The sequence below is a fragment of the Microbulbifer magnicolonia genome (genome assembly GCF_035117725.1).
GTDB classification, from domain to species: Bacteria; Pseudomonadota; Gammaproteobacteria; order Pseudomonadales; family Cellvibrionaceae; genus Microbulbifer; species Microbulbifer magnicolonia.
Genome location: NZ_JAYEFD010000001.1, coordinates 1,840,506 through 1,898,033, shown reverse-complemented (window position 1 = coordinate 1,898,033; position 57,528 = coordinate 1,840,506). Strand labels below are relative to the sequence as shown.

Below are 57,528 nucleotides of genomic sequence, written 5' to 3'. Positions count from 1 at the left end.
ACCGGCCTGCGCATCGGCCTGCTCGCGTCCAACCCGGACCTCTACAGCAACCAGCGCATCATGGAGGCGGGTGCCGAGCGCGGTCACCGCATGAGCTTCCTGGATATCCGCCAGTGCTACATGAAACTGGATCCGAACGAGCCGGAAGTGCACTACCGGGATGGTCGCATCCTCAACAATCTGGATGCGGTGATTCCGCGCATTCGCCCCAGCCAGACTTTCTATGGCTGTGCACTCACCCGCCACTTCGAGAGCCTCGGCGTCTTTGCGCTGAACGGCTCGGCGGCGATCGGCCAATCGCGGGACAAGCTGTTTTCACTGCAGCTGCTGCAGCAGAACGGCCTGAACATCCCCACCTCGGGGTTTGCCAACTCGCCGGTGGATACCAACGAACTGATCGAGATGGTCGGTGGCGCGCCGCTGATTGTGAAACTGTTGGAGGGCACCCAGGGCCGGGGCGTGGTGCTGGCCGAGACGCGCAAGGCCGGTGAATCGGTGATCAACGCCTTCAAGTCGCTGAAGGCCAACCTGCTGGTGCAGGAATTCATCAAAGAGGCCCAGGGCAAGGATCTGCGCCTGTTCGTGATCGACGGCAAGGTAGTGGCATCCATCCAGCGGGAGGCGGCGCCGGGGGAATTCCGCGCCAATATCCACCAGGGGGGCACAGCGTCGGTGGTGAAGGTGACGGCGGAGGAAAAGCGCCTGGCGATCAAGTCGGCCAGGGTGTTGGGGCTGAAGGTGGCCGGCGTGGACATCATCCGCTCCAAGAAAGGGCCGCTGCTGCTGGAGGTGAATTCCTCACCGGGCCTCGAGGGTATTGAGAGCGCCACGCGCAAAGATGTCGCCGGCGCCATGATCGTCTCGATCGAGAAAGCGCTGAAATGGCGCTCCACGATCAGAGTGGCGAACGAGCTGTCGGCCGACTAGGTGCGGGCGGGCGCCCGCAAGCGGCCTCGGCGGCGACCAGGTCATCGGGATTTGGCGCCCGGCAATGCGCTGCTTGCCGGCAATGCGGTTCCAGCGAGCGCCGGGAACGCTACAGGCACTAGTGCCGGGCGGGCGCTCGTCTATAACTAGGGCGGAACTTCACCCGCAACCTTGAGGAGCGCTGCCATGGCCATAAGAATCGGCGACGAGGCCCCGGATTTCACCGCCGACACCACCGAGGGCCCCCTGCAATTTCACCAGTGGATCGGCGACAGCTGGACGATACTGTTTTCCCACCCGAAGGACTTCACCCCGGTCTGCACCACCGAGCTCGGCTACATGGCCCGGCTCAAGCCCGAATTCGACAAGCGCAACTGCAAGATCATCGGCCTGAGTATCGATCCGGTCAGCGATCACCAGGACTGGGTCGGCGATATCGAGGAGACCCAGGGCCACGCGGTCAACTATCCGCTGATCGGCGACCCGGATCTCAAAGTCGCCAAGCTCTATGACATGATCCACCCCAATGCCAGCGGTGCAAAGGCGCGCACCGCGGCCGACAATGCCACCGTCCGCTCGGTGTTCGTGATTGGGCCGGACAAGAGGGTCAAGGCGATGCTCACCTACCCGATGAGCACCGGCCGTAATTTCGACGAGGTGCTGCGTCTGCTCGACTCGTGCCAGCTGACCGCCAGGCACCAGGTGGCAACGCCGGTGAACTGGAAACAGGGCGAGGACGTGATCATAGTGCCGTCGGTCTCCGACGAAGCCGCGCGGGAGAAGTTCCCGCAGGGCTGGAAGGCGCCCAAGCCCTATCTGCGGATAGTGCCGCAGCCGAAGGGCTGACCCGCGGCGTTCGCGACTGCCCTGTGGACCCTGGCGCCCCGACGGCCTGTGCCGGGCGGGCGCCGGCCGCGGCTCGCCAGAAGCGCCATCAAACAAACGCGAAACGGTACGCTCGTCCCTCCGCCTGGCGCCTCCACCTTGGCCGCCGCTTGGCCATGCCGTCCCGCCGAGACTAACCTTCGGAAGTAGCCGGACCCTGTATCCGGCGCTGCGTTGACCTCGGCGGGCTCTTCCGGTTATTGAGCCCCAAATTCCCGATACTGTCTGCCATGGATGGTGGAATGCGCGGGCGCGAGGATGCCTGCCCGCGCGCGGTGGCCAGATGGTGTATACCGTAAGGCTTGAAGCGGCATGAAAACGCACCGATTGCGTTGCTTACTGAACAACCTGGCACTGGCGCTTTCGCACCTGGCGGTGCTGGCGATTGTACTGGTCGTGACCAGTGCGCCGGCATCGGCACAGCTGTCCGACTCGGAAGTCGGGCGGCGGGTGATGGTGGACTACATAGTCCACTTCGCCTATCACCTGCAGTGGCCGATCGAGGCGTTTACCGGCACCGACGCCCCTTTTCGCATCTGTGTCATGGGCGGGGACAGCCTGCAGGCACCTCTGGCGGAGCGGCTGAAACACCAGCGGATCAATGGCCGGCGCGTGGAGCTGGAAAGCGTCAAGCAGGGCGAACTGATGCGCGCCCGCAGCTGCCAGATTCTCGTCCTGGGCGAAATGGAGCGGTCCAGCCTGGTGAAAGCGGTCGGAGCACTCGAGTTCTTCCCGGTGCTGACGGTGAGCGATGCGGAGAGGTTCGCCGCCACCGGCGGTATGATCGAATTTGTCGACAGCGGGGGCGGCGTGGCCCTGCAGCTGAACAAGACCATGCTGGACCGGGCGGAGCTGAAGATGGGCAACAGCCTGTTCCGCCTGAGCCGCAAGCTGGACTGAGAGCCGCAAGCTGAACTGACCGCCGCAGGCTGGCGCCATTGGCGCATTTTTGCACTGGCGCGAGCGAGCCATTTCGCGTAGAATCTGCGCCCGGTTTGGGCTGGCTTCGCGAGATCGAGTCGCGCTGCATAAAGCCCTTCGATGCCGGCGGCAAGTGCCGGCCACAGTGTGAGAGCCGCGCGTGAACAAATTCAAGAAAGCGAGATGAAGCTGCGGAGTTTCATCTCGCTTTTTTATAGGCGCACCGTTGGCACAGGTGTGCCGCTGGAATTGGCGCGCCGCTGGTTAGCGCGATTTGCGCGCGCCCTGCTCACAAACCCCCGCCCGGAAGCAGTTCTGAAGATTGGAGATCAATTTGACTAAAGCTGTCCCCACGCCTGAGGCCTCCAAGCCCCAAAACTTTATGCCGAGTACGACTCCCGCCTTGCTGGTACTGGCAGACGGCAGCGTCTTCGAAGGGCGCGCGATCGGCGCTCACGGCAGTTCCGTTGGCGAGGTAGTGTTCAATACCTCGATGACCGGCTATCAGGAAATCCTGACCGATCCCTCCTACGCCCGCCAGATAGTGACCCTGACTTACCCCCATATCGGCAACACCGGCACCAACTCGGAAGACGAGGAGTGCGCGGAGATCTGGGCGGCGGGGCTGGTGATCCGCGACCTGCCGCTGCTGGCCAGCAGCTTCCGCAACGAGCAGTCGCTGGAGGACTACCTGCGCGAGCGCAATATCGTCGGTATCGCCGATATCGACACCCGCCGCCTGACCCGCCTGCTGCGCGACAAGGGCGCCCAGAGCGGCTGCATCGTCGCCGGCGACTCGGTTAGCAAAGAGGCTGACCTGGACGCGGCGCTGGCGAAGGCGCGTGAGTTCGCCGGCCTCAAGGGCATGGACCTGGCCAAGGTGGTCTCCACCAAGCAGAGCTACCCGTTTAACGAGGGCAGCTGGGAGCTGGGCAAAGGTCACAAGCCGGCGCCGGAACAGCCCTTCAAGGTGGTGGCCTATGACTTCGGGGTGAAGCGCAACATCCTGCGCATGCTGGTGGACCGCGGCTGCGATGTCACCGTGGTGCCGGCCGAGACGCCGGCTGCCGAGGCCCTGGCCCTCAACCCCGACGGCATCTTCCTGTCCAACGGCCCCGGCGACCCGGAGCCCTGCGACTACGCCATTGCCGCGATCAGGGAATTCCTCGAGGTGGGCATTCCGACCTACGGTATCTGCCTCGGGCACCAGCTGCTCGGCCTGGCGGTCGGCGGCCGCACGCTGAAAATGAAATTCGGCCACCACGGCGGCAACCACCCGGTACAGGATCTGCGCGGCGGCCAGGTGATGATCACCGCGCAGAACCACGGCTTTGAGGTGGATGCCGACTCGCTGCCGGCCAACGTGGAAGTGACCCACAAGTCCCTGTTCGACGGCACACTGCAAGGCATTCGCCTGAAGGACAAGCCGGCGTTCAGCTTCCAGGGGCACCCGGAAGCCAGCCCGGGCCCACACGATATGGCGCCGCTGTTCGACGAGTTTATCGAGCTGATGCAACAGCGCCGCTGAGACCGGGGCGCGCCGCCGCGGCGAGTCGACCACAAGATTAAGAGACCTACCGGTAACAGGCCGGTGTGAAACGGAAGAAAGATGCCAAAACGCACAGATATCCAAAGTATTCTGATTATCGGCGCCGGCCCCATCGTGATCGGCCAGGCCTGCGAGTTCGACTATTCCGGTGCCCAGGCCTGTAAGGCGCTGCGCGAGGAGGGCTACCGGGTGATCCTGGTGAACTCCAACCCGGCCACCATCATGACCGATCCGGCCATGGCCGACGCCACCTATATCGAGCCGGTGGAGTGGAAGACGGTTGCCAAGATCATCGAACAGGAGCGCCCGGACGCGATACTGCCGACCATGGGTGGCCAGACAGCGCTCAACTGCGCGCTCGACCTGGACAAGAACGGCATCCTGAACAAGTTCAATGTCGAGCTGATTGGCGCCGACAAGAATGCCATCGAGAAGGCCGAGGACCGCGACCTGTTCGACAAGGCCATGAAGGCCATCGGCCTCGAGACCCCGCGCGCGAAAATCGTTCACACGCTGGAGGAGGCGAAGAAGGTACCGGAGGAGTTCGGTTTCCCGGTCATCATCCGCCCGTCCTTCACCATGGGCGGCTCCGGTGGCGGTGTGGCCTACAACTGGCCGGAGTTCGAGGAGATCTGCAAGCGCGGCCTCGACCTGTCGCCCACCAACGAATTGCTGATCGACGAATCCCTGCTGGGCTGGAAAGAGTACGAGATGGAGGTGGTTCGCGATAAGAACGACAACTGCATCATCGTCTGCTCGATCGAGAACTTCGACCCGATGGGGGTGCACACCGGTGACTCCATCACCGTGGCCCCGGCGCAGACCCTGACCGACAAGGAATACCAGCTGATGCGCAACGCCTCCGTCGCGGTATTGCGCGAGATCGGTGTGGAGACCGGCGGCTCCAACGTACAGTTCGGCGTCTGCCCCGAGACCGGCCGCATGGTGATCATCGAGATGAACCCGCGGGTGTCCCGCTCCTCCGCACTGGCCTCCAAGGCCACCGGCTTCCCGATCGCCAAGGTCGCCGCCAAGCTGGCGGTCGGCTACACGCTGGACGAGCTGCAGAACGACATCACCGGCGGCGCCACGCCGGCCTCTTTCGAGCCGACCATCGATTACGTGGTCACCAAGATCCCGCGCTTCACCTTCGAGAAATTCGGCGAGGCGGACGCGCGCCTAACCACCCAGATGAAGTCCGTGGGCGAGGTGATGGCCATCGGCCGCACTTTCCAGGAGTCCATGCAGAAGGCCCTGCGCGGCCTGGAAGTCGGCAGTTTCGGTCTCGAGAGCAAGATCGACCCGAGCGAAGACGGCGCCGAGGAGCGTCTGCGCCGCGAGCTTTCCGTGCCCGGCGCCGAGCGCATCTGGTATGTGGCCGATGCCTTCCGCATGGGCATGAGTGTCGAACAGGTCTACGAGCTGTCCGCCATCGATCCCTGGTTCCTGGTGCAGATCGAGGAACTGGTGAAGATCGAGCAGCCGCTCAAGTCGCTGCCGATGTCGGCGCTGACGGCAGAGCAGATGCGCTACCTGAAGCGCAAGGGTTTCTCCGACAAGCGCCTCGCCGACCTGCTCGGTGTCAGCCAGAAAACCGTGCGCGAGTTCCGCCACAAGCTGGGCGTCTTCCCGGCCTACAAGCGCGTCGACACCTGCGCGGCCGAGTTCGCCACCAGCACCGCCTATATGTACTCGACTTACGACGAGGAGTGCGAGGCCAACCCGTCCGACAAGAAGAAGATCATGGTGCTCGGCGGCGGCCCCAACCGCATCGGCCAGGGCATCGAGTTCGACTACTGCTGCGTGCACGCCGCGCTGGCGATGCGCGAGGAGGGTTACGAGACCATCATGGTCAACTGTAACCCGGAGACGGTTTCCACCGACTACGACACCTCCGACCGCCTCTACTTCGAGCCGGTCACCCTCGAGGACGTGCTGGAAATCGTGCGCAAGGAAAAGCCGGAGGGCGTGATCGTGCAGTTCGGTGGCCAGACGCCGCTGAACCTGGCGCGCTACCTGGCCGCCGAGGGCGTGCCGATCATCGGCACCACGCCGGAGCAGATCGACCGCGCCGAGGACCGCGAGCGCTTCCAGCAGATGATCATGCGCCTGGGCCTGAAGCAGCCGAAGAACGCCATCGTCCGCTCCGTGTCCGAGGCGGTACTGGCGGCCAAGGATGTGGGCTACCCGCTGGTGGTGCGCCCCTCCTACGTGCTCGGCGGCCGCGCCATGGAGATCGTCTACAAGGAAGACGAGCTGCTGAATTACATGAAAGAGGCGGTGCAGGTGTCCGACGACGCGCCGGTGCTGCTGGATAACTTCCTCAACGCGGCCATCGAGGTGGATATCGACGCGGTATCTGACGGTCAGGATGTGGTGATCGGCGCCATCATGCAGCATATCGAGCAGTGCGGCGTGCACTCCGGCGACTCCGCCTGTTCGTTGCCGCCCTACAGTCTGCCGTCCGATGTGCAGGACAAGATGCGCGAGCAGGTGAAAGCGATGGCGCGCGAACTGGGCGTGGTCGGCCTGATGAACACCCAGCTGGCCTACCAGGACGGCGAGGTCTACGTGATCGAGGTGAACCCGCGCGCGTCCCGCACCGTGCCCTTCGTGTCCAAGTGCATCGGCACTTCACTGGCCAAGGTGGCGGCGCGCTGTCAGGCGGGCATCAGCCTGGCCGAGCAGGGCTTCACCAAGGAAATCGTGCCGGATTACTTCTCCGTCAAGGAGTCCGTATTCCCGTTCAACAAGTTCCCGAAAGTGGACCCGATCCTCGGCCCGGAGATGAAATCCACCGGCGAGGTGATGGGCGTGGGCGAGACCTTCGCCGAGGCCTTCGACAAGAGTCTGCTGGCGGCCGGCGACAAGCTGCCGGAGTCCGGGCGCGTGTTTATCTCGGTGCGCGATTTCGACAAGCCGGCCGTGGTGGGCGTGGCACGGGACCTGGTGAACACCGGTTTCGAGCTGGTGGCCACCCGCGGTACCGCCAAGGTCTTGCAAGACAGCGATATTCCCGTTACAACCGTCAACAAGATGAGCGAGGGTCGCCCGCATATCGTCGATATGATCAAAAACGACGAGATTGTACTGGTGGTCAATACCACCGAGGGACGCCAGGCCATTCGCGATTCCGCCGATATCCGCCGCAGTGCGGAGAATCACCAGGTGTGCTACACCACCACGCTGGCCGCTGCCAAGGCCATGGCCCTGGCCATGCAGCAGGGCGAACCGCTCAAGGTGCGCCGATTGCAGGACCTGCACCAGCGCGTGGTGAAGCTGCCGGATTAAGGCTGGCGCCTTTCGTAGGAGCGGCGGGGCGGCCATCCGCCGTTGGCCGCGATCGGACTATGGGGAAACCCCGATATCGATCGCGGCAACCGCCATGGATGGCGGGAATGCCGATTGTGCATGGAGCACACAATCGGCCAACGGCCGCTCCTACTGGCAAAATCAAACTCTGAAACACCGACCGGGTTTCGCCCCTGAATTGCAGAAAAGAGGGCGCAGCCTGGCTTTTTAGTAAAAAAAATTGGAGGTTCCACATTGAACCGGGTACCAATGACCGTCGAGGGCGAGGAGGCCCTGCGCGCCGAGCTGGAGAGGCTGAAGAAGATCGAGCGTCCGGCCGTTGTCCAGGCGATCGCCGAAGCGCGTGAGCACGGCGACCTGAAAGAAAACGCCGAGTACCACGCCGCGCGTGAAAAGCAGGGCTTTATCGAGGGGCGCATCCAGGAGATCGAGGGCAAGCTGTCGCACGCCCTGGTCATCGATGTGAAGACGATTGAGCCCGGCGACAAGGTCATCTTCGGCACCACCGTCACCATTATCCATATCGACGACGACCGGGAAGTGACCTACAAGATTGTCGGCGACGACGAGGCGGACGTGAAAAACCAGAAGATCTCGGTAAATTCACCCATCGCCCGCGCGCTGATCGGCAAGGAAGTGGGCGATGTCGTCGTGGTGCAGACGCCGTCAGGCGCGGTGGAGTACGAAATCGACGCGGTGCAGCACCTGTAATTCATTTACACTTCCTGCAGAAAAACCAGGGCGGCATTTGGCCGCCCTTTTCTATTCCGATTGACGGTTGGCTTGCCGCGACAGAAGCAATTTCGTTAGCCGTCGTGACGCACGTTTGGCGTCCCGGTATTGCCCCTTTTACTATTCTGCTATTCGCCGCTACGAATCCATTTGCATCAGCTCCAGTCTGCCCATTGGACTTTTGGATCCTGCAGTGATTCCTATAAAAAGGGCGGCCGCAAGGGCCGCCCGGGTCTGGACTCACGAAATGAATTTACTGGGTGATAACACCGACATTGTTGTCGCCGATCTGAAGCGCAAAAGCGTTCTCGAAGGCGCCAATCTGGGTGGTGGTGTGGATGTTGCCATCGCCGAACTGCACGGTTGCGGCAAAACTGCCCACGCTAAAAAACTGGTTAATCGTGGACGTGTTGCTTTCACCGATTTGGAGGTTGACCGCAGTGTCACCGAGACTCAACACCTGATTGATGTTGGACACGTTGTCTTCTCCAAACTGCAGGCTCCATGCATCGGAACCTAAGGCGAGGACCTGGTTGTGCGTCGCCATGTTGTCTTCGCCAAACTGCAGGATGACGGAGTCGGTGGCGAGGGTGGCCACCTGGTTGCTGGTAGCGTCGTTGCCGTCACCAAACTGGCCGATGAAGGAGTTGCTACCGAGGCTCAGCACCTGATTGATGTCGGCATCGTTGAATGCGCCTGCCTGGATGACGAAAGCGTCATTTGCGATGCCCAGGACCTGATTGATACTGGCGACGTTGAGGGGACCGCCGAACTGGAGGACCGTCGCAGTGCTGCCAAACTGGGTCACCTGGTTTGTCAGTGCTACGTTTCCGGTACCCAGTTGCAGGGAAAATGCCGTGTTGCCGGCACCGCCCGACTGCAGGGTATCGGCAAAATTGAATGCCCCAACCTGGACCTGGAAGATGGCGCTGTTGTTTTCACCATCGTCCTGATCGGCAAGCTGAAAGTTCAGGTTGCCGAGCTGGGCCTGGATAGTCAGGTTGTTGTCGACACCGGGACCAGACTGGTCGAGATCCTGGAAGTTGCCAAAACCTGCCTGGGCTTGGATACCCAAGTTCGCGGCCAGAACACTGCTGCTGGCTGCCAATAGTACTGCTGCTGCTAGAGGTTTAAACGTCTTCATGAGTTGCTCCTTTACTTAAGTCAGACGTTAAAAGGAATCAGTACTTCTCATACTGCTTACTGATTTACGTTGGCGCTCATCCCAGCGCCACGTTGGATTACGGCGATTGCAGTTCATTTCCTTGACGGTAAACGTCCACGCTGTAATTAGTGCTCATTGATCCTGCCTGGGGGGCTCCTGCACCAAACCCCTGGTGGACAATTCCGGCCTGAGCCCGCCGGATAGCATCTCCGTCGCTGCCCGCGTGCATTGCAGCGAACGCGCTGCCCGCCGCCATCCCCGACTTTACCGGGCAGATTTGAGTAGTGACAGAAGACGCTTGTGAATACTTAATAATCATTCCGGGCAAGCTTTGTTCTTAATGGTTAAAAAGTGTTCTGAAGTTGTATTGAGTCTTACCGCTTAACCGGGAGGTCGCTATAGGAGGGAAGTGTCGAAAATCTAGGAAAAAAGTTCGATTTTTGATCAGCCGTTTTTTGGGGAGGTAATCGGGGGGGAAGGGAAATGCGATGCTGAAGGTGCCATTAGTCGACAGTAGGTGGTGTAGCACCACCGACAGGATCGTTGGTGCAGGCGCAGCAGGAGCTAATGTCGGCGTGTCTTGCCCGGACTGCTAGTGCAGCAAAGATACCGCGTTACCACTGCCTGACTGGGTCACAATCGCAGTAGAAGAAAAGCCGCTCTGGATAATCGCCGTTTCATTCTGGCCGCCAGATTGGCTGATGATGGACAGGTGGCTGCCGCCCATACCAAAGGCGCCGTACTGCATGATGTCAACCCTGTTGAAGTAACCGTGCTGAGTGACAGTTGCGCTGTTGTGCCAATCGTCCTGATCCACATTGGCGCCGTTGGCAAAGCCGCTCTGGGCGATATCGGATTCCTGGCCATAGCCGTCCTGCGCCGTGGCTGCCCGGTTGAACGCACCTTGCTGGGCTGTGCTGGAAAAGTGCCCGGCACCGGACTGCACGACATCGATGTCGCTGTCGGTGCCCTCCTGGATTGCGTATGCTTCCGAGTGAAAGCTGCCGGTTTGGGCGACTGCCGCATTGTGGAACAGGCCGCGCTGATCAATGGATACAGAGCTGCTCACACCTGCGATCTGGGTAGTTTCCGCAGTATTGCTGAAACCCCGCTGGCGGATTATTGCGTTGGTAGCTATGGTTGTCGCTTGCAGGCTTGAGGCCTCGTTGAGTAGGCCAGTCTGGTAAATAACCGCGCTGTTGGTGGCTCCGTCGAATTGCAGGGCACTGCTTCTATTCAGCCAGCCATCTTGTATCTGTTCAATTTTACTGTCGAACTCGTTGATCTGGCTGGTTTCGGCGGAGTTGGAGCTGCCGCCTTGTTCGCCGTAGACGCTATTGTCTTCTCCCAGCTGCTGTTGCTGGGCACTGTTGTTTTGCGCCACGACCGCGCCGCTTGTAACAAGCGTCAAAGTCAAGGCGGCAAACTTTGATATTTTCACGAATTGCGGCATGGGCTGATCACTCTCAATCGATTTGAGTGACGATGGTTTTCGTCGAAGCGCCCTTCACTGTGACGGCCGTATGTAAACCATTGCCACTCTGATAGATGCTGACATCGTGAAAAAAGCCTATCTCATTTACCGAGGCGGAGTTCTGTATACCGTATTGGGTTATCCCCGCTTTATTCCCAAATCCTAATTGGTCGAGGTAAATCGAGTTTTCAAAACCGACCTGAATCAGTCCGGCTATATTGGCGTCACCTTGCTGGCGGGAAATCACCGAGTTCTCGTCGCCTGCCTGAACGACAGACAAAATGTTTCTATGGCCGCTCTGCAGGACGGACAGCGAATTCAAAAGCCCGTATTGCCGGCCGTCCACTTGGTTTAGATTGCCTTCTTGATGAATGAGCGCCAGATTGGCTACGGAAATGACATTAGTGAAATCCAACTCGCTGCCGCCGGAAAGCTCCGACTCATTGTCCATGTCTGCGGCCCGGACATTCATCATTGACGTGCCTGTCAGGGCTGCGGCCATAGATATTCGGAAAACGGCCGCGTAAAGTAAGGACTTCATCGGATAGGCCTCTTAGCCGTGAGTTATTGCCGGTTTCGCGGTCTCCTTGCAAAAATGGATTCGCAGGCCCGCTGCTGCCAGCTTGGGTGATCGGCCAGTTACATTATGTAAGTGCTTTCATTCAGGTAATACTGTAACACCGGGTTGTTGATATCTTCCGGATTTGCCAGCGCCCATGAGTTGTTGATGATTCCCTCACCGATCAAATGAATGACCGCAGCCTCCATGGCGGACAGCATTGCCAATTGCGCTGGTTCGTTGGTTGTGGTTCCGGCTTCCAATTCGAGCAGTCGACGAAACGAAACGAAACGATAGACGTCCGCACTGATGGCTTTCGAGTATACGGTTTTTGATGTCAGAACTGAGTGCAGAATCTGGCCTGACCGGATGTCGATCGCTCGTAAATTTACGGTAACTTGGTCAACGCGGTACTGATCGTCGACACCTATGCCAAAGTATCGAGCACCGGCGCCACCAGTTTTGATATTGGTGTCGTAGGCAACAATACCGCCCTCAAGCAAAATGTTGGCGGCGACCAGTGAGGGTAGTACTAAATTATTCTCCGGTGCGTCAGGTTTGGCCAGTGCGGCACGAATGATTTTGCGTTCTGTCAGCAGGTTCTGCAGTCCCTCTCGCTCCAGCGGGATAAACCACCCGGATTCGTTCAGGACATCCATTAGCATTGATGCGCCGCCTTGAGTAACGGCAGTAGAGAAACTACTGTTTGGTGCGGGCTTATACTGTCCCGTCTGGTCTCGGAAGCTGTATACCGCAGCGAGTATTTTGCCTTTTGGTGTGGGTAAGTTGAGCAGATCCCTGAAAGTGCTGGTTCTTGGCGTAAGCTGCGCTTCGCTCCTGCCTGGACCGAACAGGGCGTCACCGGTGTTTTTTATTGCGGTGCAGCCGCTCAGAGTTATCATTATCGCCAGTGCGGGCAAAGAAAGCCTTATTATTTCATTGCGCATTGCCTATTTCTCCTGCGATTATTTGCGTGTAATCAATTCGTCGGATTGAGTCCGCTAACAATGATTTCACTCTTGTCGCCGGTATTGCGATCGGTGATCAAGACGGTCAGTACGCCGTCGTTGTCCACGATCTGAACTATGAAGTCATCGGTGACCAGTTCCCCGCTGTTGCCGTTACCTACGTCGGTGAGTAGCTGGTTTAAAAGGCGGGTTTCCAGGGAGTCCGAGAATCTGTCGAGTGCAGTGGGTTGCTCGAAGCCTAAATCCTCGCGGTCCGGATCCTTGTGGCGGTCCTGCGCCTGAGCGTTATTCAACAGATAGGCGCCGTTCAGCGGGTTGCCGCCAAAATTCGGGTTCACCGGCTCATAAATCAGTTCAGTGGCGCACGTGAGTCCGGAGGCGAGGGAAAAGGCGGGGGTGACAATAAGCCCCGCCAGTTTTGTGGGTTTCATCAGAGTTCATCCTTGCCTATATCAAAATGGTCGGTCAGAGCACTGCGCAGTTTTTCCTGCAGCACCATCTCGTGTATGTGTTTCGATGCCTCTTCCGCGAGCCGCTGGATATTGTTCGTGCTCGGGCTGATGAATCGCCGGAACACAATGTTGTCGTTGTAAGTAACCCAGATCAGATTTCCCCAGCGCGCGGACGGTCGTTCGTGGATCGTCAGGTTGTAGTCACTGTCCGGATAGTGCAGGTTGCGGTACTCACTCATGTAGCGGGCGAAGTCGTGGCCCGTGCGGGTTATGGTCTGGTCGATGTTGAAGCCGCTGATTTCGTCCTCGATACGCACGCTTTCATCTTCCAGGACGCCGCCGTTTACGTCCTTGTCGCTCTCTGCTTCCTGTGCTGACGCCAGGGTGGATAGCAGTATGAATGCGAACGCAGACAGTCTCATGCCCGCTCAGCCTGGAGGTGCATCTTGGCCCAGTTGCTCGCCTGGAGCCGGTTTTTAACGCCTATCTTCCGAAATATGTTGTACATGTGATTCTTTACCGTGTGCTCGCTCAGGTGCAGTCTCATGGCGATCACGCTGTTTGGTTCGCCGCTGGTCAGCTGCGTCAGTATCTCCTGTTCCCGCCTGGTGAGGAGAAGTGAGTTCGGGTGGTCCTCTCTAGCGCTGCTCTCTGGGCTCTGTATGGCCATGTTGAGCCTTCTGATCAGGTTTTCCTGATTGGTTGTCGCATCGCAGACGAGCTGAAAGCTTTTCCGCCTTAATTTTTCCGCCAGATGTGCAGACAGGTCTGCTGGAAAATTGATCAGGAGTATCTTTGGATGGTTAAGGCTCATTAGATAGGCGAAAAACTGATTTGACTCGTAGTTCATCCCTATCTGCCAGCAGTCGATGACGATTGCCCGGTAATGCGGCAGGCAGTGGCGCTGCTTTCCTGTTTCCGCCTTCTCCCAGCTAAATGGAAGCGACTCCGAAATCAGAGAAAACAGCAAGTCGCCGTGAAGGCCGGAATTGCTGAAGAAGAGAACCGGCATATACGTCTTACCTCTATGTTGTTTATCTGGATAGACGCCTGGAAAACTGAATCAAGATCTATTCTTTTTGCCAGTGGCGTTGGAAATTTTCCAACAGGCTTTTGCTGTTCACTTAGCGAAAGCTAGCCTGGCTTCTATGATTACGCTTAGTAAAAATAGGTCTAATAACTTACTGGATAAGAAGTTAGTTTGGAGTGTAGACGCTAATAATGCAGTTTCTAGAAAATAAGCGTCAGATTTTCAGTTTTTTTGCGGCGGTCCTGGTTGGGTATTTTCAAAAATGCTTGGGTAATTTCTGAACGGATTTATCTAGGATTGGCAGGTTGCAAAGGAGTGGCCAAATGTCGCGCCAGATTCCCGGCGGAGTGGTACGCTCGAATCCATGGGGTTCACAATATGGCGTGAGTAGAATCTCACTGTTGTTTTGGGAGAGGGTTAATTCGGGGTGACCTTGTCAGTTGATGAAGGATTCATTTCTGAAATTATTTCCGTTCGCGGCACTGCAGCAAGCTATTGCCCGGTGTTCGATACTGCTGTTCGCTTTAATCACGGCCTGTCAGCCCGGACCCGACCGCGCCCTGGGGACGCTCGAATGGGACCGGATAGCGCTGCTGGCGCCAGCGGCGGAGAAAATCGTGGCCGTGCATGTTCGCGAAGGTGAGCGTCTCGACGCCGGCCAGGTAGTGCTGCAACTGGATGACCGCAACACCCGCGCACAGTTAGCAGCAGCCCAGGCGGAGGTGGCGCGACTCAGGGCGTCTCTGGAAGAGCTGGAAAACGGGCCGCGCAGCGAGGAGATAGCGCGGGCCCGGGCCAGCCTCGCCGCCGCCCGCGCCGAGGAAAAGGATGCCCGCCAAAACTATCAGCGCCTGCGCCAGCTGGGCGGGGAGGACTTTATCTCCCAGGCGGATATCGATCGCGCGAAGGCGACGGCGGATACCGCGTCCGCGCGGGTGGAATCGGATCAGGCGGCGCTGCTGGAATTGCAGCGGGGTACGCGCAGCGAGGAAATCGTGCAGGGCGAAGCCGCGCTGGCGCAGGCCGAGGCACAGGCGGAAGCCCAGGCGGTGGTGCTGCAGAAGCTGACACTGCAGGCGCCGCGCGGCGGTTTGCTGGACAGCCTGCCGTTCAAACTGGGGGACGAGGCGCCGGTCGGCGGCCCTTTGGCCATCATGCTGGTCGGCGACACCCCTTATGCGCGGGTCTATATTCCGGAGCCGCTGCGGCCGGGTATAAAAGTCGGTGATCGCGCGCAGGTTTTCATCCAGGGTATGGCGAAACCCTTCGGCGGTCGCGTGCGCATGATTCGCAGTGAACCGAGTTTCACTCCCTACTTCGCTCTGACCGGCGACGACGTGGCGCGGCTCAGCTACCTGGCGGAAATCCAACTCGGCGTGGATGCGGTCGATCTGCCCGCGGGTCTGCCGCTGCGTGCAGAGTTCGCGGGCGAGGGACATGGTTCCGATGCCCGGTGATGCCGATATCGCGATTCGCGCGCGCGGGCTGACCAAGTGTTTCGGCGCGCTGCGCGCGGTCGACGATGTGGATCTGACCGTCGCCCGCCGCCAGGTATACGGCTTCCTCGGCCCCAATGGGTCCGGCAAGTCCACCAGTATCCGTATGCTCTGCGGCCTGTTGACGCCCACTTCTGGCGAGATTGAAGTGCTGGGCCTGCGCATTCCCGAGCAGGCGGAGGAGCTGCGGCGGCACATCGGTTATATGACACAGCAATTTTCCCTGTTCGCGGACCTCACGCTGCGGGAAAACCTGGAGTTTCTCGCCGCCGTGCAAGACATGCCCCGACATCAGGCGGTGCAGCGGGTGGATGAGCTGCTGCACGAATATCATTTCGACGGGCGCGCCGATCAGTTGGCGGGTACCATGAGTGGTGGCCAAAAACAGCGACTGGCGCTGGCCGGTAGCGTGATCCACAAACCGGAGCTGCTGTTTCTCGACGAGCCAACCAGCGCGGTGGATCCGGAATCGCGCCGGGATTTCTGGGAGAAGCTGTTCGAACTGGCCGATGCCGGCACGTCTATCCTGGTGTCCTCCCACTACATGGACGAAGCCGAGCGCTGTCACCGTCTCGCGATTCTCGATCACGGCCGCCTGGTTGCGGACGGCAGCCCGGCGGAATTGACCGGTGCTCTGGACGGTAGAACCCTGGAGGTGCGCGCGGAGCGGCCGCGCCAGGCGAAGGGTGTTTTGGTGCAGGTGCCCGGTGTACTCAGTGCGGCGCAGATAGGCAATAGCCTGCGTGTCCTGTGCGACGAATCCGGCGACTGCGGCGCGCGCGTCGAGCAAGCCTTTGCCGATGCGGGTGTCGGTGCATCGGTGCAGCCCATAGCGCCCAGTCTCGAAGACGTATTTGTCGCGGCCACCAATCGCCCGGTGGACCAGTTGACCGGGGAGGCCAGGTGAGCTGGCGCCGGCTGTGGGCCGTGGTAATCAAGGAGCTGCGCCAGCTGCGCCGGGACCACATTACCCTGGCAATGATTGTCGGCATTCCGGTCATGCAGCTGATTCTGTTCGGCTACGCCATCAACTTGAATCTCCGCCACCTGCCCACCGCCATCGCCGATCAGGCGCTGACCAGCGGCTCGCGCCAACTGGTGATGGATATGCTGGCCACCGGCGTGATCGAGCCGGTGACCAATGCGCAGAGCCCCCAGCAACTGATGGACATGCTGCGTCGCGGCGAGATCAGTGTCGGTGTGGTGATACCGCAGGATTTCGAGCGCCGCCTCGCCACCGGGGACGAGGTGGTGCAGGTACTGGTGGACGGCAGCGATACGGTGGTGCAGAGCGCCGCTATTCAACTGGCGCAGATGCCGCTGGCTTACACACCCGCGGAGCCGCGCCAGTCCTCGGTACCATTGCCAGCGGCGCGAATCAGCGTGGTGAGTTTCTACAATCCGCAGCGGGTTTCTGCGATCAATATCGTGCCGGGCCTGATCGGCATCATCCTCACCATGACCATGGTGATGTTTACCTCGGTGGCTATTGTGCGCGAGCGCGAGCGCGGCAATATGGAACTGCTGATCGCCACACCGGTAAGCCGTGCCGAGTTGATGCTGGGCAAGGTGCTGCCCTACGGGATTATCGGGCTGATCCAGACCAGCCTGATTCTGCTGCTGGGCATGCTGCTGTTTGAAGTGCCGATCCGCGGCAGTGTATTGGACGTCTACTGTTCGGCAATGCTGTTGATTCTCGCCAACCTGAGTATGGGGTTGTTGATCTCTACCCGCGCGCAGTCCCAGTTCCAGGCAATGCAGATGACCTTCTTTGTATTCCTGCCCTCGATTCTGCTGTCGGGATTCATGTTCCCTTTCGATGGTATGCCCAGGCCGGCGCAGTGGCTGGCGGAGATACTGCCGCTGACCCACTTCCTGCGCCTGATTCGAGGCATCATGTTGCGCGGTGCCGATCTGTCTGATTTGTGGCCGGAGTGGCTGGCGCTGGTGGTGTTTATCGCGCTGATGATGACCCTGGCCATAGTCCGCTTTCGCAAGAGTCTTGATTAAATTTTGTGCAAGTTGGCGAATTTTTCGGATTCCCTTCGAAATTTCCGTGTGAACTTATGGACGAATAAGTTGCCATCTACTGGTAGGATGAGGGCCAATCGGCCGCTCACGAGGAGGCATTACCGTGACACAACTTCTGGAAAGCCTGCCGCTCTGGCTGTGGTTTGTGCTGGCGCTGGCGGCATTGTTTGTCGCACGCAATCCGGTGCACCAGGGTATCTTCTCCCTGGCGCGCTTTTTTCATCAGTCCCTTCGTCTGGGCGCCAATGCGGTGGCCGGCGCCGAGCAGCGCCTGCAGGAACGCAATCGCGAGGTGCTGCTGGCGGCCGGGCGCGAGGCCGCGGAGCGGCATGTGGAGCGGGAGTTCGACCGCATCGAGCAGACGATGAAAAAAGAGCTCGCGCAGTATCCCGCACTGCACCGCCGCCTGTGCGAACAGCTGACCGTAATCGACGAGGATTACGTGCGCAGCGCCGAGGTGCCGCCCGAGCCCACCAACTGGTCCAAGGCGATCAAGGCGGTGGCCGAAATTCCGGCCAAGAGCGACCCCGTCGTGGGCGATGTCCTCGAGACCATACACCACTCGATGCGCAAGGCCGAGGCCAAGGCGCTGGAAGCCTATCGCGAATCGGCCCGCGAGCGTCACCAGCTGCTGAAACGCATGATGCCGAACTGGCGCTCGATGCTGTCCACCCTCGGCCGGGTCAACAAAAATGTCGAATCGGTGCTCAGTCGCGCCAAGGTGCTCGATGGATATATGGAGCGCTACGAGGAGATACAGCAGGGCAGCGACCGCGCTCTGCGTATGCTGTCGTCCTCTTCCCTGAGTCAGTTCTTTATCGCGGCGTTTGTGCTGGTGATCGCCGTGGGCGGGGCACTGATCAACTTCCACCTGATCGCGCGGCCGATGACCGAGATGGTCGGCGGTACCAGTTATATCGGCAGCTTCAAGGTGGCGGATATTTCCGCGCTGGTGATTATCCTGGTGGAAATCACCATGGGACTCTTCGTGATGGAGTGCCTGCGGATCACGCGGCTGTTCCCGGTGATCAGTGCGCTCAATGACAAACTGCGACTGCGCATGATGTGGGCGGCCTTCGCGCTGTTGTTTTTCCTCGCCTCGGTGGAGGCGGGCCTGGCCTTCATGCGTGAAATCCTGATGCAGGAGGATCTGGCGGTCAGTGCACAGCTGCGCGGCGGCGAAGTCGAAGCCGCCACCAGCGATGTCTACTGGATCACCACGGCGGCGCAGATGGGCATGGGCTTTATCCTGCCGTTTGCGCTGACCTTTGTCGCCATTCCGCTGGAGAACTTCATCGCCTCGGCGCGCACGGTGATCGGTCTGCTGACGACCTTTCTGCTGCGCGCGCTGTCGGTCATCCTGCGCCTGTGCGGCACTGCGGCATTGCGCACCGGATCCCTGCTGGTGCGTCTCTACGATATTGTGATTTTCTTCCCGCTGTGGCTGGAGCAAAAATACACCAGATGGCGGAATAGCACGGCCAGTGCGGTAGCTGTGGAGGAAGCCTGATGATAATTCGGCTGAGCAAACTGATCATTATCGCAAGCGCGGCATTGCTGACCGCCTGCGGCGAGCCGGTGGCGCGCAACCAGGGTGTCTATATGCTGATCGACACTTCCGGCACCTATACGCAGGAGCTGGACAAGGCGCAGCAGGTGATCAACTACACCCTGGCAAAAATGAACCCCGGCGATACCTTCGCGGTGGCCAGTATCAACACCGGCAGCTTCAGCGAAAAAAACATCAAGGCCAAGGTCACTTTCGATGACCGTCCCAGTGTGACCAACAAGCAGAAGCAGGCATTCCAGCAGTCGATCCAGCAGTTCGTCGATGAAACCCGGCCCGCGGCCTATACCGACATTACCGGTGGCCTGTTGCAGGCGGTGGAGTTTCTGAATGAGAAGCAGCCGGGGCGCAAGACCATCCTGATCTTTTCCGACCTGAAGGAGGAGATCAAGGCGGGCTATAACCGCGATGTGCCTCTGCAGCTGGACGGCTTCAACCTGGTCGCCCTGAATGTCACCAAGCTCGGCAGTGACAATATCGACCCCAACGAATACCTGGGACGTCTGCAGGATTGGCAGAGCAAGGTGGAGCAGAGTGGCGGCGACTGGCGGGTGGTCAACGACTTGGAGCGCCTCGAAAAAATCCTTCCCTGACGTTTTCCCCGTAGGGCCGAAGGCGCCGTGAATGCGTGGAGCGGCCGGGGCGGCCGTTGGCCGCGATCGATCTGCCAGAATGCTCTGCAATTCGATCGCGGCCACGGCGGATGGCCGCCCCGCCGCTCCTACAATAGGATTACTACCAAATCATACTGGTGATCGATGTTCTGGCCATCGCTCTTCTGCGCAGTACTCCTGATTCTCTGGCTGTACGCCAGGGCCCGTCCCGCACCTCCGTCACTGCTCGACCTGCCGAAAAAACAAAGCCCGCTGGTCATCGCCCACGGCGACGAATCGGGCAATGGCCTCTACCCCGGCAATACGCTGCTGTACTTGCAGAAGATGGTGGAGCTGGGCGTGGATGCGCTGGAGATGGATGTGCATCTCACCGCGGACGGGCACTTGGTGCTGATGCACGATGCCCGGCTGGAGCGCACCACTGACGGCCAGGGTGCGGTTGGCGACAAGACGCTGGAGGAGCTGCGCCAGCTGAATATGGGGCATTACTGGAGTCCCGACGGCGAAACCTACCCCTATCGCGAGCAGACGCTGCAAATAGTCACCATCGATGAAGTGTTCGCCGCGCTGCCGGACACGCCGATGATCATCGAGCTGAAGAACAGCGAGCGGCGCGCGGCCGAGGCCATGTGTGCGAGCCTGCGCAAATCGGACAAGCGCAGTCAGGTGATCGTTTCCTCATTCCACCAGGGCGTCATCGACGAATTCCGCCGCCTGTGCCCGGAGGTCGCCACCGGTGCCGCGACACTGGACGCGATGCTGTTCTTCGCCGCGCAGCTGCTGCACGCGGAAAAACTGCTGCGGCCCGCCTATCAGACCATGCAGCTGCCGATGCGCTACTACGGCATTCCGGTGTTCTCGCAACGCTTTATGCGCGCCGCGCGCAACCTCAACCTGCACGTGTCCGCCTGGACGGTCAACGACCCGGAGGATATGCGGCGCTATATCGAGCTGGGCCTGGACGGCCTGGTCAGCGACAGGCCGGATAAATTGATGGCGCTTGTCGCGCGGGAATCCCGCTAGGCGCTTGCTGTGACCGCCCACAGGGCGGCAAGAGGGATATTGAAAGGCGGCCGAGCGTCAGTGCGCCGGGCCTTTCCCTCGCCCGGCGCGCAGAACCAGGAGACCGCCGAGAATAATAATGGCGAAGCCGACACAGGCGTGTAGCCCGGGCACCTGACCCCAGATGATCCAGTCGAGGAGCGCCGCCAGAATGACCGCGGTATAGCGAAAAGGCGCAACTCTGGCCACGCTGGCGTAGTGCAGGCCGAGGGTCAGGAAATAGCTCTGTAACATGGCCATCGTGCCGAGCGCGACCACGGCGGCCAGCATGACACTGTCGATCAGCCAGGGTCGCAGCATTTCCCGCGGGGTGAACAGATGCGCCTGCCAGTTGGCGATATGGGTGCCGGTCAGTAGCCAAACCAGCAGGCACGCCAGCAGACCGACCAGCAGTGAATAAAAAGTGGTGCGCTGCTTGGGGGCAGATTCATTGAGCTGGGAAATAAAGTACATCCGCAGCGCCAACAGCAAGCCGGAGAGCAGCGCGACCGCCGCCATCGGATTGAAGATGGCGGCGTCCGGCCGCAGCACCACCAGCACGCCCAAGAATCCGATGGCGATACCCACCCATACCATTGGCGGCTCTTTTTTACCGCCCAATGTGCGCGCGATCAGCGGTGCAAACAGCGAGGCGGTATTGAGCAGCAGGGTGGCATCCAGCATGGGGATATAGCGCAGCGACAGGTAGTAGCAGAATACCGCGCCTGTCCAGAAAAGGGCCGTGGCGACCTGTTTGATCGGGTGGCAGGTTCGAAGGCCGACACGGTTAGCGGAAAGCTGGTAGATCAGCAGGAAGGTCGCCAGCCCCGAGCCCCAGCGCACCACCATCAGCAGCTCGGTGGAAAAGCCGTGGGAGGCCCATTTGACGATGGCGGCCATGATCACCACCGTTGCCATCGACAGGCTGGTATAGATGGCACCCCGGAGCAGTTGTGTTGCTGGCATATCCCGTCGGCTGCGAAATGGGAGAGTTGACAGTATAGGGGGGCGACTTTCGCCTATCACAATCCCCCCTATCTCTATCCCCTCGGCAGCTGTCGGGTAACGCGCGGCTCACCCTACGTTTTTTGAGGGCGCGACAGTTTGCGGCTCACCGACTGCCAAGCGCCGAGCAGCGGTGCAGCCAGCCGCGTAAATGCGCGGGCGGCCGTACCCGGCCGCCGCTGCTCTGGCATTTCCCCCTCTCTAACTCTAAAAAAGGCCGCATAGAGCGCCGGCAGGAACAGCAGCGTCAGTGCGGTGGCTACGATCAGGCCGCCCATAATTGCCACGGCCATGGGGCCGAAGAAGTCGCTGCGCGACAGCGGAATCATCGCCAGTACTGCGGTCAGCGCGGTCAGCACTATGGGGCGGAAGCGGCGCACGGTGGATTCGACGATGGCGTCCCAGGGTGTCAGCCCCTGCTCGATATCCTGTTGGATCTGGTCCACCAGAATGACCGAGTTGCGCATGATCATGCCCGCCAGCGCAATGGTGCCGAGCATGGCCACGAAACCGAACGGCTGGCCGAACAGCAGCAGGAACAGGGTGACGCCGATAATGCCCAGCGGCGCGGTGAGAAACACCATCGCCGACAGGGAAAAGCTGCGCAGCTGCAGCATCAGCAGCGTAATGACCACCAGCACGAACAGCGGCATGCCGGCATTGACGGAGTCCTGGCCGCGGGCGGACTCCTCCACGCTGCCGCCGATCTCCAGCAGGTAGCCCGGCGGCAGCTGCGCTCGGATTGCTGCCAGGCGCGGCCAGACCTCGCCGACCACCGTCGCCGGCAGCTCGTCGCCATAGATATCCGCGCGCACCGTCACGGTCGGCAGCCGGTCGCGGTGCCAGATAACCCCCTCCTCGAAGCCGTATGCCAGTGTCGCTATCTGATTGAGCGGCACGCTCTGGCCGCTGTCGGTCTGCACCGCCAGGTTGCCGAGTCTTCCCAGTGCGTGGCGCTCGCGCTCGTCACCGCGCACGCGCACATCGATCAGCTCGTTGTCCTCGCGGTACTGACTCACGGGGATGCCGGTCAGCGAGCTCTGCAGGGCGCGCGACAGCGAGGCGGAGTCGACACCCAGGGTGCGGGCGCGCGCCTGGTCTATGTCCAGGAGCACCGACTTGCTCGGCTCCTCCCAGTCCAGGTGCACATTGGCCACCGCCGGGTTTTCGCGCACCCTGTCCGCCACCGCGCGCGCAATTTCGCGCACCTCGGCAATATGTTCGCCGGACACGCGGAGCTGCACCGGGTAGCCCACCGGCGGCCCGTTCTCCAGCCGCGATACCCGCGAGCGCAGGGTCGGGAATTCCTCGCGCAGGGTGTCGATCAGCCAGCTGCGCAACTGCTCCCGCTCCTCCACACTGCGCGTCAGCACCACGAACTGGGCGAAGCTGGCCGCCGGCAGCTGCTGGTCCAGGGGCAGGTAGAAGCGCGGTGAGCCGGTGCCCACATAGGCCACGTAATTGTCCACCAGTTCGTTCTGTGCCAGCAGCGTCTCCAGGCGCTTGGCCTGGTACTCGGTGGCCTGCAGGGAGGCGCCCTCGGCCAGCTTCAGGTCCACCATCAGTTCGAGGCGACCGGAAGAGGGGAAGAACTGCTGCGGCACCAGGCGGAACAGCGCCAGCGAAGCGACAAACACCGCCAGTGTCAGGACAATGACGGTCTTGCGGTGCCGCAGGCACCACTGCACCAGCTTGCGGAAGCGCCGGTAGAAGGGTTTGTCATAGGGGTCGTGCACTGCACCGCTGCTGTCGCGGCGGGACCCTTTTGATAGAAAATCGGGCAGCAGTTTGTCGCCCAGGTAGGGCACGAACACCACCGCGGCTATCCAGGAAGCCAGCAGTGACAGGGTGACCACCTGAAAAATGGAGCGGGTGTATTCGCCGGTACCCGACTGCGCGGTGGCAATCGGCAGGAAGCCGGCGGCGGTGATCAGGGTGCCGGTCAGCATCGGGAAGGCGGTGCTGGTCCAGGCGAAGCCGGCCGCCTTGAGGCGGGAGAGACCCTGTTCCATTTTGATCGCCATCATCTCCACGGCGATGATGGCATCGTCGACCATCAGCCCCAGTGCCAGCACCAGGGCGCCGAGGGAAATCTTGTGCAGGCCAATACCGAAGTAGTGCATCAGCGCGAAGGTCATCGCCAGCACCAGCGGAATCGACAGCGCTACCACCAGGCCGGTGCGCATGCCCAGGGAGAAGAAACTCACCAGCAGCACTATCGCCAGCGCCTCGGCCAGTACCTGCAGGAACTCGCCCACACCGCGCTCCACCGCCGCCGGCTGGTCGGACACTTTGCGCAACTCGAGCCCCAGCGGCAGATCCCGCTGCAGCCCGGCAAAGGCCGCGTCGAGGTTCTTGCCCAGTTCGAGAATATCGCCGCCCGCTTTCATGGACACTGCTATGCCGATGGCGTCCTCGCCCATAAAGCGCATGCGCGGCTGCGGCGGGTCGCTGAAACCGCGGTGTACCTCGGCGATATCCCCGAGCCGCTGGGTGCGCCCGCCGGCGCTGATGGGAAAACTGCGAATTTCGTCCACCGAGTGGAACTGGCCGCTCACGCGGATGCGCACACGGTCGCTGACGGTATCGACAAAGCCGGCATCGGCCACGCTGTTCTGTGACTGCAGTGCGCCCTGTACCGCGGCCATGGGAATGCCGAGTGAGGCGAGCTTGGCGTTGGAGATCTCCACCCAGATCTTTTCGTCCTGCAGGCCGAGCAGTTCGACCTTGCCGACATCCTCGACCCGCTGCAGCGCCAGTTGCAGGCGCTCGGCGTAGTCCTTTTTCAGCGCGTAGTCGAAGCCGGGACCGGTCAGCGCGTAGATATTGCCGAAGGTGGTGCCGAACTCGTCGTTGAAGAAGGGCCCCCGAATGTCCGGCGGCAGTGTGTGGCGGATATCGCCGACTTTTTTCCGCACCTGATACCAGAGGTCGGGAATGTCGCTGGAGTGCATATCGTCGCGGGCGACGAAGAGTACCTGCGACTGGCCGGGGCGCGAGAAGGAGGTGATGCGCTGGTAGTCGCCGGTCTCCATCAGTTTCTTTTCGACCCGCTCGGTAATCTGCCGGGACACCTCCTCGGCACTGGCACCGGGCCAGAGGGTGTTGACCACCATCACCTTGAAGGTAAACGGCGGATCCTCGCTCTGCCCGAGCTGGGTATAGGAGATGGCGCCCAGCAGGCCGAGCACGAGCATCGCGTAGAGCACCAGCGGGCGATTTTTCAGCGCCCATTCGGAGAGGTTAAAACGCATGGCGGTTGTTCCTGGCTGAGTTGCGCAATTTCCGGAGTTCAGTGCGGGGCCGGATGGGGTTTCGCTTTCCGGGACACGCTGTGAATACATCCCTGTACGCTCTAATCGGCATCCATGCCTCATAAGGTCCCGGAAAGCGAAACCCCATCCGGCCTGGAAAGCGCAGTGCTGTAGCAGGAGTTAAAATCGGCTTTATTTACTGGCTTTATTTACTGTTGTTGCGCGAAGGATCTGTCGAGATCGATCGGCCGGTTCATCCGGTCCACCGGCCGCACTCGCTGGCCTTCCTGCAGCAGATGGGTGCCGGCGGCGACGACCCAGTCTTCCGCTTGCAGGCCGGCGAGCACCGGCACGGACTCGGCGCCGTAGGGGCCGACAGTGACCGGCGTCTTGCGCAGGGTCTGCTGCAGCGGTTCCAGTACCCAGACGTAGGGCTGGCCGCCGTCGGCGGTCACCGCGGACAGGGGCACCTCCAGCGCATCGTCGGCGGCGGCGTTGTGCACGAAAACCCGTGCGCTCTGGCCCAGCTCCGCACCCACGATCTCGTTGTCAAAGGCGACCCGCGCCTCAAAGGTGCGCGAGGTAGGATCCGCCGCCGGTGAGAGTTCGCGGATGCGGGCGGGAAAGGGCTGGCCCGGTCGCGACCAGAGTTCCACGGCCAGCAGCTGGCCCACGGCGAACTGGTCGATATCCTGTTCCGGCAGATCGATGCGCACCTCGCGCTCGCCGTCCGCCGCCAGCGCGAACACTGCCTGGCCGGCGGCGACCACCTGGCCGGCTTCCGCCAGGCGCCGGGCGATCACGCCGTCTCTTGGTGCTTTCAGTAGCGCGTAAGCGGCCTGGTTGCGCGCCACGTCCAGCTGCGCGCGGGCCTGCTCGAGCTGGGCGGCACTGGCGTCGAGGCGGGTCTGGGCCGTATCGAACTGCGAGGCGCTGACCAGCTGGCGCTCGCGCAGCTTTCGGTAGCGCGCCAGTTCGCTGCGGGCGAGGCGGTGCTCCGCCTCGGCGGCGGCGAAGCTGGCGCGGGCGCCGTCGAGCTGGAGCTGCTGGTCCTCGGCGCTGAGTTCCGCCAGCGGCTGTCCCTCCTTGACGCGGTCGCCCACGTCCACCAGGCGCCGGCTGATCTTGCCGCCGATCCTGAAGGCCAGTGCCGGCTCGTAGCGGGCGCGGATCTCTCCGGGGAAGACCTGCTGCTGGGCCCCGGCAATCTCCGGCCGCACCATCACTGCCGGGCGCGGCTTCTCGTCGTCATTGCGGGATTCCGCCGGTGCGCAGGCGACCAGTGTCAGGCAGAGGGGCAGCGCGGCGAAGAGTAGCGATCGGTACATACGGGGTTCCCTTCCTTGAGCGGGTGAGGCGACACGGTTATGCCACAGGTAAAAGCAGGCGCCGGCCGGACCGGCAATGCTATACTGGCCAGTATAGTAAATTTATTGAACTCACGAGTCCAGTATATGGAGAGCTATGTCTGAGCAGACTTCGGCGGTTGCGTCCCGCGGCCGTCCCAAGGACCCGGCCAAGCGCCAGGCAATTCTCGATGCGGCAAAGGTGCTGTTCATGACCCAGGGCTTCGCCGGCACCAGCATGGATGCGGTCGCCGCTGCAGCCGGGGTGTCCAAGCTCACCGTCTACAGCCACTTCTCCGACAAGGAGAGCTTGTTCAGCGCGGCGATCGAGGCCAAGTGCGAGAACCAGATGCCGCTGCCGATGTTTGCGCTGGAACAGGGCGATTCGATAGAGGGGGTGCTGAAGCGGGTTGGTGTGGCCTTCCTGTCCCTGGTCGACGGTGAAGAGGCCATCGGCCTGATGCGACTGTTGTGCACTGCAGCTGCCCGTGAGACGGAGATGGCCCAGCTCTTCTTTGAAGTCGGCCCCCGGCGCACGCTCGGAGAAATGGAGCGCCTGTTGCGCCGGGCCGACGAGCTGGAACTACTGCGGGTCGAGGATCCGGCGGTGGCCGCCGAGCTATTCTACGGCATGCTGATGGGATGCCGGCATATGCAGGTACTGATCGGCTGCTGCGCGCCGCCCAGCAAGGGCGAGATCCGCGCGCGGGTGGAGCAGGTGGTGCAGCTTTTCCTGCGCGCTTACCACAAGTGACTCTCTAGCTCCCCCTCGTAGGAGCGGCGGGGCGGCCATCCGCCCATGGCCGCGATCGATCTTCATCGGACAACTGTGATCCGCCGCAGGATCACAGGCTCCGATCCGGCCCCGCAACCGGTGGCCTTATGGGAAAAAACCTGATCGGTAAATATTTCCCATAAGGCCACCGGCTGCGGGGCCTCGCCTTGTGCTATCCGATTAAATTGGTAGAACTGTAGGATGGGCAATGGAGCGCAGCGACGTGGCCATCGGAACCGGTCGCTGATGGGCACGCTGCGCTTTGCCCATCCTGCAAGGCTCTCTACCTCCCCCTCGTAGGAGCGGCGGGGCGGCCATCCGCCGGTGGCCGCGATCGATCTTCGCCGAAACAAGGACTCCGATCCGGCCCCGCAACCGGTGGCCTCATGGGAAAAAACCTGATCGGTAAATATTTCCCATAAGGCCACCGGCTGCGAGGCCTCGCCATGTGCTATCCGAAGAACTCGGCGACGAGGCTGAAAGGCGGCGAATTCACTGCGCCGTTAGCAGGGCCGATCGAGGCCCCGAGATCCGGAACCTCAGGTCTTGATGCGATACCCGGTGCGGAAAATCCACCAGACCGCGGTCATGCACAGCAACAGGAACAGCAGCGTCATCCCCAGGCTGACACCCACATTCACATCCGCCACGCCGTAAAAGGCCCAGCGAAAGCCGCTGATCAGATACACCACCGGGTTGAACAGGGTGATTGTGCGCCAGGGCTCCGGCAGCATATCGATGGAATAGAAGGCGCCGCCGAGAAAGGTCAGCGGGGCGATCACCATCAGCGGGATTATCTGCAGCTTCTGGAAGTCATCCGCCCAGATGCCGATGACAAAGCCGAACATGCTGAAGGTGACCGCGGTCAGTACCAGGAAGCCCAGCATCCAGAAGGGGTGCATTATCTGGTAGTCGACAAAAAAACGCGCGGTAATGAGGATGAGCGCGCCGATAAGGATTGACTTGGTGGCCGCGGCGCCCACATAGCCGGCGACGATCTCGAAGGCCGAAACTGGTGCGGATAAAACTTCGTAAATGGTGCCGGAAAACTTCGGGAAGAAAATGCCGAAGGATGCATTGGAGATGCTCTCACTCAACAGCGACAGCATAATCAGTCCGGGGATGATAAAGGCTCCGTAGCTGATGCCATCTATCTCGCCCATGCGCGAGCCGATGGCCGCGCCGAAGACGATAAAGTAGAGCGCCGTGGACAGCACCGGCGAGGCGATGCTCTGCATCAGGGTGCGCCAGGTGCGCGCCATTTCAAATTTGTAGATGGCGCGAATGCCGTACCAGTTCATTCCTGGGCCTCCTTGGTCAACTGCTCTTCACTTTCACGGCGCGCGCCCCTGACCAGGCCGACGAAAATCTCCTCCAGGGAGCTCTCGCGGGTGTGCAGGTCGCGGAAATCGATATTGGCCTCGTTCAGGCGGCGCAGCAAATCGGCGATGCCCGTATCGCTGCTCTTGATATCGAAACGGTACACCAGCTGGCTGCCGTCGTCGCTCAGTGTCAGTGGCAGATCCGCCAGCGCTTCCGGCACGCCCTGCAGGGGCTCGGGCAACTGCAGGCTCAGCTCCTTTTCGCCCATTTTCTGCATCAGGGTGTGCTTGTCTTCCACCAGTACCAGCTCGCCGCGGTTGATCACGCCGACCCGGTCCGCCATCTCCTCGGCCTCCTCGATATAGTGGGTGGTCAGGATGATGGTCACCCCGGATTCGCGCAGGCCGCGCACCATCTCCCACATATCCTGGCGCAGCTCCACGTCCACGCCGGCGGTGGGTTCGTCCAGGAACAGGATACTCGGCTCGTGGGACAGGGCCTTGGCGATCATGACCCGCCGCTTCATGCCGCCGGACAGGGCCATGATCTTGCTGTCCTTTTTGTCCCACAGGGACAGCTGGCGCAGCAGTTTCTCGATGTAGGCCGGGTTGGGCGCCTTGCCGAACAGGCCGCGGCTGAAAGTCACCGTGGCCCAGACGCTCTCGAAGGAGTCGGTGGCCAGCTCCTGGGGCACCAGGCCTATCTCGCTGCGGGCCTGGCGGAAATCGCGCCGGATATCGTGCCCGGCCGCGCAAATGGAGCCGCCGCTGGGGTTGACGATGCCGCAGATAATACTGATCAGCGTGGTCTTGCCGGCGCCGTTGGGGCCCAGCAGGGCGAATATCTCACCGCGCCGGATTTCAAGATCCACATTCTTCAGCGCGGTAAAGCCGCCGGCATAGGTTTTGCCGACCCCTTTGACGGAAATGATCGGTTCCACTTTGTCTCCTTAACAAAAAATTCTCAGCTGTCGGACTGGTCGCCTGATCCGGCGGCCGATCGACATTGCTATGCAAAATGTTTCTGCAAATCGGTCAGGGGTCGACCGCCGAGAAACTGCCAATCTCGGCCTCAATACCATGTCGGGTCAGAAAGTCCCGCGGGCTGAACCCCGTGTCCCTGTGCATGGCCGCGACGGCCTCGCGCGCCAGCGCCACCGATTCCGCATCCTGCCATTCAACCAGTGTAACAAGGATGAATTTCTCCCCGGTAGCGGGTTTCTCCAGCAGGATATCCCGAATAAAGCCGGGCTGGCTTCTGAGCAGGGCGTGTGTCTGTTGTACCCGGGCAATAAACTCCTCCCGGGCATCACAGGGAGCCACAAATTTGTCCAAACGAAAGATTTTTGAGGGGGAGTTTGACGATGGATCCATGGCGATGTCTCACTGGTTGATGACTGTCTGGCCTTGGTGTTGATTGGTGGGCCGCGGCCAGCGCGCGGCGATCGTTGCGGCGGCGGCCAGTAGCAACAGAAACAACCCCGCAATTGCAAAGCCACTGGCGAAGCCGTGCTGCTCGATCCAGTGCTGGGTCAGCAGGGGCGAGAGGAACTGGCCGAGGAAAATACTGGTGGTAAGTCCCCCCGCGACGCGCCCGCGCAACTGTGGCGGGGCCAGCCGGATGGCGCAGGTGAAGAGGTGCGGCATCATGGTACCCATGCCGATACCGTAGACCGCGGTCGCGGTGATTGCCGTCGCAAGTGAGTCCGCCACGGATATCAGCAGCATGCCCGCGGCCAGTGCGGTGAAGCTGAAGGCAAAGACGCCCAGCGGGCCCAGGCGGGCGCCGACAGGGCGGTAAAGCAACAGGGAGGATATGGCGCCCATCAGGTTGCCGCCGGCAATGGCGAGTCCGGTGTGACTGGGCCGGGCGATGCCGATGTCCCGCAACAGGAAGGGCAGTTGGGTCGGGATCAGGTAGAAGGTCAGGCTGTGTGCCAGTGCAATCAGGAATAGCGCGGCCAGCACAAAGTGGGGCAGCCTGACCGCGGCGCCGGCACCCGCGGCAATGTCGCGCCTGCGCGGCGGCTCATAGAGAAACAAGATCGCGGCCGGCAGCAGTGCCAGGGCGATACCGTAGACTGCAAAGGGCGCGCGCCAGTGCAGGTCGGCGAGCCAGCCGCCGCTCACGAGAAACACTACGCCGCCGAAGCTGATAAAAGCACCCTGTTGCGCCATATATCTCTCCCGCTCCGCAGCGGGAAAATAATCGCCTGCCAGGGCCGTCACCGAAGTCATGGTGCCGGCCACGGCTACTCCCAAGAGGGCCCGTCCCACCAGAATGGCGGCGAGGCTGTCCTGCAGCAGGCCGGACAGTCCCGCCAGCGCGTAGAGCAGTACGGATGCGAACAGCAGGCGCAGCCGCCCGCAGCGATCGGAGATGGCGCCGGCAATGGGCGCGCAGAGGGCGATAAACAGTCCCGGCAGGGTCAGCACCAGGCGGCTCGCCAGTTCGCTGTCGGGGGTGCCGGCGAAGTGGGTCTGCAGTGCCGGCAGGGACGGCGCTATGGTCGCGCCGGCCATCACATTCAGCGCGGCCAGGCACAGCAGGGTTGTGCGGCGCAGTGGCGAAACCTGCGGCGCGAATCCCGGGAGTCCCTGGGCCGTTGGCAGCGCTTTCACGGGGCGATTTCTCCGTAGGGATTCTGTTGGCGGGCCCCGCGCAGGGCTTGGGTCCACCAGCGCAGGTGCGCCAGCATGCGCGCCAGGGCGCTATGCGCTCGCGCCGGCTCGCGCAGAGCGCCGCTGCCGTCGAACTGTTCCCAGGCATTGATAAAGCCGACGCTGTCGCGCAGGGTGACCGCATGCAGTTCGGCAAACACCTGCCGCAGCTGCTCCACGGCGCGGGAACCGCCGGAGACGCCGCCGTAGCTGACAAAGGCCACCGGCTTGGCCTGCCACTCCGCCTTGGCGGAGTCGATCAGTGCCTTGAGCGGTGCCGGGTAGCCGTGGTTGTACTCGGGGGTGATGACGACAAAGGCGTCGGCGCTGTCCAGGCGCTCGCGCAGGTCGGATATTGTTTCGGCGGGGTCGATCAGATCCAGCCGGTAGCCGCCGCGGCGTTCCAGCTGCGCGGCCAGCCAGTTGACGACGGTGTCGCAGAAGCGGCCCTCGCGGTTGCTGCCGTAGATCAGGGCCAGGCGGATTTCACTCTCTTGTTGACGCGTTGCGTTAGCCATTGCGGTTTCTCCTCCGGGTTGCAATCGAGTGCCGCGGAGTGTAAAAGCTCAAGTAAACTTGAGGTCAATCGTTAGCGGCGATTTTTGTTATCAAGAGCCGCTATGGCGAAGAATGGAGTTGGCAATGGACAAGAACTGCGGCGCGCTGCGCCGGGAAATGACGGTGGGCGAGGTGGCCGAGCGCAGCGGCGTGGCGGTATCCACGCTGCACTTTTACGAGAGCAAGGGCCTGATCAGGAGCTGGCGCACCGGCGGCAACCAGCGGCGCTACGGACGCGATGTACTGCGACGGGTGGGTATTATCAAGGTGGCGCAGAGTACCGGCATACCGCTGGCGGAGATTCGCGCGGCACTGGACACGCTGCCGAACGGGCGCACACCCAATGCGAAAGACTGGGCGCGGCTGTCCGCGCGCTGGCGCGAGGACCTGGACCAGCGCATCAGGCAGCTGACCAGATTGCGCGACCGGCTGGAGGGCTGCATCGGCTGCGGCTGCCTGTCCATGGACAGCTGCCCCCTGCGCAACCCCGGCGACAAGGCCGCGGAAAAGGGCAGCGGTCCACACTATTTGAATGTCGGCCACTGAATGTCGGCCATCGGCCACTGACTGATAGTCGCGAAAGCAGAAAGGGCCCCAAGGGCCCTCTCCAGTCTTTTAAGTGTGGTACTTCACTTCGATAAAAAATCTATTCGCCGAACAGCTTGCGATAGAAATGCGCCGCGCCGTTCCAGGCATCGGTGGCCGCGAGTTCGTTGTAGGCCAGCGGCACGGCGAACTTTTTGCCGCGCTCGGTGGCGGCGGGGTTGGTGAAACCGTGCAGGGTATCCGGGTAGCTTGTCAGTTCGAATTTGACATTGGCCTCCTGCATTTCCCGCACGAATGCCGTGACCTCGTCGGGGGGAATCCAGGCGTCGGCACCGCCGGTGTATATCTGGATCTGTGCCTTGATGGTGCCGGGTAATACCTTGATGTCGCTGCCCAGGGCGCCGTGAAAGCTCACCACGCCTTTCAGGTCCAGGCCCAGTCGCGCCATGTTCAGCGCCACGGCGCCGCCGAAGCAATAGCCCTGCGCGGCGATGCGCGCGGGGTCGACGGTATCTTGTTGCTGCAGCCATGCCATGGCGGCGCGGAAGCGCTCCTCGATGGCGCCGGGGAGCTTGAGTACGCTATTCATCAATTCCGTGGCATCGGTCGGGTTGTCCGCCCGCCTGCCGCTGCCGAACAGGTCGAGGGCAAATGCGGTGTAGCCGAGTGCCGCCAGGCGGTCGGCCTGGTCGCGCACGAAATTGTCCTGTCCCCACCACTCGTGAATCACCAGGATGCCGGGGCGCTTGCCGCCGACGCTGTCGTCATAGGCGATATAGCCGGTAAACGCGTTGTCGCCAATCGTGTATTCAATCGTTTCGCTGTGCATCTATCTCCCTCCGCTGCAACTTGTTCCATCGGTGAATTCGTTGCCACATTGGCAATTCGCATCAGGACTCCCAGGGCGGTCCTTTCAGTTCCACCACATTGGCTTCCGGGTCGCTGATATAAATGGACGGCCCCTCACCCTCGGCGCCGTAACGGGATTCCACCGGCCCCGGCGTTACCCCTTTGCTGCGCAAAAAGGCAATGATCTGCTCCGCATCGAAAGGGTCGACACGCAGGCACAGGTGATCCAGGTTTCTGCCCTCCCGGCCCGGTGCCGCGCCGCCGGCGCGGCCCAGCTTCTGATTGACCGGCACCAGGTCGATCAGGCCGCTGCCGGCGCGCAGCTGGTACAGGCCGATATCCCTTTGCTCGCGCTCCAGGCGACAGCCGAGCACATTCTGGTAGAAATCCAGCATCGGCTGCAGGTCTTTCACCCGCAGCACAATGTGGTCTATCTGTTGAATATGTAGCATCGGCGTGCCCTAGATTAACGGCTTCTGGAAGGGCTCTATGGCAACCCAGTCGCCGGTTTCACAGTTGCCGCCCTCCCGTGGCAGCACGATAAAGCAATTGGCGTCGGCCAGGCCGGACAGAATATGGCTGCCCTGGATGCCGGTGCTGGTTACCACCTGAATGCCGTCGCTGTCGCGGTAAGTGTATCCGCGCTGGTAGTCCTTGCGCCCCGGCGATTTGCGGATCGGGTTCAGCAGTCGCGCGCGGCTTTCGAACGGCGCCTGGCACTCGGCTGCGGACACGCCCTGCAGTTTTTCCAGTGCCGGCAGCACCAGTTGATAGAGTGTGACCAGCGCCGAAACCGGGTTGCCGGGCAGACCGAAAAAGAGCGCCTCGCCTTCCTCCCTGGGCAGCCGGCCGAAGGCGAAGGGTTTGCCGGGCTTGATTGCCAGGCGCCAGAGATCCAGGTGTCCCAGCTGTTCGAGCACCTGGCGGGTAAAATCCGCCTCGCCGACGGAGACGCCGCCGCTGCTGATGACCAGGTCTGCGCTGTCGCGCGCCTGAATCAGCGCGTCGCGGATTGCGGCGGGCTGATCCGGCAGACAGCCGAGATCGATGACCTCCAGATCCAGTTGCGCCAGTGCCACCTTGAGCGCGATGCGGTTGCTGTCGTAGATATCGCCGTCGCCCAGCGCGGATGCCGGCGTGCCCAGCGGGCGCAGTTCGTCACCGACGGACAGCAGTGCCGCGCGCACCCGGCGCAACACCGTCACCTCGTGGATGCCGGCAGCGGCGAGCAGGGCGACCTCCGCGACTCTTAGCCTGCGGCCGCTTTCGATTAGCGTGTCGCCGGCGCGCACATCTTCGCCGCGGCGGCGGATATGGTCGCCTTCCTTCGGCTGGCTATTCAGATACAGCTGCTCCCCTTGCAGCTGCGCCTGCTCCTGCATCACCACCCGGTCGGCGCCGGCGGGGACGGGCGCGCCGGTGGTAATACGCACGCACTCGCCGTTTTGCAGTGTGCCGGTATAGGGATGTCCGGCCAGGCTCTTGCCGGCCAGCCGATAGGGCCCGTCGCCGCAGAGGGCATAGCCGTCCATGGCGGAGTTGTCGCAGGGCGGCAGATCCAGCCGGGCCTTCGCCGGCACTGCCAATATGCGGCCGCAGGCCTGCTCCAGCGGCAGGGTTTCCGTTTCACTGACGGGCGTCATCGCTTGCCGCAACAGCTCGCGGCCCTGTTCGACGGATTTCAGGCCGGGGCCCTGGCAGGTGTCGAGAGTCATGTCGAGGGTCATGTAGTGGTGTCATTTTTGTTATTGGCAATAGCCCGACATTAGCGCGTCGCCGCATAAATGCAAATGGGCGCTGACAGTCGGGAACAGTCTGCTAAGTCTGCTACTAAGTCTGCTAAAGGGAACGCGCGCGGGAGTCAAAGGCTTCAGGCAACAATTTCGCCGGGCAGCCGGGCGCGCAGCAGGCTGGCGATCTCCGGCTTGCAGGAGCCGCAATTGGTGCCACAGCCCAGTGCGTCGCCCAGGGACTCCACCGTGTCGAGTCCGTGACCGATCGCCTCCTCTATCTGCTGGCGGGAAACCTGCATACAGCTGCAAACCATCTGTGCGCCCGGCGCTATGTTCTGCAGCAGCTGCGCCGGCTGGGGTGGCAGCGGCTGCAGCAGGTGTTCCTCCAGTGCGCGCCGGTCCGGCAGCTTGCGCCAGTCGGGGCCGGTAAAAATCAGCAGCTCCACGCGCTGCGTATGCGCCAGCCAGCGCCGGCCCTGCAGCAGTTGCAGTTGTTGCCAGTGCAGTTTCGCGGCGGCGCCCTCGAGCAGCCGTTCACCCAGTAGCCGCCCGTCCAGCATCTCGCGCAGGGCCAGCTCGTAGCGGTAGCCGCCGGCGCAGGGCAGTCGATACCAGTGCACCAGGTCGGCCTGTCGCTGCAGCAACCACTGTTGCAGTGGTTCCGCCGCTTCCTCGCGGCACAGCAGCGTCATATAACTCCGCGCCGGCAGCGGTGTGACATTGACCGGCAGCTGCTTGAACTCCGGCTGGCCGGAATGGGGGTCGATAACCGGCTCGGCCAGAGCGCTGACGCGGCTGTGCTGGGCGAGGGTTTCGCTCCAGTGGATCGGCGCGAACAGCTCGCCGGGTTTCTGTGCCCCGGTCAGCACAGCGCGGCCGCGCATTGTGCCGCGGGCGCTGCGCAGTTCCACCAGCTGGCCATCGCCGACCCCACAGAGCACCGCATCGGCGGGGTTGACCTGGATTTCCGGCAGCTCGCTGTGATCGAGCAATTTGCGCGCGCGGCCGCTGCGCGTCATGGTGTGCCACTGGTCGCGCAGCCGGCCGCTGTTGAGCCACAGGGGAAACTGATCGCTGCACCGCTGTGCGGGCGCGCGCGGTGTTATCGGCACAAAGTGCGCGCGGCCGTTCGGCGTATAGAATTTCCCCTCGCCAAACAGTCGCTGGCGGCCGCCGGGATTCTCCCGGTTGACCGGCCACTGCAGTGGTTGCAGTGTGTCATAGCCGCGGAGACTGATCGCGGAAAGCGCGGAAATATCGAAGGCGCGCCGGCCGCCATTTTCGAACCCGGACAGGGCCGCGTGTTCGCGGAATATTTCCACCGGGTGTGAATAATCGAAGTGATCGCCGTGCCCGAGGCGCGCGGCCAGTTCGCAGATAATCTGCCAGTCGTGGCGCGCCTCACCCGGTGGCGTCAGGAAGGCGCGCTGCCGCGAGATGCGCCGCTCCGAATTGGTCACGGTGCCATTCTTCTCGCCCCAGGTGGTAGCCGGCAGCAGGAGGTCGGCACAGCGGGCGGTGTCCGTATCGGCGACACAGTCGGAGACGACGACCAGCGGACATTTTCTGAGGGCCTCCGCTACCCGCGCCGCATCCGGCATGCTGACCGCCGGGTTGGTGGCCATGATCCAGAGCGCCCTGATCTGGCCGCTCTCGACGGCCCGGAACAGATCGACGGCCTTCAGGCCGGGTTTCAGGGCGACTCTGTTCGAGTGCCAGAAGCGGCTCACCCGTTCGATATTTTCCGTGGTGAAGTCCATATGGGCGGCGAGCATATTCGCCAGCCCGCCGACCTCGCGCCCGCCCATCGCATTCGGCTGCCCGGTAATGGAAAAGGGCCCGCAGCCCGGCCTGCCGATGCGGCCGGTGGCCAGGTGGCAGTTGATGATCGCATTGTTCTTGTCGGTGCCGCTGCTGGACTGGTTGATCCCCTGGGAATAGAAACTGACGACCTTTTCGGTCGCGGCGAACAGCTGGAAAAACTCTTCGAGCTTGGCTGACGGAATGCCGCAGGCGGTGGCGGTCCTGGCCAGCGACCAGTCCTGCGCGATCGCGATCGCCTCGTCAAAACCCTGGGTACTGTCGCGGATAAATTCGCGATCGATCGCGCCCCGCTCGGCCAGGTAGTTGAGCAGGCCGCTGAACAGTGCGGCGTCGCTGCCGGGTGTGATCGCCAGGTGCAGCTCCGCCATCTCGCTGGTGGCGCTGGCGCGGGGATCTATGACCACCAGCCGGGTGCCGGCGGCCTGCATGCGCTGGAACAGGATCGGGTGTGTCCAGGCTGCGTTGGAGCCGACCAGCACCACCAGGTCCGCCAGTTCCAGGTCCTCGTAGCAGCAGGGCACCGCGTCCGCGCCGAAGGCGCGTTTGTAGGCGGCCACGGCCGACGACATACACAGACGCGAGTTGGTATCCACGTTGCCGCTGCCGATAAAGCCCTTTGTCAGCTTGTTGGCGACGTAGTAGTCCTCGGTGAGGAGCTGTCCGGACAGGTAGAAGGCGACCGAGTCCGGGCCATGGTCCTCGATCGTGCGGGAAAATTCGCGGGCCATAAACTCCAGCGCGCTGTCCCAGTCGACATCTCGGCCGTGCAGCCGCGGCCGCAACAGGCGCCCGCGCTCGCCCAGCGTCTCCGCCAGGGCCGAGCCCTTGACGCACAGGCGGCCGAAATTGGCCGGGTGCCGCGCGTCGCCGCTGACCGTCACCGCCGCGGAATCACCGCGGGTTTCCGTCGTGGCGGCCACACCGCAGCCGACGCCGCAGTAAGGGCAGGTGGTGCACGCCCGCTGCGCGCGAAATCTTTCCGCTGGTGCCATCGTCAAGTCTGGTCGACGGCGATGCACACAGTGTCGCCGTCAAACGCGACGGCATAGGTGTTCAGCCGCACCGCTGCGTCTTCCGTACAGACACCGTCGCCCAGACGGTAGTGGTGCTTGTACAGCGGCGACGATACCGTGAGTTCGCCATCCACTTCCGCAACCAGGCCGCGTGCGATAACGCCGGCCTGCGCTATTGGGTCCCAGTCGTCCACGGCGTAGAGCTGCGGCTCCTGGTTGGGAAGAAAAAACAGGGCGATACCCTTTTTTTCTGCAGTCCCTGCAGAGGGATCGCCCACATGGGCACACACTCCGGAATCGGCCACCAGATCTGATCGCTGGCAGATCGGCAGCCACTGGGTGTGGGTTATGGCAACTCGGTTCATGGTTTGCTCCTGGATATTTAGCCTTAGAAGTCATTCGTCATGCCGGTGCAGAGTCTATGCCGGGCTTGATCCGGTACCGGCATGCAGTGATGCACTCCGTAGCCCTGGATTCCGGCCTGCGCCGGAATGACGATGCTCGTGATGCGAAGGCTCTGTTGCCGGTGGCTGTTTGCGGGACTGTCGGCGAGAGGGACCTCGCCGACAAGCCTACAGGGATGTATTTAGGGGGGGCGCCCAGCCCGTGTCCCGCAAACAGCCACCGGTAGCAGGGCCGCCACAGAGCCCGATTCTCTGTAAAAACTCAAGCAGGCTCGGCGATCCTGACAATTTCCCCCTGCCGCGCCGGCCGCGGCTGGCCGCGCTCCTGGACGAAGGCGATTTTCTCGTCCGGCACGTCGCTGTTCACAAACTGGCGGAAACGCTTGAGCATTTCCGGGTCCTCGATCGCGGTCTTCCACTCGCACTGGTAGGTGTCGACCACCCTCGCCATCTGTGCTTCGAGTTCCGCGCCTATGCCGAGCCTGTCGTCGATAATGACTTGGCGCAGGTAGTCGAGGCCGCCCTCGAGATTCTCCAGCCACACGGAGGTGCGCTGCAGTTTGTCCGCGGTGCGCACGTAGAACATCAGGAAGCGGTCGATATATTTGATCAGGGTCTCGTCGTCGAGATCGGTGGCAAACAGGTCCGCGTGGCGCGGCCGCATGCCGCCGTTGCCGCACACGAACAGGTTCCAGCCCTTCTCCGTGGCGATCACGCCCACATCCTTGCTCTGCGCCTCGGCGCACTCGCGGGTGCAGCCGGACACGGCCATCTTGATCTTGTGCGGCGAACGCAGGCCCTTGTAGCGGTTCTCGATCAGCAGCGCCATGGCGACACTGTCCTGTACACCGAAGCGGCACCAGGTACTGCCGACACAGGATTTCACCGTGCGCAGGGATTTGCCGTAGGCGTGGCCGGTCTCGAAACCGGCGTCGATCAGCTCGCGCCAGATCAGCGGCAGCTGCTCCAGACGCGCGCCGAACAGGTCGATGCGCTGACCGCCGGTGATCTTGGTATAGAGATCGTATTTTTTCGCCACCTGGCCGACCGCGATCAGCTTGTCCGGGGTTATCTCGCCGCCGGGTATCCGCGGCACCACGGAGTAGCTGCCGTTCTTCTGCATATTGGCCATAAAGGTGTCGTTGGTGTCCTGCAGGCCGACGTGCGGTTTCCTGTGGATATGCTCGTTCCAGAGTGAAGCGAGAATGGACGCGACTGCCGGCTTGCAGATCTCGCAGCCGCGGCCGCTGCCGTGTTTCTGCAGCAGTTCATCGAAGGTCTTTATTTCCTCCACCTGCACCAGATGGAACAGCTCCTGGCGCGTGAAGGGGAAGTGGGCACACAGGTGGTTGTTGACCTCCATGCCCAGCGCCGCCAGCTCCTCGTCGACGACATTTTTCAGCAGCGCCGCGCAGCCGCCGCAGCCGGTGGAGGCCCTGGTCGCATCCTTGACGTCGGCGAGCGAACAGCAGCCACCGGCCACCGCATCGACAATCTGCCCCTTGCTGACGTTGTGGCAGGAGCAGATGGTGGCCGTCGCCGGCAGGGCGCCGGCGCCCAGCGCCGGTGCGGCGCCGTCGACCGCGGGCAGTATCAGCCGCTCCGGGTGCTCGGGCAGATCGATAGCGTTCAGGTGATACTGCAGCAGCTGATCGTAGTCACCGGTATCGCCGACCAGCACCGCACCGAGCAGCTTCTTGCCATCGGCGTCGGTGATCATGCGCTTGTAGACACCGCTCTGCTCGTCGACAAAAGTGATGGCCGCGGCGCCCTCGGCGCGGCCGTGGGCGTCGCCGATGGAGCCCACCTCCACGCCGAGCAGTTTCAGCTTGGTGCTCATGTCGGCACCGGTGAAGACCTGGCTGGTTTCGCCGCACAGCTGCGCCAGCGCGGTGCGCGCCATGGTGTAGCCCGGGGCCACCAGGCCGTAGATAAAATTGTTGTACAGGGCGCACTCGCCGATGGCGAAAATATTCTGGTCGGAGGTGCGGCAGGACTCGTCGACGGCGATACCGCCGCGCTCGCCGATTTCGAGGCCGGCGGCTTTCGCCAGTTTGTCTTCCGGGCGGATACCGGCGGAAAACACGATCAGGTCGGTAAGGAGTTCACGCTCCCCTTGAAAGCGCATGCGCAGGCGGCCGTCCACCGCCTCGATCAGTTCGGTGGCGGTGCTGGTGTGCACGGTAACACCCAGGTCCTCGATCTTGTTCTTCAGCAGCGCCGAGCCGCCGGCGTCCAGCTGTACCGACATCAGTCCCGGCGCGAACTCGACTACATGGGCCTCGAGCCCGAGTTCACGCAAGGCATTGGCCGCCTCCAGCCCCAGCAGACCGCCGCCCACGACGACGCCAACTGAGCCGCCTGCACTGGCTGCGCGGATTGCGTCCAGGTCCTCGATGGTGCGATAGACGAAACACTTCTCGTGTTCGTGGCCCGGAATTGGCGGCACGAAGGGATAGGAGCCGGTGGCGAGCACCAGGCGGTCGTAGCTTTGCTCGATACCGCTGGCAGAAGTAACTGTCCTGTTTTCCCGGTCGATCGCGACGGCGGCGTCGTTCAGCAGCAGTTCGAAACCCCAGTCGCGGTACTGCTCGATCTTGCCCATGGCGAGATCTTCTGCGGAGCGGCCGGCGAAATATTCGGACAGGTGTACGCGGTCGTAGGCGGGCCTGGGTTCGGCGCAGAAGACGGTGACCTCGAACAGCGCCTTTTCCGGCCGCGCGGCCAGCTGCTCGAGGAAGTGGTGACCCACCATGCCGTTGCCGATAACGATAAGTTTTTGCTTGACCATAGTCCTGCCATCTATTCTGTAGTTTCGGCAGGGAAGGAGGGGGCGGTGACTTGGCACGGGCGCCTCCTCTTCTGCCGAAGAGTCCAGGCGCCGTTGCCTCATTAGGGGGTAAATTGTGTTGGTACTGAAAACTATTCAAACTTTGTGCCAAGACGAAAGACACGGTATTTCCGGCGTTGGCGGTCAATGGTGATGTTCGCATTGCGATAAGTTGGTGCGCCCGGAAAATGAATGCTCTGCGATGGTGCCTTTTCTCTTGTGGGAGCGGCAGAATTTGTAGGAGCGGTCCGGCCGGGAGCGGCCCATGGCCGCGATCGATGTCTGACGGCGCAAAGATCTATCGCGGCCACCGGCGGATGACCGCCCCGCCGCTCCTACAGCAGATAAAGCAGGTGCGACAGCAGCAGCAACAGCGCGACCATCTGCCAGAACAGCAGCGGATTGCGCTCAATCAGCGGCCGCTCCCCCTCGCGGGCAAAAGCCGGATTCGGTGTCTGCAGGTCGTGCACGAATTCCGACAGCGCCGGGTAGCGGTTTCTGGGATCCGGTGCGCAGGCCCTGCGCAGGGCGCCGTCGATCCACTCGGGAATATCGTCGCGGTGCTCGCGGGCGCTGATGTATTGCAGGCCGGCATAGCTCTTCAGCTGGTAGTGGTGGAAGCCCGCGTGCTCGCGGTAGGGGTAGTGGCCGGTGAGCAACTCGTAGGCGATAACGCCGAGGGAGAAGATATCCGAGCGGTGGCTGGGGCTGTCGCCGAAGAAGTATTCCGGCGCGGCGTAATTCTTGCTGCCCGGCGGTGCCTCGCCGTCGAGGTTCAGCTGTTCGCGCAAACCGGGACCGTCGGCACCGCCCAGATCGATCAGTTTCAGGCGGCCGTCGCCTGCCACCATGATATTTTCCGGCTTCAGGTCCCCGTGCACGATTTCCATACGCTGCAGGCGGCGCAGGGCGCTGACCAGCTGGGCGATCATTTCCCGCACCTGTTCTATGTCCGGATGGGGGTGCAACTGCATCCACTGGCGCAGGTTCTGGCCGTCGATATATTCCAGCACATGGTAGAGAAACTGGCGGCCGGGTTTGGGAGGAAATATCTTGATAATGCCCGGGTGATCCAGGCGGCGGCCGGTCCACTCCTCGGCAATAAAGCGCTCGATATAGGCGGGGTCGTCGCTGAAATTGATCGACGGGGTCTTGATCGCGCGCAACTCTCCATTTTCTCCGACCCGACCATTTTTTTCTTGGTCCCGCCCATTTTTCTCGTCCCGCCCGCTCTCCGTATCCCGCGCCAGATACAGCTGGCTGCGGCTGCTCGCGTGCAGCTCCTGCAGTATCAGGTAACCGTCGAGCCTGTTGCCCGGGCGCAGTTCCGGCGGGAAGGGCAGCTGGCGGCTGTGACTCAGCAGGTCATCTGCGCTCGGCGTTTCAACGCGCTGAACCCGGCACACCACCGCACTTAGATTGTCACTGGAGCCGCCGGCCATGGCGGCGTCCACCAGTGCCAGGGCGGCAGCAGCGCCCCTGTCGTGCAGTATTTCGCCGACGATTTCCGCCGGCAGGTAATCGTGCACCCCGTCACTGCTGAGCAGAAAGATATCGCCGGCCTGCAACTCCTCGCGGCGATAATCGATCTCCACGTGGGCATCCATTCCCAGGGCGCGGCTCAGGAAGGTGCGGCCATGGCCCAGGGTGCGGCTGTGATCGCGGGTCAGGCACTCGAGCTGGCCCGCACGCAGGCGGTAGATGCGCGAGTCGCCGATATGGATCAGGTGCGCGCTGGTGCCCTTGAATATCACCGCGGAGAAGGTGGTGAGCCAGCCCTGACGAATATCGCTGCTGCCGCCGCCCTGGCGAAACAGCCAGCTGTTCAGCGAGTGCAGAACGCGCGCGGCGGCGTACTTTACCGACCAGGTTTCCGGTGTGCTGTAGAAATCGGCGAGAAAACCGCTGATGGCGGCGCGCGCCGCCGCGCCACCAGCCTCGGCGCTGGCGACACCGTCGGCCACCGCGGCCAGGGCGCCGCGGCGGCGCAGGTCCGCGCCGTCCGCATTGCAGACGGCACAGGCGTCGTCATTGAACTTGCGGCGGCCGGCGACTGAGGCGCTGGAAAATGCCAGCGCCGCGTCCGGGCGGGCCTGCGGTCCGCACGCCGAGCCGGAGCCTTCAGCGCGCGAAGCGGAAATGCCCGGCGTTCCCAGGTCAGGCGACATCGATCAGGGACACGCTGCCGTCGGGCAGGACTTCGGCCATCTGCCCCTCGGGCTCCTCCAGCAGCAACAGAGCCGCGAAGCCGAGCATCGCGGTGGCGGCGATCACCAGGAAGAAGACCTGATAGGACACCAGGCTGAGCACCGTCAGGTAGAAGACGGCACCCACATTGCCGTAGGCGCCGGTCATGCCGGCAATCTGTCCGGTCAGGCGGCGCTTGATCAGCGGCACCACCGCAAACACCGCGCCCTCGCCGGCCTGCACGAAGAAGGAGCAGGCCATGGCCGCCACCACCGCCATGTACAGCGGCCACTGGGCGTCGATCAGGCTCATGGTGAAATAGCCGAGCGCGAGGCCCGCGGTCAGGATCAGCAGTGTCGGCCTGCGCCCGCAGCGGTCACTGATCAGGCCGCCCGCCGGGCGCGACATCAGGTTCATAAAGGCATAGGCACTGGCCACCAGGCCGGCCTGGACCGGGTCCAGCGTGAAGGTTTCGGAAAAAAACAGCGGCAGCATGGACACCACCGCCAGTTCGGAGCCGAAGGTGGCGAAATAGAGCAGGTTCAGCACCGCGACCTGTTTGAATTTGTAGCGGTGAATCGGCGCCGGCGGATGGCTGAAGATTTCGCGGTTGATACTGAAGGTCTTGCGCGCATCCAGCAGGTACAGCAGCGCGAGCCCGCCGTAAATGGCGGTCGCCCAGAAATCGGAGACGATGCCCACACCCGCCGACAGTTTCCAGGTCAGCAGGGCCAGTGCCGCGTACATCGGCACCTTCATGATCAGCAGCAGTGCGAAGTCGCCGGGGCTGGTGACCTCCATGGCGCCGATCTTCTTCGGCTTGAAGTAGGTGGAACCCTTGGGCGTGTCGGTCACCGAGGCGTAGTAGACAAAGCTGTAGACGAGCGCGATTGCACCGGTGAGACCGATCGCGTAGCGCCAGCCCTCGTGTCCGGGAGCGTCGCCGCCGAACAGCAGCGCAATGGTCGGCAGGCTCATGGCCGCGGCGGCGGAGCCGAAATTGCCCCAGCCGCCGTAGATGCCCTCGGCGGTGCCCAGCTGTCGGGCGGGGAACCACTCGGACACCATGCGGATGCCAACCACGAAGCCGGCGCCGATAAAACCGAGCAGGAAGCGCCCCAGCGCCGCCTGCGCGAAGTTGTCGGCGAGCGCGAAGATAAAGCAGGGCACACTGCCGACCGCGAGCAGTACCGAGTAGGTCAGCCGCGGGCCGTATTTATCCGTCAGCATGCCGATGACAATGCGCGCGGGTATCGTCAGTGCCACGTTCAGGATCAACAGGGTTTTCACCTGATCCTTGGTCAGCGCCAGGCTGTCGGCAATGGCCATCAGCAGCGGGGCGTGGTTGAACCAGGCAAAGAAGGTGATAAAGAAGGCCACCCAGGTCAGGTGGAGTATCTTGATTTTCCCGCGGAAGGAAAAAAGGTTCAGAGTTGTGCTGGACATGCGCATTTCCTTTTATTGGTTTTTCCGCGGGCACAAAAAAAGCCCACGGGTGCGGCCTGGCGGCCGCTGCCGGTGGACTTCGTTGTCCGTGTATGGATTTGCCTGGCGAACTGAAAAATCGCCTGTATAGATTCGACGGCGAGTGGACTCGCGAATCTCAATTTCCTTTATTCGTTATTCAATAACTGTGCCATTCCATTAATCTGCCGAATTCAATCAACGCGCCGCTATTTCTGACAGCGCAGGAATTCCACCGTCTGCTGGTACAGCTCCGGGCGGAAGGCCTGTTCGGCGCCGGCGCTGACCGGCGAGAAGTCCCGGCACAACTCCAGCATTTGCATGGCCTTGCTCGCGGTCGGGCAACCCAATTCGTTGCCGCTGTGGGCGAACAGGTGCCAGCCGGGATTGGTCGCGGCTTCGGCGTCGCGGCGCCGGTACAGCCGGTCCGCGAGTGACGGCAGCAGAAGTTCCGTCGACAGGTCCAGGTAGCGCTCCTGCGCCAGCAGCGCGGCGGCATCCCGGCGCTGGTCGCTCTCGCCGAGCCAGTTGCAGGCCAGCAGCAGTGCGGCGCGCAGCGCCAGGTGCGTTGTCGGGTTGGCGATGTGCCAGCGCTCGGTAACGGCCAGTACCTTCTCCGGCATCGCCGGCAGCAGGCGGTTGCAGGGCGTGGCGATGACGCCTATGCCCCGGCGCGCCGCCAGGGTGTTCCAGGGTTCGCCGACGCAGTAGCCGTCGATCTCGCCGCGGCGCAGGCTGTCCAGCATCTGCTCCGGCGGCAGTACCACGATCTGCAGGTCCCGGTCCGGGTCTATCGCCGCCGCGCGCAGCCAGTGGCGCAGTTGCAGCGTGTGGCTGGAAAAGGGATAGACGGTCGCCAGCCTTATTGATGCCGTGTCGTCCCGGGAGTGAATATATCCTGCGAGCGCGCGGCCGACCGCCGCGCCGTCGCACTCCCCGGCCGGCAGGGACAGCTTGCGGTACAGGGATTCCGCCAGGGTAATCGCGTTGCCGTTGCAGCTCAGTATCAGCCCACTCAGCAGTTTTTCCCCGCACTGGGGCAGTGTCTGCGCCAGGGTCAGCGGCATGGGAGCCAGCATCGCGGCGGCATCGGCGGCGCCACCGATCAGCTTGTCGCGCAGGGTCGCCCAGGAAGTCTCCCGCTGCAGTTCCACCTGCAGGCCGAAGCGGGCGAAGAATCCCTGTTCCCGGGCCACGACCAGCGGCGCGCTGTCGGTGAGGCGCAGGTAGAGCAATTTGATGTGGCTTCGTTCCGGGCACAGGGATATCGACATGACCGTCTCAGTTTTCACTCTGTAAATATTCAATGAGCCGTTCCGCCACGGCGCGCATGGTTGCATTGCTGCTCATCGCCAGGTTGCGCAGAGTCTGGTGGGCGACCTCTTCGCTGAGGTTTTTCTTTGCCATCAGCAGCCCCTTGGCCCGCTCGATGGTTTTGCGTTCGTCGAGCTGCTTCTGCGTGCGCTCGAGGGACAGCCGCAGTTGCTGGTAGCTGCGGAACTGTGCCATGGCGATCTCGATCGCGGGGGTCACCCGCTCGGCGGACATGCCTTCGGCCATATAGGCGCTGACGCCGGCTTGCACGGCGCGGGCAATAAAATCGGCGTTGCCGCGGGCAGAAAACATGGCTACCGGGGTCGGGGCCTGGCGATTGATCACCGCGAGACTCTCGAGGATGTCGCGATCGGGGGATTCGATATCGATCAGCACGATATCGGGTCGGTGCCTCTCCACCTGGAACAGCAGGCCCTCGGCGCTGCTGAGCTGCGCGAGCAGGCGATAGCCGGCCGCGCGCAGCCGCTCGCACACCATCTGCGCGCGTTCCGGCTGGTCGTCGACGAGCATTATGCCGAGAGGTCTGTCCATCGCTGTACTGTTGTCTGATCCTGGGCGAATTACCGCGAGACAAAAAAGCCCGGCCCACGCATCGGTGCAGCCGGGCTTCATTGCCAGTAGCAAACCATAATCAAGTCTTGTGCCAAGTAGGCGATGTCGCGCCATTGCCCGGCTTCCCTGGCGCCTTTTAATGATGCTGCGAGTGATGCTGTGGAAGTGGTCGCACACCCGTGGTGCAGGATTGCGAGTGGCAGCCTGTTTGTGGTGCGTTCTGCCACTGCGGCGCGCGCGGAATTCCCTCGGTGGCTGGCGCGATGGGTGGAGTGATGGATGGCACGATGTTTGCCTCAATAACGGGTGTGGCGCCGCCAGGCATTTTGGGCCGGGCGCTGTGTGAATCCATTCAGCAGCTTTTTATTTCCGGAGGCTACGGCCAGGTAAAGCGCGACTAAACTCATTGATCCACAAACACCGAGCCCCCAGGCCTAAGTTTTCGGATAGGGCCTGCGGGCCGTGAGCTTTGCTCACCAGGGTCGGCGGAGAAATCTTCCGGCCTCCCGCACTTGGAAAGGCGTTTGATGCTAGAAGACCGTTTCGGGCGCAGGTTCTACTACCTGCGCCTGTCCGTGACCGATATCTGCAATTTTCGCTGCAGCTACTGCCTGCCGGAAGGCTATAGCGCCACGGACGAAGCACCCCATCTCACCAGCGAAGAAGCCGCGCGGGTGATTCGCGCCTTTGCCGCCCTGGGCACGGAGAAGGTGCGCCTCACCGGTGGCGAGCCATCGCTGCGCGCCGACCTGCCGGAGATCATCGCCGGCGCCAAGTCCACCCCGGGCATTCGCCGCGTAGCGGTCACCAGCAACGGTTACAAACTGCCGAAAGTCATCGACAGCTGGCAGGATGCCGGGCTGGATCAGCTCAATATCAGCATCGACAGCCTGCAGCGGGACGAGTTTGCCCGCATCACCGGCCACGACTGCCTGCCGCGCGTGCTGGCCGGTGTCGACCGCGCCCTGGTTCTCGGCATAGCGACAAAAATCAACGCGGTGCTGCTCTGTGACGGCGCCGAGCGCCGCCTGCGCGACTTTCTGTGCTGGCTCAGAGACAAGCCGGTGACCCTGCGTTTTATCGAGCTGATGCGCACCGGCGACAACCGCGCGTTCTTCGCCAGCAATCATTTGAGCGGCGCCGCCATCGAGGGCCGCTTGATCGCCGACGGCTGGCATCTGCTGCCGCGCGCGCGGGACGCCGGCCCGGCGCGGGAATACGGCCACCCGGATTATCGCGGCCGCATCGGCCTGATTACCCCCTACAGCAAGGATTTCTGCCAGAGCTGCAACCGGCTGCGGGTGTCCGCCCAGGGGCGGCTGCACCTGTGCCTGTTCGCCGAGCAGGGCCTGGACCTGCGCGAGGAGATCCGGCGCGGCGACATCGCGCAGCTGGCGGAAAAGATTCGCGCGCTGGTGCTGGGGAAGGCGTCCAGCCACTACTTGCAGCAGGAGCGGGTCGGCGCCACGCGCAACCTGGCGATGCTCGGTGGCTAGCGGGATGCGTGTCTGCCCCGTAATACTGGCCGGCGGCCGTTCCCGCCGCATGGGAAAGGACAAGGCGCTGCTGAAATTGCCGGGCGGGCAGACCCTGTTGCAGCGGGCGCACGCGTTACTGAACGAACTCGACGCGCCACCGGGCGTGCAGATGTTGCCGCCGCTGGTCAGCGGCGACAGGCCGGGCGGCATCGCCGATCGGGTGTGCGGCCGCGGCCCCCTCGGCGGCTTGCACGCGGTGGCCGAACATCTGGCGGCAGAGGGCGTCGACTGCGATGCGCTACTGGTGATTCCGGTGGATATGCCGCTGCTGCAGCGGGAAATTCTGCGGCAGCTGTGCGCAGCGGGTGCCGGCGGCGCGGCGAGCGCGCTCTGCTTCGGCGCCTGTTACTTGCCGCTGTGGTTGCGGCTGGATCCCCGCAGTCGTCGTTACTTGCAGGAATTTATGGCCGGCGGGGAAGGCGGCGCTGTGCGCTCGCTGCTGCAGGCTCTGGGCGGGCGCCAGCTGCAGGCACCGGACGGCGACTGGCACACCAATGTGAACCGGCCGCCGGAATTCCAGGCGGTTTGCGCGGCGGCCCGTCAGCTGCAGCTGGAAAAAACATAAACAGAGAGGATTTCCCGATGAATCATCCCGACGACGGACCGATAAAAAATGTATCGCTCACGGTGGCGGTGCTCACGGTATCCGATACCCGCACCGAGGACACGGACACCTCCGGCCAGTATCTGGCGGAGGTAGTGAAGGCGAGCGGCCACAACCTGTGGGAAAAGAAAATAGTCCCGGACGATATCTACCGGCTGCGGGCCGTGGTTTCCCAGTGGATCGCCGAGCCGCAGGTACAGGTAGTGCTGACCACCGGCGGCACCGGCTTCAGCGGGCGGGATTCCACCCCCGAGGCGCTGGCGCCGCTGTTCGACAAGCAGGTCGAGGGTTTCGGCGAACTGTTTCGCGCGGTTTCCTTGCGGGAGATCGGTTCCTCCACGATCCAGTCCCGCGCCCTGGCGGGGCTGGCCAACCACACCCTGATCTGCTGTATGCCCGGATCAACCGGCGCCTGTCGCACGGCCTGGGAAACCATTCTCCGCGAGCAACTGGATGCGAATTACAAACCCTGCAACTTCGTCGCGCACCTGAACCGGAGGTGAGGCAATGCTGACCCATTTGAATGCACAGGGTGAGGCCACCATGGTGGACGTCACCGACAAGGCCGTCAGCGAGCGCAGCGCCCGCGCCGAGTCTGAGGTGAGCATGAGCCCCGAGGCTTTTCGCCTGCTGATACAGGGCCAGAACAAGAAGGGCGACGTGCTCGCCACCGCGCGCATCGCCGGAATCCAGGCGGCGAAGAGAACGGCGGAGCTGATCCCGCTGTGCCATCCGCTGGCGCTGACGAAGGTGCAGGTGGATTTCGAACTGGACGCGGCCCGCAATTGCGTAAAGGTTTTCAGCTTCTGCCGTCTCGCCGGCCGCACCGGTGTCGAAATGGAGGCGCTGACGGCCGCTTCGGTGGCGTCACTGACTATCTATGACATGTGCAAGGCGGTGGACCCCGCCATCACCATTCGGCACACCTGTCTGGCGGAAAAGCGTGGCGGTAAACTTGGGCACTGGCAGCGCCCGGACGGGATGGAGAAAAGCGAGGCGCTGGCGCAGCTGGAGGAGCACTGGTGATCCGCGTACTCTTTTTTGCCGGCCTGCGCGAACAGCTGGGTTGCGCCGAGATGGAGGTGGCCGCCGCCGGCGCCAGTACCCTGGCCGAGCTGCGGGAATCCCTGAGCGCCCGCGGGGATAGATGGCGCCGCGCGCTCGCCAATCCGAATATACAGATGGCAGTCAACAGAAGCGTTGCGGCGGCGGACTGCGCCCTCGCCAGTGGCGACGAGGTCGCATTGTTTCCGCCGGTCACCGGGGGCTGATGGTGTCTGTTTCTGTGGCGGTGCAGTCGGAGCCATTCGATGTCGGCGCCGAGTATACGCAATTGCGTGCGCGCAACTGCGCTGACGGCGCCGCGGCAATTTTTGTCGGCTCGGTGCGCGATCTCAGTGACGCGACACGGGTGACGCGACTGCAGCTGGAGCACTACCCCGGCATGACCGAGCAGGTATTGCGGCAAATTGCCGAACAGGCGCGGGCGCGCTGGTGCCTGGGGCGGGTGCGTATCGTGCACCGCGTCGGCAGCCTGGGCGCGGGTGAGGATATCGTCTTCGTCGGCACCAGTGCGCCGCACCGCCAGGCCGCGCTCGACGCCTGTGCGTTTGTCATCGACCTACTGAAAACCCGCGCGCCTTTCTGGAAAAAGGAGATCGGTCCAGACGGCGAGTTCTGGGTGCAGGCGCGCCAGAGCGACCGGGAGGCGCTGGAAAAATGGTAGCGGCACTGCGGCATTTGCGCCGCTGGCTGCCGTGGCTGCTGATGTGCGCGCTGGCAGGTGCCTGCAGTGACAAGGCACCAACGGAGCTGCGCATCGCCGTGGCGGCCAACTTTCGCCCCGCGCTGGAAACGCTGCGCGGGGAGTTCGAACAGGACTGCCAGTGCCGGCTGATCATTGTCAGCGGTGCCACTGGCATGCTCTACAGCCAGATCCGCGCCGGCGCTCCCTTTGATATTTTCCTCGCCGCGGACAGCCGGCGCCCACTGTTGCTGGAACGCGACGGCCTGATCGCTGATGGCAGTCGCCGGACCTACGCCCGCGGACAGCTGGCGCTGTGGGTCAGGCGGACCCTGACGAGCGCGGGCGCGGAGCAGCTGCCGGACTTTATGCCCGCGACCCTGATGACTGCGGAGCAGCTGGTGCGGCTGCTGCAGGGCTGGCGCGGCAAGATAGTGATTGCGGACCCGCAGCTGGCGCCCTACGGCGATGCCGCGGTGCAGTTGCTGCGCCGCCAGGGGTTGTGGTCGCGGTTGCGGGAACAGATGGTCTACGCGGCCAATGTGGGGCACGCGCAGGTACTGCTGCAGGAGGGGCACGCCCGGATGGGGCTTATTCCGCTGAGTCTGGCACTGGCCGCCGGTGAGCGGGGCGAATACATGCTGGTGCCGGTAAATGACTACCCGGCGATCGAGCAGCAGATGGTGGTGCTGACGCGCGCGCGCGCACTGCTGCTGGCGCAGCAGTTTCAGGCCTATCTGACGGCCCCGGCCGCCCAGGCGCGGCTGCGCCAGCTGGGCTATTTCCCGGTGACACCACCGTGAGCCTGATACCATCCGACTGGCAGGCGCTGTGGCTGACCCTGAAACTGGCCGCAGTGACAACGGCGCTGCTGGCGTTGCTGGCGATTCCGCTCGCCTGGTGGCTGGCGAACCGGAGCGGTCCGCTGCGCGCGCTGCTCGAGGTGTTGTTGTCGCTGCCGCTGGTATTGCCGCCGACGGTGCTGGGTTTTTACCTGCTGCTCTTCCTCGCGCCGCAACAGCCGCTCGGCGCACTCTGGCAGCAGTGGTTTGCGGCACCGCTGGTATTTTCCTTTACCGGCCTGGTGCTGGCCTCGATGCTCTACTCGCTGCCGTTTATGGTGCAGCCGCTGCTGGCGGCCTTCGATCAGCGCGCCTTGCCCCTGAGCCAGGCCGCCGCCGGCCTCGGGCTGCCGCCGCTGGCGCGGCTGCGCTTTGTGCTGCTGCCCGCCTGTCGCCCGGCGCTGATCGCCGCGCTGTCCATGACCTTCGCTCACACGCTGGGAGAATTCGGCGTGGTGCTGATGATCGGCGGCGGCATTCCGGGGGAGACGCAGGTAGTGTCGGTAGCGCTCTACCAGCATGTCGAGAGTCTGGACTACGGCGCCGCCAACCGCCTCGCGCTGGTACTGATGGCGCTGTCCGTACTGCTGTTGTTGTGTGGCCGCCTCTGGGGCGGGCGTTTCTTCGCTGTGACCACGCCGGCGCGGAAGCCGGCACGCGAGGTGATGCCGTGAGTGAAATACTGCGCGAAGGTGCCGCGGGGGAATCTGCCTGCGGATTGGCCGCGGCCAGAGATTCCGACAGAAATTCTGTTGCCGGCCTTGCCGTCGTGGACCTGCGCACACCGGTGCACACGCCGATCAACCTGTGCCTGCCGCCACAGGGGCTGGTCGGCATCTGTGGTCCTTCCGGCGCCGGCAAGAGCTCGCTGCTCGCTGCGCTGGCGGGATTGATGACGGCGCACGGAGAGATCAGTTGGCGGGGCGACAGCTGGCAGCGGCGGGGCGCAGCTGTGCCGCTGCACAGGAGGCCGTTATCCATCGGCTTCCAGGAGGCGAGGCTGTTTCCGCGGCTGACGGTTGCGCAGAACCTGCGGCTGGCCGACAAATATGCGCGCCGCGAGCTGCCGCGCGAAAGCCGGGAAATGCTGCTGCAGGCCCTGGAGCTGAACCCGTTACTCGCTCGCCCGGTGGAAAGCCTCTCCGGCGGCGAGGCGCAGAGGGTCGCGCTGATGCGCCAGCTGCTGAGCAATGCGCCGGTGCAGTTCTACGATGAGCCGCTGTCGGCGGTCGACCGGCCGCGGCGCATCCGGGCGATAGTCCCCGCGTTGAAAAAATACTGGCGGGAGAATTCGGCACTGGTCCTGTGGGTAAGTCACGATACCAACGAGCTGCAATTACTGGCGGACAGCTTTATCGAGGTTTGCGCGGGCAGGGTTGTTCAGCGGGACGCACTGGGCACGACCAGTGCCAGTGACAATGTTTCGCTGGACGGCATCCAGTCCCAACTGCAACTGACGGTGCGTGAATTTCTCGCCGAACACCAGCTGCTGGCACTTTCGCTCGGGCGGCACGCGCTTTACGCCGACCGCTGTATGAACCACTACCGGGCCGGCGAAACCGTGCGGGTATTGTTGGCGGCGGCGGAGATCAGCCTTTCGCTCGAGCGCCCGGCCGCGAGCAGCATCCTGAACTGCCTGCCCGTGGTACTGCGCGGCCGGTGGCCACTGCAAGACGGGCGCGTGCGGTTGCTGCTCGAATGCGAGGGGCAGGGGCTGTCCGCGGAGATCTCAAAATTTTCCTATCAAAAGTTACAGTTGCAACTGGGTCAGTCGCTGTTTGCGCAATTCAAAGCGAGCGGCCTGCAGGGGCTGTAAGTTTTTGCAGGTGCCATAAATATCACCAATCACCACTATCACATCGCGCCTCTTTTCATCTTTGCGCTGTGGGTTTACACTCGATTCTTTCGCGAATTGGTCAGACCAAAAAAAGAATTGAGGTAGATGTAGCAGTAAATCCATAACTCAGCAATTGTGAGGGAGCATAGCGGTGATCATAGCCATACCGAGAGAGACCGCACCGGGGGAGGCGCGGGTAGCGGCTACGCCTGATAGTGTAAAGCGTTTGCGCGACCTGGGCTTTTCCGTCGCGGTGGAAAAGGGGGCGGGCGCAGGGGCCAGCTTCCCGGATTCGGCCTATGCCGAGGCGGGAGCCGAGATCCGCGACGATATCAAGCAGTGCCTGGAGGGCGCCGGCCTGGTACTCAAAGTACAGGCCCCCAGCGATGAAGAGCTGCAACTGATTCCGGAGGGCGCGACCCTGGTCGCTTTCCTCAAGCCGGCACAGAATGCCGATCTCCTCAAAAAACTCGCCGACAGGAATATCAATGCCCTGGCGGTGGAGTCCATTCCGAGAATTTCCCGCGCACAGAAAATGGATGCGCTTAGTTCCATGGCCAATATCGCCGGCTACCGCGCGGTGATCGAGGCTGCGCACAACTTCGGCCGTTTCTTTACCGGGCAGATTACCGCCGCCGGCAAGATTCCGCCGGCCAAGGTGCTGGTGATCGGCGCCGGTGTGGCGGGTCTGTCCGCTATCGGTACCGCCAAGAGCATGGGCGCCATAGTGCGTGCATTCGACACCCGCGCCGAAGTGCGCGAGCAGGTGGAATCCATGGGGGCGGAATTCCTCACCGTCGAGATCGAGGAAGAGGGTTCCGGTGCGGGCGGCTACGCCAAGGAAATGTCGAAGGCATTTATCGAGGCGGAAATGGCGCTGTTCCGCGAACAGGCCAAAGAAGTGGATATCGTCATCACCACTGCGCTGATTCCGGGCAAGCCGGCACCGAAGCTGTGGCTCGCCGATATGGTCGACAGCATGGCCGAGGGTTCGGTGGTGGTGGACCTGGCCGCGGAGATGGGCGGTAACTGCGATTACACGGTCCCCGATGAGAAAGTGGTTCAGAGCGGTGTGACGATTATCGGTTACACCAACCTGCCCAGCCGCGCTGCGACCCAGTCTTCGCGGCTGTACGCGACCAATCTGGTGCACCTCGTCAGTGAGTTGAGCCCGGAGAAGAACGGCGAGATCGACATCAATTTCGATGACGAGGTGATCCGCGGCGCAACCGCAGTCAGGAGCGGTGAAATTACCTGGCCGCCACCCCCGCCGAAGATCAGCGCCCAACCCAAAGTGGCGGCAAAGAAAGAGCCTGTCGTGGTCGCCGAGGAAAAGCCGGTCCTGAAGAAATCGCCGCTGTCTTTCCTGTTGTTTTGGGTAGTGGCTGGCAGCCTGCTGTTGTGGCTCGGCAAAGTCGCGCCGCCGGATTTTGTCTCCCACTTTACCGTGTTCGTGCTGGCAATTTTCGTCGGCTGGCAGGTGATCTGGAATGTGACGCACGCGCTGCACACACCGCTGATGAGTGTGACCAACGCGATTTCCGGGATCGTCGTCGTCGGCGCTCTGCTGCAGGTGGGCGCGACGGGCTCCAGCCTGGTGACCCTGCTCGCATTTGTCGCGGTGCTGGTGGCCAGTATCAATATTTTCGGTGGCTTTTTTGTCACCTACCGCATGCTGAAAATGTTCCGGCGCTAAGGAAGGAGAAGAGCAATGACTGGTATGATTTCGATGGCTTATCTCTTTTCCGCGGTGATGTTCATCCTGAGCCTCGGCGGCCTGTCCAGCCATGAGACGGCGCGGCGCGGCAATATCTACGGCATGGTGGGCATGGCGGTGGCCATCATCGCCACCATCGCCGGCATAGTCGCCGGCGCCTACTGGATGGTCGCGATCGCCATGGCGGTGGGCGCGGTGATCGGCCTGTCGCTGGCCAAAAGGGTCGCGATGGCGCAGATGCCGCAGATGGTGGCGCTGTTGCACAGCTTCGTCGGTCTCGCCGCCGTGCTGATCGGCTGGGGCGGATTTCTCGATCCGCGCATCTCGCTCACCGGTGCCGAGCACATAGTGCACAACACCGAGATCTATCTGGGCATCTTTATCGGTGCCATTACGCTGACCGGTTCGCTGATCGCCTTCGGCAAGCTGCAGGGCCTGATCTCCGGCAAGCCGCTGATGCTGCCGGCGCGGCACTGGCTGAACCTGGCCGCGATTCTCGCCTGCGTGGTGCTGGGCGCGCTGTTTATTCCCGCCGAGCTGAACGCGGGCACGGTGATCAATCTGCTGATCATGACCTCCATCGCGCTGCTGCTGGGTATTCACCTGATCGCGGCGATCGGCGGTGCCGATATGCCGGTGGTGATCTCGATGCTGAACAGCTACTCCGGCTGGGCCGCCGCGGCCACCGGTTTTATGCTCAGCAACGACCTGCTGATCGTGGTCGGCGCATTGGTGGGTTCCTCCGGTGCGATCCTCAGCTACATCATGTGTCGCGGTATGAACCGCTCGTTTATCAGCGTGATCCTCGGCGGCTTCGGCTCCGATGGCGGCGAAGTCGCGGAGGGCGAGATCGAGGGCGAGGTGGTGGCGATCAGTTTCGACGAGATGGCGGCGGAACTGGAAGCGGCGGACAGCATCATCATCGTGCCCGGCTTCGGTATGGCCGTGGCCCACGCGCAACAGGCGGTCAGCGACCTGACCGACAAGCTGCGCAAGATGGGCAAGACGGTGCGCTTCGGCATTCACCCGGTGGCCGGCCGCCTGCCCGGGCATATGAACGTGCTGCTGGCAGAGGCCAATGTGCCCTACGACATCGTGCTGGAAATGGACGAGATCAACGGCGACTTCCCGCAGACCGATCTGGCGCTGGTGATCGGCGCCAACGACACGGTCAACCCGGACGCGGTGGAGAAGCCGGGTTCCCCCATCGCCGGCATGCCGGTGCTGGAAGTGTGGAAGGCGGGTAAGGTGGTGATCCTGAAGCGCTCCATGGCATCGGGCTACGCCGGCGTCGCCAACCCGTTGTTCTACAAGGACAACGCGCGGATGCTGTTCGGCGATGCCAAGGAGAGTTTGCAGAGCGTGCTCGGTAAGCTGAGCGGCTGAGTGCCCGACCGGCAGCAGATGTTGTCGATCGAAGCGGGCGGCGGTGGTAATCTCCGGGGCTTCTAATAAAAAAATGGAGTTTGGAGCCATGGGGATTTCTTTCCGTCGCCGGGCGCTCGCCGCTTTGCTGGCGCTCGGCGCCGTCGGTCTCGCCGCCTGCGGTGGTGGTGGCGGCAGTGGCAGCGACAGCAGCAATAGCCTGGCCGCCACCGGCAGTAACGATGGCGGCAACAGCGATACCGGCACCTGGCAGGCCGGTGAGTTTCTCCCCGCCTCGACCTTCGGCAGTCTGTGCGTCTCGCCGCGCAGCGGTACCAATCCGGCCACCGGCCAGCCCTATGCCGATGTGCTGGGCACGCGTCTGGATGAAAACAACTGGCTGCGCTCGATGAGCAACGATCTCTATCTGTGGTACGACGAGATAGAGGATGTGGATCCCGCCGATTTTGACGACTCCATCGAATATTTCGAACAGCTGAAGACCTTCGATCTGACTGTGTCTGGCAGGGAGAAAGACCGCTTTCACTATGCGGTTCCCACCAGCGAGTGGCAGTCGCAGTCCCAGTCCGGCGTCTATGTCGGTTACGGGCTGCAGTGGGCGCTGATCCAGGCCACGCCGCCGCGCAAGGCAGTGGTGGCCTATACCGATACCGAAGACGGAGCCGGGCTGCCGGCCGGCATCGGCCGCGGCGCCGAGGTGCTGTCGGTGGACGGCGTAAGGGTGGAAGATGGCGAGGATATAGACACTCTCAACCGGGGCATGTGGCCATCCACAGAGGGGGAATCGCACACTTTCGAGATGCTGCCGCTCGGCGCCTCGGAACCGGTTACCGTCACCCTCACCGCCACCGCCGTGACCTCGGAGCCGGTTCAGCATGTTAGGGTGGTGGATGCGGCCATGGGCCGCAAGGTCGGCTATATGTTGTTTAATGACCATATTGCCACCGCGGAGAAGGCGCTGATCGAGGCGGTACAGCAGCTGAAGGCGGCGGTCATCGACGACCTGGTACTGGATATCCGCTACAACGGCGGCGGCTACCTGGATATCGCCAGCGAGCTGGCCTATATGATCGCCGGCGACGTCACCGCCGGGCAGATTTTCGAGCTGGTCAGTTTCAACAACAAACACCCGGAGACCAACCCGGTTACCGGCTACCCGCTGGACCCCACACCCTTTCACAGCAAGACCCAGGGCATCGGCAACGTGCAGCCGGGCGTGGCGCTGCCGACCCTGAACCTGCCGCGGCTGTTCGTGCTGACCGGGGAGAACACCTGTTCCGCGAGCGAGGCGATCATCAACAGCCTGCGCGGTGTGGATGTCGAGGTTATCCAGATAGGCGCAACCACCTGCGGCAAGCCCTACGGTTTCTACGCACTGGATAACTGCGGCACCACCTATCTGACGATCCAGTTCAGGGGCGTCAATGCCAAGGGCTTTGGCGACTATGCCGACGGTTTTGTGCCCGATGGCAACTTCGA

At 62.6% G+C, this 57,528-nt stretch carries 51 protein-coding genes and 1 riboswitch (2 of these 52 running past the window's edge); of the genes, 26 read left to right on the top strand and 25 right to left on the bottom strand.

The features are described from left to right. From rimK to greA, 6 genes are all read left to right on the top strand, one after another. Window positions 1-927: the 3' portion of a 30S ribosomal protein S6--L-glutamate ligase gene (gene rimK / locus RRF64_RS08280; RefSeq protein ID WP_479691292.1), read on the top strand. The gene continues 480 nt to the left of window position 1, outside the view; 927 of the gene's 1,407 nt are visible here — the last part of the coding sequence; the start codon falls outside the window, past its left edge; the stop codon is at window positions 925-927. A gap of 186 nt (window positions 928-1,113) precedes the next feature. Beyond that, window positions 1,114-1,773, top strand: a complete 660-nt coding sequence (locus RRF64_RS08275) for a peroxiredoxin (RefSeq protein WP_323845362.1) — start codon at window positions 1,114-1,116, stop codon at window positions 1,771-1,773. Between the two features lie 351 nt (window positions 1,774-2,124). Further along, the gene (locus tag RRF64_RS08270) at window positions 2,125-2,712 is read left to right on the top strand and encodes a YfiR family protein (RefSeq protein ID WP_323845361.1); all 588 of its coding nucleotides are present in this window, start codon (window positions 2,125-2,127) and stop codon (window positions 2,710-2,712) included. A gap of 403 nt (window positions 2,713-3,115) precedes the next feature. Then, window positions 3,116-4,261 carry a glutamine-hydrolyzing carbamoyl-phosphate synthase small subunit gene (gene carA / locus RRF64_RS08265; RefSeq protein WP_323845607.1) on the top strand — a complete coding sequence of 382 codons (1,146 nt, stop codon included), beginning with the start codon at window positions 3,116-3,118 and terminating at the stop codon, window positions 4,259-4,261. 81 nt (window positions 4,262-4,342) lie between these two features. Further along, window positions 4,343-7,573, top strand: coding sequence for a carbamoyl-phosphate synthase large subunit (carB, locus tag RRF64_RS08260; protein WP_323845360.1), 3,231 nt, complete (start codon window positions 4,343-4,345; stop codon window positions 7,571-7,573). Window positions 7,574-7,828: 255 nt separating this feature from the next. Then, window positions 7,829-8,305: a transcription elongation factor GreA gene (gene greA / locus RRF64_RS08255; protein ID WP_323845359.1), complete on the top strand. Its 477-nt coding sequence runs from the start codon at window positions 7,829-7,831 to the stop codon at window positions 8,303-8,305. Window positions 8,306-8,579: 274 nt separating this feature from the next. Here greA and RRF64_RS08250 read toward each other — a convergent pair whose 3' ends face one another. The 7 genes from RRF64_RS08250 to RRF64_RS08220 all read right to left on the bottom strand — a co-directional run bounded on the left by RRF64_RS08250 (window position 8,580) and on the right by RRF64_RS08220 (window position 13,956). After that, window positions 8,580-9,470: a hypothetical protein gene (locus tag RRF64_RS08250; protein ID WP_323845358.1), complete on the bottom strand. Its 891-nt coding sequence runs from the start codon at window positions 9,468-9,470 to the stop codon at window positions 8,580-8,582. Between the two features lie 613 nt (window positions 9,471-10,083). Next, complete coding sequence (locus tag RRF64_RS08245) at window positions 10,084-10,944, bottom strand: hypothetical protein (RefSeq protein ID WP_323845357.1); 861 nt, start codon at window positions 10,942-10,944, stop codon at window positions 10,084-10,086. A gap of 13 nt (window positions 10,945-10,957) precedes the next feature. Beyond that, window positions 10,958-11,467, bottom strand: coding sequence for a hypothetical protein (locus tag RRF64_RS08240; RefSeq protein ID WP_323845356.1), 510 nt, complete (start codon window positions 11,465-11,467; stop codon window positions 10,958-10,960). 137 nt (window positions 11,468-11,604) lie between these two features. Then, complete coding sequence (locus RRF64_RS08235) at window positions 11,605-12,471, bottom strand: CsgG/HfaB family protein (protein ID WP_323845355.1); 867 nt, start codon at window positions 12,469-12,471, stop codon at window positions 11,605-11,607. Window positions 12,472-12,503: 32 nt separating this feature from the next. After that, on the bottom strand, window positions 12,504-12,923 hold the full coding sequence (locus tag RRF64_RS08230) for a curli assembly protein CsgF (protein ID WP_323845354.1): 420 nt from the start codon (window positions 12,921-12,923) through the stop codon (window positions 12,504-12,506). Continuing rightward, complete coding sequence (locus tag RRF64_RS08225) at window positions 12,923-13,366, bottom strand: CsgE family curli-type amyloid fiber assembly protein (RefSeq protein WP_323845353.1); 444 nt, start codon at window positions 13,364-13,366, stop codon at window positions 12,923-12,925. Before RRF64_RS08225 ends, RRF64_RS08230 begins: the two co-directional genes overlap by 1 nt. Then, window positions 13,363-13,956, bottom strand: a complete 594-nt coding sequence (locus RRF64_RS08220; RefSeq protein ID WP_323845352.1) for a helix-turn-helix transcriptional regulator — start codon at window positions 13,954-13,956, stop codon at window positions 13,363-13,365. The genes RRF64_RS08225 and RRF64_RS08220 overlap by 4 nt, the downstream gene beginning before the upstream one ends. A 461-nt stretch (window positions 13,957-14,417) precedes the next feature. Here RRF64_RS08220 and RRF64_RS08215 point away from each other — a divergent pair, with 461 nt between their 5' ends. From RRF64_RS08215 to RRF64_RS08190, 6 genes are all read left to right on the top strand, one after another. Beyond that, entirely contained in the window at window positions 14,418-15,431 is a 1,014-nt protein-coding gene (locus RRF64_RS08215) for an HlyD family secretion protein (RefSeq protein ID WP_323845351.1), read from the top strand. Then, on the top strand, window positions 15,412-16,377 hold the full coding sequence (locus tag RRF64_RS08210; protein ID WP_323845350.1) for an ABC transporter ATP-binding protein: 966 nt from the start codon (window positions 15,412-15,414) through the stop codon (window positions 16,375-16,377). Before RRF64_RS08215 ends, RRF64_RS08210 begins: the two co-directional genes overlap by 20 nt. Next, window positions 16,374-17,480, top strand: a complete 1,107-nt coding sequence (locus tag RRF64_RS08205) for an ABC transporter permease (RefSeq protein WP_323845349.1) — start codon at window positions 16,374-16,376, stop codon at window positions 17,478-17,480. Before RRF64_RS08210 ends, RRF64_RS08205 begins: the two co-directional genes overlap by 4 nt. Before the next feature lie 124 nt (window positions 17,481-17,604). Beyond that, the gene (locus RRF64_RS08200; RefSeq protein ID WP_323845348.1) at window positions 17,605-19,011 is read left to right on the top strand and encodes a hypothetical protein; all 1,407 of its coding nucleotides are present in this window, start codon (window positions 17,605-17,607) and stop codon (window positions 19,009-19,011) included. Beyond that, entirely contained in the window at window positions 19,011-19,661 is a 651-nt protein-coding gene (locus RRF64_RS08195) for a VWA domain-containing protein (RefSeq protein ID WP_323845347.1), read from the top strand. The genes RRF64_RS08200 and RRF64_RS08195 overlap by 1 nt, the downstream gene beginning before the upstream one ends. A 165-nt stretch (window positions 19,662-19,826) precedes the next feature. Next, window positions 19,827-20,705 (top strand): glycerophosphodiester phosphodiesterase family protein, encoded by an 879-nt coding sequence (locus RRF64_RS08190; protein ID WP_323845346.1) that lies wholly within the window; start codon window positions 19,827-19,829, stop codon window positions 20,703-20,705. A 57-nt stretch (window positions 20,706-20,762) separates the two neighbouring features. Here the strand turns inward: RRF64_RS08190 and RRF64_RS08185 are convergent, their stop codons facing one another. The 3 genes from RRF64_RS08185 to RRF64_RS08175 form a co-directional block, all read right to left on the bottom strand. Beyond that, window positions 20,763-21,689 carry a DMT family transporter gene (locus RRF64_RS08185; RefSeq protein WP_323845345.1) on the bottom strand — a complete coding sequence of 309 codons (927 nt, stop codon included), beginning with the start codon at window positions 21,687-21,689 and terminating at the stop codon, window positions 20,763-20,765. Between the two features lie 113 nt (window positions 21,690-21,802). After that, complete coding sequence (locus RRF64_RS08180) at window positions 21,803-24,982, bottom strand: efflux RND transporter permease subunit (protein WP_323845344.1); 3,180 nt, start codon at window positions 24,980-24,982, stop codon at window positions 21,803-21,805. A gap of 209 nt (window positions 24,983-25,191) precedes the next feature. Then, complete coding sequence (locus tag RRF64_RS08175) at window positions 25,192-26,310, bottom strand: efflux RND transporter periplasmic adaptor subunit (RefSeq protein WP_323845343.1); 1,119 nt, start codon at window positions 26,308-26,310, stop codon at window positions 25,192-25,194. A 136-nt stretch (window positions 26,311-26,446) separates the two neighbouring features. On the opposite strand from RRF64_RS08175, the gene RRF64_RS08170 reads away from it, so the two are divergent. Beyond that, window positions 26,447-27,082: a TetR/AcrR family transcriptional regulator gene (locus tag RRF64_RS08170; RefSeq protein WP_323845342.1), complete on the top strand. Its 636-nt coding sequence runs from the start codon at window positions 26,447-26,449 to the stop codon at window positions 27,080-27,082. 560 nt (window positions 27,083-27,642) lie between these two features. On the opposite strand, the gene RRF64_RS08165 is transcribed toward RRF64_RS08170, so the two are convergent. The 5 genes from RRF64_RS08165 to RRF64_RS08145 form a co-directional block, all read right to left on the bottom strand. Continuing rightward, the gene (locus tag RRF64_RS08165; RefSeq protein WP_323845341.1) at window positions 27,643-28,404 is read right to left on the bottom strand and encodes an ABC transporter permease; all 762 of its coding nucleotides are present in this window, start codon (window positions 28,402-28,404) and stop codon (window positions 27,643-27,645) included. Continuing rightward, the gene (locus tag RRF64_RS08160) at window positions 28,401-29,366 is read right to left on the bottom strand and encodes an ABC transporter ATP-binding protein (RefSeq protein ID WP_323845340.1); all 966 of its coding nucleotides are present in this window, start codon (window positions 29,364-29,366) and stop codon (window positions 28,401-28,403) included. The genes RRF64_RS08165 and RRF64_RS08160 overlap by 4 nt, the downstream gene beginning before the upstream one ends. Window positions 29,367-29,460: 94 nt before the next feature. Further along, a complete protein-coding gene (locus RRF64_RS08155; protein ID WP_323845339.1) occupies window positions 29,461-29,748 on the bottom strand; it encodes an antibiotic biosynthesis monooxygenase in 288 nt (95 codons plus the stop codon). Window positions 29,749-29,808: 60 nt separating this feature from the next. Next, on the bottom strand, window positions 29,809-31,047 hold the full coding sequence (locus RRF64_RS08150; protein WP_323845338.1) for an MFS transporter: 1,239 nt from the start codon (window positions 31,045-31,047) through the stop codon (window positions 29,809-29,811). Next, window positions 31,044-31,604 carry an NADPH-dependent FMN reductase gene (locus RRF64_RS08145; RefSeq protein ID WP_323845337.1) on the bottom strand — a complete coding sequence of 187 codons (561 nt, stop codon included), beginning with the start codon at window positions 31,602-31,604 and terminating at the stop codon, window positions 31,044-31,046. The genes RRF64_RS08150 and RRF64_RS08145 overlap by 4 nt, the downstream gene beginning before the upstream one ends. 124 nt (window positions 31,605-31,728) lie before the next feature. Between RRF64_RS08145 and soxR the strand changes: the two genes are divergently transcribed. Continuing rightward, window positions 31,729-32,190: a redox-sensitive transcriptional activator SoxR gene (gene soxR / locus RRF64_RS08140; protein ID WP_323845336.1), complete on the top strand. Its 462-nt coding sequence runs from the start codon at window positions 31,729-31,731 to the stop codon at window positions 32,188-32,190. Between the two features lie 100 nt (window positions 32,191-32,290). Here the strand turns inward: soxR and RRF64_RS08135 are convergent, their stop codons facing one another. The 10 genes from RRF64_RS08135 to RRF64_RS08090 form a co-directional block, all read right to left on the bottom strand. Beyond that, window positions 32,291-33,019 (bottom strand): dienelactone hydrolase family protein, encoded by a 729-nt coding sequence (locus tag RRF64_RS08135; protein WP_323845335.1) that lies wholly within the window; start codon window positions 33,017-33,019, stop codon window positions 32,291-32,293. Between the two features lie 61 nt (window positions 33,020-33,080). Continuing rightward, window positions 33,081-33,491 carry a VOC family protein gene (locus RRF64_RS08130; RefSeq protein ID WP_323845334.1) on the bottom strand — a complete coding sequence of 137 codons (411 nt, stop codon included), beginning with the start codon at window positions 33,489-33,491 and terminating at the stop codon, window positions 33,081-33,083. A gap of 9 nt (window positions 33,492-33,500) precedes the next feature. Continuing rightward, window positions 33,501-34,766, bottom strand: a complete 1,266-nt coding sequence (moeA, locus tag RRF64_RS08125; protein WP_323845333.1) for a molybdopterin molybdotransferase MoeA — start codon at window positions 34,764-34,766, stop codon at window positions 33,501-33,503. A gap of 143 nt (window positions 34,767-34,909) precedes the next feature. Beyond that, on the bottom strand, window positions 34,910-37,588 hold the full coding sequence (locus RRF64_RS08120; protein ID WP_323845332.1) for a nitrate reductase: 2,679 nt from the start codon (window positions 37,586-37,588) through the stop codon (window positions 34,910-34,912). Window positions 37,589-37,590: 2 nt separating this feature from the next. Next, on the bottom strand, window positions 37,591-37,974 hold the full coding sequence (gene nirD, locus RRF64_RS08115) for a nitrite reductase small subunit NirD (RefSeq protein ID WP_323845331.1): 384 nt from the start codon (window positions 37,972-37,974) through the stop codon (window positions 37,591-37,593). Between the two features lie 301 nt (window positions 37,975-38,275). Further along, window positions 38,276-40,804: a nitrite reductase large subunit NirB gene (nirB, locus tag RRF64_RS08110; protein ID WP_323845330.1), complete on the bottom strand. Its 2,529-nt coding sequence runs from the start codon at window positions 40,802-40,804 to the stop codon at window positions 38,276-38,278. A 374-nt stretch (window positions 40,805-41,178) separates the two neighbouring features. Next, entirely contained in the window at window positions 41,179-43,011 is a 1,833-nt protein-coding gene (locus RRF64_RS08105) for a bifunctional protein-serine/threonine kinase/phosphatase (protein WP_323845329.1), read from the bottom strand. After that, a complete protein-coding gene (locus tag RRF64_RS08100; RefSeq protein ID WP_323845328.1) occupies window positions 43,001-44,476 on the bottom strand; it encodes a NarK family nitrate/nitrite MFS transporter in 1,476 nt (491 codons plus the stop codon). Before RRF64_RS08100 ends, RRF64_RS08105 begins: the two co-directional genes overlap by 11 nt. A gap of 227 nt (window positions 44,477-44,703) precedes the next feature. Next, window positions 44,704-45,768 (bottom strand): CmpA/NrtA family ABC transporter substrate-binding protein, encoded by a 1,065-nt coding sequence (locus tag RRF64_RS08095; protein WP_323845327.1) that lies wholly within the window; start codon window positions 45,766-45,768, stop codon window positions 44,704-44,706. A gap of 7 nt (window positions 45,769-45,775) precedes the next feature. Continuing rightward, window positions 45,776-46,360, bottom strand: coding sequence for an ANTAR domain-containing response regulator (locus RRF64_RS08090; RefSeq protein WP_323845326.1), 585 nt, complete (start codon window positions 46,358-46,360; stop codon window positions 45,776-45,778). Between the two features lie 427 nt (window positions 46,361-46,787). Next, window positions 46,788-46,920: riboswitch (molybdenum cofactor riboswitch) on the top strand. Here RRF64_RS08090 and moaA point away from each other — a divergent pair. The 12 genes from moaA to RRF64_RS08030 all read left to right on the top strand — a co-directional run. After that, the gene (moaA, locus tag RRF64_RS08085) at window positions 46,909-47,877 is read left to right on the top strand and encodes a GTP 3',8-cyclase MoaA (RefSeq protein ID WP_323845325.1); all 969 of its coding nucleotides are present in this window, start codon (window positions 46,909-46,911) and stop codon (window positions 47,875-47,877) included. It overlaps the preceding riboswitch by 12 nt. A gap of 4 nt (window positions 47,878-47,881) precedes the next feature. After that, window positions 47,882-48,484, top strand: a complete 603-nt coding sequence (gene mobA / locus RRF64_RS08080) for a molybdenum cofactor guanylyltransferase (protein WP_323845324.1) — start codon at window positions 47,882-47,884, stop codon at window positions 48,482-48,484. A 17-nt stretch (window positions 48,485-48,501) separates the two neighbouring features. Next, window positions 48,502-49,026 (top strand): molybdenum cofactor biosynthesis protein B, encoded by a 525-nt coding sequence (gene moaB / locus RRF64_RS08075; protein ID WP_323845323.1) that lies wholly within the window; start codon window positions 48,502-48,504, stop codon window positions 49,024-49,026. Between the two features lie 4 nt (window positions 49,027-49,030). Continuing rightward, window positions 49,031-49,549 (top strand): cyclic pyranopterin monophosphate synthase MoaC, encoded by a 519-nt coding sequence (gene moaC / locus RRF64_RS08070; protein ID WP_323845322.1) that lies wholly within the window; start codon window positions 49,031-49,033, stop codon window positions 49,547-49,549. Next, on the top strand, window positions 49,546-49,794 hold the full coding sequence (gene moaD, locus RRF64_RS08065) for a molybdopterin converting factor subunit 1 (RefSeq protein ID WP_323845321.1): 249 nt from the start codon (window positions 49,546-49,548) through the stop codon (window positions 49,792-49,794). Before moaC ends, moaD begins: the two co-directional genes overlap by 4 nt. Next, window positions 49,794-50,249, top strand: coding sequence for a molybdopterin synthase catalytic subunit MoaE (moaE, locus tag RRF64_RS08060; RefSeq protein ID WP_323845320.1), 456 nt, complete (start codon window positions 49,794-49,796; stop codon window positions 50,247-50,249). Before moaD ends, moaE begins: the two co-directional genes overlap by 1 nt. After that, entirely contained in the window at window positions 50,243-51,070 is an 828-nt protein-coding gene (gene modA / locus RRF64_RS08055) for a molybdate ABC transporter substrate-binding protein (protein WP_323845319.1), read from the top strand. The genes moaE and modA overlap by 7 nt, the downstream gene beginning before the upstream one ends. Beyond that, window positions 51,067-51,783: a molybdate ABC transporter permease subunit gene (gene modB / locus RRF64_RS08050; protein WP_323845318.1), complete on the top strand. Its 717-nt coding sequence runs from the start codon at window positions 51,067-51,069 to the stop codon at window positions 51,781-51,783. Before modA ends, modB begins: the two co-directional genes overlap by 4 nt. Continuing rightward, a complete protein-coding gene (locus RRF64_RS08045) occupies window positions 51,780-52,925 on the top strand; it encodes an ATP-binding cassette domain-containing protein (RefSeq protein WP_323845317.1) in 1,146 nt (381 codons plus the stop codon). The genes modB and RRF64_RS08045 overlap by 4 nt, the downstream gene beginning before the upstream one ends. 172 nt (window positions 52,926-53,097) lie before the next feature. Continuing rightward, window positions 53,098-54,642, top strand: coding sequence for a Re/Si-specific NAD(P)(+) transhydrogenase subunit alpha (locus RRF64_RS08040; RefSeq protein ID WP_323845316.1), 1,545 nt, complete (start codon window positions 53,098-53,100; stop codon window positions 54,640-54,642). Between the two features lie 15 nt (window positions 54,643-54,657). After that, window positions 54,658-56,049, top strand: a complete 1,392-nt coding sequence (gene pntB, locus RRF64_RS08035) for a Re/Si-specific NAD(P)(+) transhydrogenase subunit beta (protein WP_323845315.1) — start codon at window positions 54,658-54,660, stop codon at window positions 56,047-56,049. A gap of 88 nt (window positions 56,050-56,137) precedes the next feature. Beyond that, a protein-coding gene (locus tag RRF64_RS08030; RefSeq protein ID WP_323845314.1) for a S41 family peptidase crosses the window boundary here: on the top strand, window positions 56,138-57,528 show its 5' portion. 229 nt of this gene lie beyond the right edge of the window; only the first 1,391 of its 1,620 coding nucleotides appear in the window; it begins with the start codon at window positions 56,138-56,140; its stop codon lies off the right edge, out of view.

Excerpts from the sequence above, each read along its gene's own strand:
- RRF64_RS08275 (WP_323845362.1), top strand. The coding sequence starts at position 1,114 with ATGGCCATAAGAATCGGCGACGAGGCCCCGGATTTCACCGCCGACACC.
- RRF64_RS08270 (WP_323845361.1), top strand. The coding sequence starts at position 2,125 with ATGAAAACGCACCGATTGCGTTGCTTACTGAACAACCTGGCACTGGCG.
- carA (WP_323845607.1), top strand. The coding sequence starts at position 3,116 with ATGCCGAGTACGACTCCCGCCTTGCTGGTACTGGCAGACGGCAGCGTC.
- carB (WP_323845360.1), top strand. The coding sequence starts at position 4,343 with ATGCCAAAACGCACAGATATCCAAAGTATTCTGATTATCGGCGCCGGC.
- RRF64_RS08250 (WP_323845358.1), bottom strand. The coding sequence starts at position 9,470 with ATGAAGACGTTTAAACCTCTAGCAGCAGCAGTACTATTGGCAGCCAGC.
- RRF64_RS08245 (WP_323845357.1), bottom strand. The coding sequence starts at position 10,944 with ATGCCGCAATTCGTGAAAATATCAAAGTTTGCCGCCTTGACTTTGACG.
- RRF64_RS08240 (WP_323845356.1), bottom strand. The coding sequence starts at position 11,467 with ATGGCCGCAGCCCTGACAGGCACGTCAATGATGAATGTCCGGGCCGCA.
- RRF64_RS08235 (WP_323845355.1), bottom strand. The coding sequence starts at position 12,471 with ATGCGCAATGAAATAATAAGGCTTTCTTTGCCCGCACTGGCGATAATG.
- RRF64_RS08230 (WP_323845354.1), bottom strand. The coding sequence starts at position 12,923 with ATGAAACCCACAAAACTGGCGGGGCTTATTGTCACCCCCGCCTTTTCC.
- RRF64_RS08225 (WP_323845353.1), bottom strand. The coding sequence starts at position 13,366 with ATGAGACTGTCTGCGTTCGCATTCATACTGCTATCCACCCTGGCGTCA.
- RRF64_RS08220 (WP_323845352.1), bottom strand. The coding sequence starts at position 13,956 with ATGCCGGTTCTCTTCTTCAGCAATTCCGGCCTTCACGGCGACTTGCTG.
- RRF64_RS08215 (WP_323845351.1), top strand. The coding sequence starts at position 14,418 with ATGAAGGATTCATTTCTGAAATTATTTCCGTTCGCGGCACTGCAGCAA.
- RRF64_RS08210 (WP_323845350.1), top strand. The coding sequence starts at position 15,412 with ATGGTTCCGATGCCCGGTGATGCCGATATCGCGATTCGCGCGCGCGGG.
- RRF64_RS08195 (WP_323845347.1), top strand. The coding sequence starts at position 19,011 with ATGATAATTCGGCTGAGCAAACTGATCATTATCGCAAGCGCGGCATTG.
- RRF64_RS08190 (WP_323845346.1), top strand. The coding sequence starts at position 19,827 with ATGTTCTGGCCATCGCTCTTCTGCGCAGTACTCCTGATTCTCTGGCTG.
- RRF64_RS08185 (WP_323845345.1), bottom strand. The coding sequence starts at position 21,689 with ATGCCAGCAACACAACTGCTCCGGGGTGCCATCTATACCAGCCTGTCG.
- RRF64_RS08180 (WP_323845344.1), bottom strand. The coding sequence starts at position 24,982 with ATGCGTTTTAACCTCTCCGAATGGGCGCTGAAAAATCGCCCGCTGGTG.
- RRF64_RS08175 (WP_323845343.1), bottom strand. The coding sequence starts at position 26,310 with ATGTACCGATCGCTACTCTTCGCCGCGCTGCCCCTCTGCCTGACACTG.
- RRF64_RS08170 (WP_323845342.1), top strand. The coding sequence starts at position 26,447 with ATGTCTGAGCAGACTTCGGCGGTTGCGTCCCGCGGCCGTCCCAAGGAC.
- RRF64_RS08165 (WP_323845341.1), bottom strand. The coding sequence starts at position 28,404 with ATGAACTGGTACGGCATTCGCGCCATCTACAAATTTGAAATGGCGCGC.
- RRF64_RS08145 (WP_323845337.1), bottom strand. The coding sequence starts at position 31,604 with ATGGCTAACGCAACGCGTCAACAAGAGAGTGAAATCCGCCTGGCCCTG.
- soxR (WP_323845336.1), top strand. The coding sequence starts at position 31,729 with ATGGACAAGAACTGCGGCGCGCTGCGCCGGGAAATGACGGTGGGCGAG.
- RRF64_RS08135 (WP_323845335.1), bottom strand. The coding sequence starts at position 33,019 with ATGCACAGCGAAACGATTGAATACACGATTGGCGACAACGCGTTTACC.
- RRF64_RS08130 (WP_323845334.1), bottom strand. The coding sequence starts at position 33,491 with ATGCTACATATTCAACAGATAGACCACATTGTGCTGCGGGTGAAAGAC.
- moeA (WP_323845333.1), bottom strand. The coding sequence starts at position 34,766 with ATGACCCTCGACATGACTCTCGACACCTGCCAGGGCCCCGGCCTGAAA.
- RRF64_RS08120 (WP_323845332.1), bottom strand. The coding sequence starts at position 37,588 with ATGGCACCAGCGGAAAGATTTCGCGCGCAGCGGGCGTGCACCACCTGC.
- nirD (WP_323845331.1), bottom strand. The coding sequence starts at position 37,974 with ATGAACCGAGTTGCCATAACCCACACCCAGTGGCTGCCGATCTGCCAG.
- nirB (WP_323845330.1), bottom strand. The coding sequence starts at position 40,804 with ATGGTCAAGCAAAAACTTATCGTTATCGGCAACGGCATGGTGGGTCAC.
- RRF64_RS08105 (WP_323845329.1), bottom strand. The coding sequence starts at position 43,011 with ATGTCGCCTGACCTGGGAACGCCGGGCATTTCCGCTTCGCGCGCTGAA.
- RRF64_RS08100 (WP_323845328.1), bottom strand. The coding sequence starts at position 44,476 with ATGTCCAGCACAACTCTGAACCTTTTTTCCTTCCGCGGGAAAATCAAG.
- RRF64_RS08095 (WP_323845327.1), bottom strand. The coding sequence starts at position 45,768 with ATGTCGATATCCCTGTGCCCGGAACGAAGCCACATCAAATTGCTCTAC.
- RRF64_RS08090 (WP_323845326.1), bottom strand. The coding sequence starts at position 46,360 with ATGGACAGACCTCTCGGCATAATGCTCGTCGACGACCAGCCGGAACGC.
- moaA (WP_323845325.1), top strand. The coding sequence starts at position 46,909 with ATGCTAGAAGACCGTTTCGGGCGCAGGTTCTACTACCTGCGCCTGTCC.
- mobA (WP_323845324.1), top strand. The coding sequence starts at position 47,882 with ATGCGTGTCTGCCCCGTAATACTGGCCGGCGGCCGTTCCCGCCGCATG.
- moaB (WP_323845323.1), top strand. The coding sequence starts at position 48,502 with ATGAATCATCCCGACGACGGACCGATAAAAAATGTATCGCTCACGGTG.
- moaC (WP_323845322.1), top strand. The coding sequence starts at position 49,031 with ATGCTGACCCATTTGAATGCACAGGGTGAGGCCACCATGGTGGACGTC.
- moaE (WP_323845320.1), top strand. The coding sequence starts at position 49,794 with ATGGTGTCTGTTTCTGTGGCGGTGCAGTCGGAGCCATTCGATGTCGGC.
- modA (WP_323845319.1), top strand. The coding sequence starts at position 50,243 with ATGGTAGCGGCACTGCGGCATTTGCGCCGCTGGCTGCCGTGGCTGCTG.
- pntB (WP_323845315.1), top strand. The coding sequence starts at position 54,658 with ATGACTGGTATGATTTCGATGGCTTATCTCTTTTCCGCGGTGATGTTC.